Genomic DNA, 56,122 nt, shown 5'->3' on the forward strand with positions numbered 1-56,122 from the left:
GCGCGGTCGCGCGCGGGGGGCCCCCCCCCCCCCTCTTGCCGTCTTTCCCTCCGGCGCCCCCGGGGCCCCCCCACTACCGGTGTGATGCGCCGCACGGCCACCGGTGCCTTCGTCACGCACCCCGCAGCCACCCATGGGGTGGCTCTACCCTGAAGCGGATCAGCGCTTCGCCATTTCTTCTTCAATCTCATCGGCACTGCGTGCCAGTGCAGCGGTGAGCACCTGATGGCCGTCCTCGGTGATCAGCACGTCATCTTCGGTACGGATGCCGATACCGCGCCAGCGCGCTTCCACGCTGCGGTCGTCCGGTGAGACATACAGGCCCGGCTCGATCGTGAACACCATGCCCGGCTCCAGCATCCGCGAATCCCCGGCCAGCCGGTAATCGCCGACGTCGTGCACGTCCAGACCGAGCCAGTGCCCGGTCTTGTGCCGGTAGAACCGCTGGTAATGCGCTTCGGCGATGTTCTCTTCCAGCGTGCCCTTGAGCAGGCCCAGCCGCAGCAGGCCGTCGGTCAGGGTTTCCACGGCGGCCAGATGGCCGGCTTCGTACGCATTGCCCGGGCGGGCCTGGGCCAGCGCGGCCGCCTGCGCCGCACCGACCAGGTCATGCAGCGCGCGCTGCTCGGCACTGAAGCGGCCGTTGACCGGGAAGGTACGGGTGATGTCACTGGCGTAGCCGCGGTACTCGGCACCGGCATCGATCAGGACCAGATCGCCATCGTGCGCGCGCGCGTTGTTGTCGCGGTAATGCAGGATGCAGCCGTTGGCACCGGCGCCGACGATGCTGCTGTAGGCCGCACACGCATCATTGGCACGGAACACACGCTCCAGATCGGCCTGCAGTTCGTACTCGTGGATGCCCGGCCGCGCCACGTGCATCGCGGCACGGTGGGCCTGCACGCTGATGTCGGCGGCGCGCTGCATGACGGCGATTTCCGCGGTCGATTTGAACAGCCGCTGCTCGTGCAGCAGGTGGCCCAGCTCAAGGAATTCATGCGGCGGCTGCGCGCCATGCCGCACCTGCGAGCGTACCCGGTTGACCCAGCCGATCAGCTTGAGATCGAACTCGGCATCGCGACCGAAGTGGTAGTACACCCGCGAGCGCCCTTCCAGCAGGCCGGGCAGGATGTCGTCCAGATCGTCGATCGGGTAGGCGTCATCCATGCCGTACTGCGACACCGCACCTTCCTGGCCAGCGCGCGCGCCATCCCAGGCTTCGCGGTCCGCATCGCGCTCGCGGCAGAACAGGATCACCTCGCCATGGCGGCGGCCCGGGATCAGCACCAGCACGGCCTCCGGTTCCGGGAAGCCGCTCAGGTACCAGAAATCCGAGTCCTGGCGGAACGGATAATGCGTATCCAGGCTGCGCACGCGCTCGGATGCAGCCGGCAGCACCAGGATGGCGTCATCGCCGGCCATCTCCATCAACTGCTGGCGGCGGCGGGTGTATTCGGCGGAGGAGATGCCGGTCAGCTGCCGGATATCCATCTCAGTTCAGGCGCTGCCGGTGGCGCGCGGCCATGACACAGTCACCGTGCAGCAGCAGCACCGCCACGCGGATGAACTCCTCGATCTCGGCCAGCGCGTCTTCGTCATCGTCGTTGCCGCTTTCGAAGTCTTCGCTGGAGGCCTGGGCCAGCTTGGCCAGATCGGTCAGGGCTTCATCGCCCTCTTCGGACAACGCCGGCCGGTTCTGGCCCGAGCCCAGCCCGAAGCCGCCCAGGAACGCGCGCGCCCAGGTGAACAGGGCATCGGCCTGCGCGGCGGTATCGCTGGCATCGCTCAGCAGCAGTTCGAAAGCGAAATCGCGGTCCTCCATCTGCGCCACGCTGGCATCGAGCAGGCGCGCCAGGGCGTCACCTTCGGCCGGGGTCGGCAGGTTGTCATCGGCCAGGACGCGGGCCGGCCATTCACGCACCGGCGCACCACCGGCGGACAGCCAGCCGCACAGGCCGCCGTGCAGTTCAGCGGCGCTGGCGCCCAGGCCCAGGGCCTGGCTGGCCTGGTTTACGTCGTCGACACTCGGGAGTTCGGTCATCTTGGGGCTACGGTTTGTGAGCGCCACAGTGTAGCAATCCACCTGTGTCCACCGGGTTGCCATGGCCCGCCCGAGGCCCTGCCCCGGCACCGGTGGGCCGACGGCCGGCAGGCCCCGTCATTATTCGCTTGACCGCCCCGTCCGCCCTTGCCTATGGTGCCGGACATGGAACCCGCCGACGCCATCGCCCAATTGCAGGCCTTCGCCGCCCGCGTGGAGGCGTTGCTTGAGCGCAACCAGCGTCTGGCCGACGAGAACCGCAGCCTGCGCCATCAGCAGGAACAGCTGGTGGCCGAGCGCTCCCAGCTGCTGGCCAAGAACGAGCAGGCCCGCTCCCGGGTCGAAGCGATGATCACCCGCCTCAAGTCCCTGGAGCAGCACACATGAGCCAGACCGAACCGGTCAGTGTCCGCATCCTGGATCGTGAATACACGGTGGGGGTGGGGGCCGAGGAACGCGAGAGCCTGACCGCCGCCGCCCGGCTGCTGGATGCCAAGATGCGCGAGATCCGCGGCAGCAACCGGATGGCTGCGGTCGACCGGGTCGCAGTGCTGGCCGCCCTGAACCTGGCCCACGAGCTGCAGCAGCTGCGTGATGAGCACGCCCGGCAGGCCATTGCCCTGCAGCAGACGCTGAGCGATCTCAATCGCCGCCTGGATCGGGCGTTCGACAACGCGGGTTGATCCACGCGACCGGTTCCACGCGGTGGTCGATTGCACAAGTGCATCGCATGGTCTTCATCGATCTGAATTGAAGTGCAATTCGACCGACGAACGGACTGGCCGAATCGCACAAGAGGGCTATAATCCTCGTTGCGTTCTCTGCTGTGAACGACGGCGTGTGCAAACATTCGCCTTGTCCCTTAATTACGACCACGGGTGCGCGACGGCGCCGGGAGTGCAAGTCCGCCTTGTAGCGGGAAGCCCGATGGAACCCCAGCGTACCCACTTGAACCCCGGGTTCAAGGTCGTTTCGCATGCATCGTCACGGCGGAGAATGCAATATTCCAGCAAGAGCGGCGTTCCCTTGGGACGTCGCTCTTGTTTTATCCGCTTCCCCCGCACGCTCCGGACCCAGGCATGACCGACCCGCGCTCCGCACTGCGCCAGCAGCTGCGCCAACGCCGCCGTGATCTCCCCGCCGCCGTGCGCCTGGCCGCCGCCGAACACCTGGCCGATGGCCTGCTCGCCCTTCCTTTCGCGCCCACGCAGGGCCATGTCGCCGGCTACTGGGCGATGGATGGGGAAATCGCGCTGCACCGCTGGCAGATGCAGTTGCCCGCCGGCCTGACCTACTGCCTGCCGGTCCTGCACGAGAAGACGCTGCGCTTCGCGCCCTGGCGCCCGGGGCAGGCACTGACCACCAACCGCTTCGGCATCCCCGAACCCGATCTCGCGCTGGACGACACGCTCGCACCGGAGCAGATGGCGCTGGTCGTGGCGCCGCTGGTTGGTTTCGACGCACAGGGCCGGCGGCTGGGCATGGGAGGCGGCTGGTATGATCGCAGCTTCGCATTCCGCCACCAGCGCCCGGCGCCGCCGTGGCTGGTCGGGGTGGGCTTCTCGGTCCAGCAGGTCGATGACCTGCCGGTGCACCCCTGGGACGTCGCGGTGGATGCGATCTGCACCGACATCTCCACCCACGTCTGCGTACCGACCAACGGTCGGCACCTACCGTAATCAAAGACTCCGCATGACCGCACGCAAGCGCTACTGGCTGATGAAGTCCGAACCGGACGCTTTTTCCATCGATGATCTGCAGCGCGTGGGCCGGGAGCCCTGGAACGGCGTGCGCAACTACCAGGCGCGCAACTTCATGCGCGATGGCATGAAGGTCGGCGACGGGGTGATGTTCTACCACTCCAACACCAAGGTGCCGGGCATCGTCGGGCTGGCCACGGTGGCCAGCGAGGCCTATCCGGACGACACCCAGTTCGATCCCGGATCGGACTATTACGACGCCAAGGCGACCCGCGAAGAACCGCGCTGGATGCTGGTGGACGTGGCCTTCGAACGCAAACTGCGCGACACCATTTCGCTGGATGAGATCAAGCTGCACGCCGATGCGCTGGGCGAAGGATTCCCGCTGACCGCGCGCGGCAACCGTCTCTCGATCCTCCCGGTGACCGCTGCGCAGTGGAAGCTGCTGCTGTCGCTGGAAAAGCACTGACCCCTTTCCTCCAAGAGTTGCCCGCCATGTCCGAAGCCAAGCGCCTGGCCGCTGAAAAAGCCATTGAATACGTCGAAGACGGCATGATCGTGGGGGTCGGCACCGGTTCCACCGTGGCCTACTTCATCGATGCCCTGGCCAAGATCCAGCACCGCATCAAGGGCGCCGTGTCCAGCTCGGACCAGAGCACCGCGCGCCTGAAGCAGCACGGCATCGAGGTGCTCGAGCTCAACCACACCGGCAACCTGTCGCTGTATGTGGACGGGGCCGACGAGTGCGACGGCAACAAGAACCTGATCAAGGGCGGCGGCGCCGCGCTGACCCGCGAGAAGATCATCGCCGAGGCCAGCGAGCGCTTCGTGTGCATCATCGACCCGAGCAAGCAGGTCAAGGTGCTGGGCAGGTTCCCGCTGCCGGTGGAAGTGATCCCGATGGCCCGCAGCCTGGTCGCCCGCCGCATCATGGACATGACCGGCGGCCAGCCGGCCTGGCGCGAGGGCGTGGTCACCGACAACGGCAACGTGATCCTGGACATCCACCACCTGGAGATCACCGATCCGGTCAAGCTGGAGCGCGAGCTCAACCAGCTGCCGGGCGTGGTCAGCGTCGGCCTGTTCGCGCGCCGCCCGGCCGATGTGGTGATCATCGGCGGTGAGCCGCCGATCGTGATCTGACCCCGTGGCCGACCTGTGCGCCGGCCACCCCAACGAGGTACGCCCATGTCCCTGTTGCGCCTGCTGCCCCTGCTCCTGCTGTTCACCCTGACCGGCTGCGCCAGCACCAACGCCCGCCACTGGGTGGAGCTGGACGGCAACCGTTACCACGTTGAACTGGCCACCAATGACGACACCCGCGCCCGCGGGCTGATGTTCCGCGACCAGATGCCCGAGGACCACGGCATGCTGTTCATCCACGAACGCGAAGAACTGCAGGCGTACTGGATGAAGAACACCAAGATCGCGCTGGACATCCTGTACTTCGATGCGCAGCGCCGCCTGGTCAGCCAGCAGCGCGATGTGCCGCCGTGTTCGGCCGGCGATCGTTGCCCGCCCTACCCCAGCAGCGAACCGGCCCGCTACGTGCTGGAACTCAACGCCGGGCAGGCCGAAAAGATGGCGCTCAAGGACGGCACCGAACTCACGTTCGGCCCCGGCATCGCCGACGGCAAGTAAAAGGGCACCGATAAACGCGCCGCGCCCTTGAATCGCGGCGCGTTTGTCGCCAGTCTTGTCCCATGCAGGGGCAGATCACATTGCCGACGTGGGACTCACTGGCCGAGCTGGATGACGAGGCGCTGCCGCTGTTGCCGACGGCGTTGCTGATCGCCCGGGACGAATACCCGGATCTGGACCCCGCCGTCTACGACGCGGTCCTGCAGAGTCACGCCGACCACCTGCGCACCGAGATCGCCACGATCGACATGTGGCCGCTGAAGATCGCCGCGGTCAACCGCCACCTGTTCGACGAGCTGGGCTACAGCGGCGACCACGGCGAGTACTACGACCCACGCAACAGCTATCTGAACCAGGTCTTCGAACGCCGCCTGGGCAATCCGATTTCGCTGGCGCTGGTGCAGATGGAAGTCTCGCGCCGGCTCGGCATCCCGCTGGACGGGGTGTCCTTCCCGGGGCACTTCCTGGTGCGCCTGCCACTCAACGACGGCGTGCTGGTGATGGACCCGTTCAACGGCGGCCGACCACTGGGCGTGGAGGAACTGCGCGAACGCGCACGCTCACACCTGGGCGGTGAAGTGCCCGACGACGACGTGCTCGCGCAGATCCTGGACCCGGCCCCGGCACGCGCGATCCTGATGCGGATGCTGCGCAACCTGCACGGCGTGTACGTGGAACGCGGCGAATGGGACCGCGCCGCGCGCAGTGCCGACCGCCTGCTGAAGCTGGCGCCCGAGCAGGACGACGCCCTGCGTGACCGCGGCATGGCCTACCTGCAGCTGGATTACGAGGCCGGCGCGCGCAGCGACCTGGGGCTGTATCTCAAGCGCAATGCCAAGGCCAGCGATGCCCAGTTCGTGCGTGAGAAGCTGGTCGGCCTCGGTGGCGTGGTGCCGCGTCTGCACTGACGGCGCCGCGACACGGCGGCTGGCTGGTGTCTCAGTCGACTTCGACCATCTCGAAATCATCCTTGGTCACGCCGCAGTCCGGGCACGTCCAGGTATCGGGAATGTCGTCCCAGCGCGTGCCCGGGGCGATGCCCTCTTCCGGCAGCCCGTCCTCTTCCCGGTACAGGAAGCCGCAGACAACGCACATCCAGGTGCGGAAGGTGGTGGCGGTTGCGTCGGTCATCGGATAATCACGGCAGGACAAGAGCTGACAGCGTTCATTGTCCCACTCCCGTTGCGCTACCGGTAGCCATTGATGAATCACGCTTCAGCCCCCACGCCGCCCCGCGGCGTCTACCTCATCACCCCCGACGAGCCCGATACCGCACGACTGCTGGCGCGCACCGCGCCGCTGCTGGCGGCTGGGGCCACCTGGCTGCAGTACCGCAACAAGACCGCCGATGCCGCCCTGCGCCTGCGGCAGGCGACCGCGCTGCAGGCGCTGTGCGGGCAGCACGGCGTGCCATTGATCATCAATGACGACCCGGCGCTGGCCCATGCCGTGGGCGCCGCTGGCGTGCACCTGGGCGGCACCGACGGCGACATCGGCGCGGCGCGTGCCCTGTTGGGGCCCGACGCCATCATCGGCGCGTCCTGCTACGACCAGCTGGCCAATGCCGCGCGTGCCGTGGCCGAAGGCGCCAGCTATGTGGCCTTCGGCGCGTTCTTCCCCACCACCACCAAGGTCACCGCCAGCCGTGCCACGCCGGACCTGCTGCGGCAAAGCGCCGCACTGGGCGTGCCGCGGGTGGCGATCGGCGGGCTCAGCCCGGACAATGTGGGTCCCATCATCGCGGCCGGTGCCGACCTGGTGGCCGTGGTCAGCGGCATTTTCGCCGCCCCCGACCCGGTTGCCGCCCAGCGCGCCTTCCTCGCCCAGTTTCCGTAAGACCCAGGACACTCCATGAACCACGACCAGTCCCACGCCCTGTTCACCCGCGCCCAGAAGCTTCTGCCGGGTGGCGTCAACTCGCCGGTGCGCGCGTTCAAGTCGGTCGGCGGCGAGCCGTTCTTCGTCAAGCGCGCCGATGGCCCCTATCTGTATGACGTGGACGACAACCGCTACATCGATTACGTCGGCTCCTGGGGCCCGATGATCGTCGGCCACAACCACACCGCCGTGCGCCAGGCGGTCAAGCAGGCGATCGGCAACGGCCTGTCCTTCGGCGCGCCGTGCGAAGCCGAAGTGACCATGGCCGAAACACTGACCCGGCTGGTGCCGTCCTGCGAGATGGTGCGCATGGTGAACTCGGGCACCGAGGCCACCCTGTCGGCGATCCGGCTGGCACGCGGTGCCACCGGCCGCAGCCGCATCGTCAAGTTCGAAGGCTGCTACCACGGCCATGGCGACTCGTTCCTGGTCAAGGCCGGCAGCGGCATGCTGACCTTGGGCGTGCCGACCTCGCCAGGCGTCCCGGCCGGGCTGAGCGAACTCACCCTGACCCTACCCTACAATGACTTCGAGGCCGCCACGGCGCTGTTCGCCGAACAGGGCGAGCACATCGCCGGGCTGATCATCGAGCCGGTGGTCGGCAACGCCAACTGCATCCCGCCGCGCGAGGGCTACCTGCAGCACCTGCGCGCACTGTGCACGCAGTACGGCACGGTGCTGATCTTCGATGAAGTGATGACCGGCTTCCGCGTGGCCCTCGGTGGCGCGCAGGCGCATTACGGCGTCACCCCGGACCTGACCACCTTCGGCAAGATCATCGGCGGCGGCATGCCGGTGGGTGCGTACGGTGGCCGCCGCGAGCTGATGTCGCAGATTTCCCCGGCTGGCCCGATCTACCAGGCGGGCACGCTGAGCGGCAATCCGGTGGCCATGGCAGCCGGCCTGGCGATGCTGGAACTGGTGCAGGAACCGGGCTTCCATGATCGCCTGAGTGCTTCGGCCGCGCGCCTGTGCGCGGGGCTGGAAGCAGCGGCGGCCGATGCAGGCGTGGCAGTGACCACCACCCAGGTCGGCGCGATGTTCGGCCTGTTTTTCACTGACCAGAAGGTGGAGACCTACGCGCAGGCGACCGCGTGCGACATCACCGCGTTCAACACCTTCTTCCACGCGATGCTGGAGCGCGGCGTGTTCCTGGCCCCGTCCGCATACGAAGCCGGCTTCCTGTCCAGCGCCCATGACGACAGCATCATCGATGCGACGCTCGAAGCCGCGCGCGAAGCCTTCAAGGTCGTCAAGGGCTGATAGAACGCGGTAGGTGACGACCGTTGGTCGTCACGGTGTGCGTACCGATCATCCCGGGTAGGTGACGACCGTTGGTCGTCACGGTGTGCGTACCGATCATCCCGGGTAGGTGACGACCGTTGGTCGTCACGGCGTCTACCGACCAATGGTCGGTAGCTACCGGCCGTTTTCGGCGCTCAGCCGAACAGAAAACGGCCTTTCATCATCGCGAAATGGCCGGGGAACGAGCAGAAGAAGGTGTAGTCGCCGCCCTTGGTCAGCTTGGCGGTGGAGAAGGTGACGCTGGTACTTTGTCCCCCGCCGATCACCGGCGTGTGCGCCAGCACGCGTGCATCGCCCTTGGGCAGGTAGCTGTCGGCCAACGTGGTGCGCATGCCGGCCATCGCCACCGGCTGGTAATCCGCGGCGCGGGTCAGTACCCAGTTGTGGCCCATCGCGGTCGCGGCGAGCTTGCCGGTGTGGCGCAGGGTCAGCTTCACCTGGGTGCAGTCCGCGGCAACCTTGAGTTCCTTCTGGCTGAAGCTCATCTGGTCGGTACTGTCGATGGCGATCGCGCAGACACGCGCATGGGCGGCCGGGGCCAGCATCAGGCCGGCAAGCAACACGGGGGCAAGCAGTTTCAAGGCGATCTCCATCAGGCAGTCCCCGCGATTCTAGTGACCGCCCGTGCAGGCGACGTGCGACGCGATGTCGCAGCGCAGGCACTGGGTGGGTTACGGTCAGCACTGGATCTGGACGAGACGGCCCCATGCCGCATGTGATCGAGTGCCTGCTGCTGGATTTCGATGGCGTGCTGGTGCGCTATGCGCGGCACCTGCGTGTGCGCCATCTGGCCGCGAGCGTCGGCTGCAGTGCGGCGCAGGTGCAGGCGGCGCTGTTCGACACTGGGCTGGAGCGCGCCTACGACAGCGGCATGGCCACGGACGCCTACCTGCAGCGACTGGGTGATGCACTGCAGACCACGATCAGCATCGCGCAGTGGCAGGCCGCGCGCATCGCCGCGTGCGCACCGCAAACAGGGGTGATCGAACGCGTGGCGCGGATCGCGCAGGCACTGCCGATCGGCATCCTGACCAACAACGGCGCGCTGATGGCGCAGACGATTCCACAGCTTGTTCCCACCCTGGCCGATGCCCTGCACGGCCGCATCCTGTGCAGCGGTGCGCTGGGCGGGCGCAAGCCGGATCCGGCGATATTCGCCAAGGCGGTGACGCTGCTGGGGGCGCGCGCCGAGCGCACGCTGTTCATCGATGACCTGTTCGTCAACGTGCGCGGGGCTCGGCTGGCCGGTCTGCCGGCCGAGACCGCGACGGACAGCCGCGCGTTCGGCAAGGTCATCAAGCGGTACGCCCTGGGTTAGAGCCGACCAACGGTCGGCTCTACCGCGCCACAACAACAGCAGCCGACCAACGGTCGGCTCTACCGCGACGCGATGAACGACTGCACGGCCGCGCGCAGACGCTTCAGGCCTTCGGCGATTTCCTCATCGGTGATGTTCAGCGACGGCACGAAGCGCAGCACTTCCGGCCCGGCCTGCAGGGTCAGCAGGCCGTGTTCGGCGGCGTGGTCGAGGATGGGACCGGCCTGGCCGGCAAAATCCTTGTCCAGCACCGCGCCCAGCATCAGCCCGCGACCGCGGACCTGGCTGAACACCTTGAACTCGTCGTTGATCTTGCCCAGGCCATCGCGCAGCGCCTGCGACTGACGGCTCACGTTGTGCGCGATCTCCGGCGAGGACAGCTTGCGCAGCGCCACCCGGGCGACGGCGGCGGCCAGCGGATTGCCACCGAAGGTGGTGCCGTGCGCGCCAAACTGCATCACCTCGGCCACCTTCGGGCCGGCCAGCATCGCGCCGATCGGGAAGCCGCCGCCCAGCGCCTTGGCCAGGGTGACGATGTCCGGTTTGATGTTGTCCTGCCAATGCGCGAACAAGGTGCCGGTGCGGCCCATGCCGGCCTGGATCTCATCCAGCACCAGCAGCGCGTTGTGCTGGTCGCACAGCTCGCGCACGCGCTGCAGGAAGCCCGGCTTGGCCGGCATCACGCCGCCCTCGCCCTGGATCGGCTCCAGCATCACCGCCGCGACATCGCCGGCGGCCATCGCGGTTTCCAGCTGGACCTCGTCATTGAAGTCGACATAGCGGAAGCCACCGGGCAGCGGCTCGTAGCCTTCCTGGTACTTCGGCTGGGCAGTGGCGGTCACCGCGGCCAGGGTGCGGCCATGGAAGCTGCCGCGGAAGGTCACGATCACGCGCTGATGCGCCGGCCGGCCCAGCGAGGAGGCCCACTTGCGGACCAGCTTGATCGCCACTTCATTGGCTTCGGCGCCGGAGTTGCACAGGAACACGCGCTCGGCGAAGCGCGAGGCGGTGACCAGTTCTTCGGCCAGGCGCAGCGGCGGCTCGCTGTAGAACACGTTGCTGGTATGCCACAACTTGCTGGCCTGCTCGATCAGCGCGGCCTTCAGGTCCGGATCGTTGTGGCCCAGGCCACACACCGCGATGCCGGCGGCCAGATCGATGAATTCACGGCCCTGGTTGTCCCAGACGCGCGCGCCCTGGCCACGTTCGAGCACCACCTGGCGCGGTTTGTAGACCGGCAGGTAGTAATGCGACAGGGACAACAGCGGATCGGTGGCAGCGGCAGTCATGGCAGTCAACGGCTCAGGAAAGATCCCATTCTCGCGCTTTGGGCCGGTGGGGCACAATGCGCCCCATGCGACCGTTCACTGCCCCCCAGCTCAACCCCGCCACCGAATCCGGCTGGCGCCGCCAGTGGTTCGACATCATCTACCGCCACGACACCCGGCCCTCGCGCAATTTCGACCTGCTGCTGGTCTACGCGATCGTCGCCAGCGTGGTGGTGGTCATGTTCGACAGCGTGCAGCGCTTCCATGCGGCCTATGCCGACGGGCTCTACGTGCTCGAATGGGGCTTCACGATCCTGTTCACCGCCGAGTACCTGTTGCGGCTGGTGGTGGTCAAACGCCCGCTGCGCTACGCATTCAGCATCTGGGGCATCATCGATCTGGCCTCGATCCTGCCGACCTACCTGTCGCTGTTCATTCCCGGCGCGCAGAGCCTGCTGGTGGTGCGCGCGCTGCGCATCCTGCGGGTGTTCCGGATCCTCAAGCTGACCCGCTACATCGAAGAAAGCGGCGTGCTGATGGAGTCACTGTGGCGCAGCCGGCGCAAGGTGCTGCTGTTCCTGTTCACGGTCATCACCATCACCATCATCGCCGGCACCATGATGTACGTGATCGAAGGCCCCAACCACGGCTTCACCAGCATCCCCAGCAGCATGTACTGGGCGGTGGTGACCATGGCCACGGTGGGCTTCGGTGACATCGTGCCGCAGACCGTGCTGGGCCGCTTCGTCACCTCGGTGCTGATCCTGATCGGCTACAGCATCATCGCCGTACCCACCGGCATCTACACCGCCGAACTGGCCAATACCATGCGCGATGCCGAGCATGCCGCGCGCCGGGATGCGCGCGGCTGCCCGCACTGCGGGCTGGAAGGCCACGAACCGGATGCCGTGCATTGCCGACACTGCGGCGAGAAACTGCCCCCGGTCTTCAACGTCTGATCAACGCGGGGCGGGCCGCCTGGCAGCCGGCCCCGCGTTCGCTCAGCGTGCGCCGCTGGTCTGGGCCAGGCGGTTGCTCATGTCGACCAGGTCGTTGTAGCTGACCAGCAACGCTTCGGCCGAGCCCTGCGGGTTGTTGATCCGGCCGCCGCTCTCGATCAGCATCTGCTCGCTGCGGGTGTAGGGCGTCCTGGATTCCACGCGCTCGATGCGACGGCCGGCATCGCGGGCCAGCGCATCGGCCGCACGCTCCACGTGCCCCCACATCGCATCGCCCTTGCCGACCTTGTCCTCCTGCGCCTGCTGCAGCAGCGCCTGGAACGCGGTGAGCTGGGTGCGGGCCACGGCCAGATCGGGCGTCTCGCTGTTGAGCAGCTGGGTCAGCTGCTTGCCGTCGCCGAGGATCTTGATCTGGTAGTACGCCATCGAGCGGCCTTCGGAGGCTTCAATCTCCTTGAGCTGTTCGGCACGGCGTTCGTCTTCGCGCTTTTCCAGTGCGGCATCCAGTGCGGTACCTGCATCGAAGAACGCCATATAGGCCTTCATCAACGGCGCATGCTGGGCGCGCATGCCGGCATGGTCATCGCGCAGGTAGTCCTCGCGGCTGTAGTAACGGTCGGCCTGCTCGATCAGGGCGTACAGGTCGACGAACGTCTTCTGGTAAGCGCTTGCCGCCGGATCCAGCTCGGGCTCCGCCGGCGTCATCGCCAGCGCCGCCACCATCGGGGCATTGCATGCCTCCACGCGATGCGACAGCACCGTACCTGGCCCACGCACCTTTTTCTCGTTGCCGGTCGGGCCGGCCTCGGGGTCCTGCATCCAGCCGATGTACTGCTGGAAACCTTCGTGGATCGGCTGTTCAACGGCGTTGAAGCAGGCGATGTAGGCGTTCACCTTCTCCACGCCCTGGGTATCGGCGACGCTGCCCGGCCCCTTGCTGCAGGCGCCGAGCAGGCTGATCAATGCGATGGCGGCGGCGAGCGGCGCGGTCCGTGTGCGAGATGACATGCGAGTGTCCATACCAATTGGGGGGACGCACCATAGCAGCCCAGTGTGTGCAGCTGTTGTCATCGCGCGCAGCGAACGCGCGTCACTCCAGGAACAGGTCCGGCATCAACGGGCGCGATGGATCGACGGCGTAGCCGCTCAGATCGGTGATGCCCGCCTGCGCCAACACCTCGTCATCGAGCAGGAACTGTCCGCTGAAACCGGCCGCCTCACGGCACAGCACCGCGTGCGCGGCGTCGGCCAGAATCGCCGGCGTGCGGCAGCCACGGATGTCCACGCCGGGAATCATGTTGATCGCATCGGTAGCGATCACCGTGCGCGGCCACAACGCGTTGACGGCCACGCCCTGCGGGCCGAACTCGGCCGCCAGGCCGAGGGTGACGAAGCTCATCCCCATCTTGGCCAGCGTGTAACCGGTATGCGGGCCCCACCACTTCGGGTCCAGCGTCGGCGGCGGCGCCAGCGTGAGGATGTGCGGGTTGGGCGCCTGCAGCAGATGCGGCAGGCAGGCCTGCGCGCACAGGAAGCTGCCGCGCGAATTGACCTGCTGCATCAGGTCAAAGCGTTTCATCGGCGTGTCCAGCGTGCCGCGCAGCCAGATCGCGCTGGCGTTGTTGATCAGGATGTCGATGCCACCGAAGGTATCCACGGTGGCAGCGACGGCCGCGCGCACCTGGTCTTCTTCGCGGATGTCGCACTTCAGTGCCAGCCCCTGCCCGCCTGCGGCGGTCACCGCCTCGGCGGCACTGTGAATGGTGCCGGGCAGCTTCGGATTGGGCACCGAGGACTTGGCCGCGATCGCGATGTTGGCGCCGTCGCGTGCCGCACGCAGCGCAATGGCCAGGCCGATGCCGCGCGAGGCGCCGGTGATGAACAGGGTCTTGCCTTGCAGACTGGCCATGCGCGGAATTCCTTGGATGCGGGTGCAGTGAATCCGCATTATGCCGCCCCGGCACACGCCGGATTCATGCGCCGCGCCGATACTGGGCGTTCACGTTCTGCATGGAATGAGCGACATGACGGCGATCCGCCTTCCCCTGACCGCGTTGGCCCTGGTGCTGGCCCTTGGCGCCTGCCAACCCGCTGGCGATCCTGCCGCCTCCGCGACGCAGAACGCAGCTACCGTCCCGGGCACCGCCGGGGGCACCTCCCCGTTCGGCGAAGCGGCGATCTGGGACGGCGAGGTCGATGCCTGCCGTGGCCAGGCACCGGTCGCCGATGATTGCCTGTCCAAGGCGATGCAGGCCGCCAAGGCCAGCCCGCAGGCGATCGCCGCCGCCCATCAACTGGGGGCGCAGGGCAATCCCGGCTACGTGAGCGCATGGCGGGACCAGGACGGCGTGGGCATCGCCACCATCGAATACCCGTTCCGTGCCAACACCAATGAAGGCACGCTGCTGGTCGACAGCGCCGGGCACACGGTGGATGTGGATGCGGACGTGCTGCCGGAAATGTCGCGCGCCGATGCCACCGTCAAACCGTTCCTGGATGCACACCCGGATGCCTCACCGTTTGCCCCGGCCGAAGCCAGCGGCAGCGAAGCACTGCCCAACGGCGGCGTGCGCCTGATCTACAGCACGCCGCTGCGCACCTGCCATGCGTGTGCAGAGGATGGGGTGCTGCGGGTCGCCTACGATTTCGATGCGCAACGCCGCTTCGCCGGCAAGCAGATCCTCGATCTGCGCTGATCAGCTGCGCGTGGTCAGCGTCTGCCGGGCGCTCGCCCGGTCATTGCGGCGCGTGCGCGCTGCCTGCGCTCACGGCTTGGGACCCTGCCCTTCGTTGTCTTCCCAGTGCAGGATCTTTCGCGTGACAAAGCGATAGACCGGCTTGCCGGTGCGGAACCAGAGATCACGCACCCACGAGGTGCGCTTGAGCAGCCGCTTTTCCACCGGGGTCAGCGACTGCCGGCAGTACATGCGCTTGTGCTTGAGCAGATGGCGCAGGTCCTCGCGGGCCAGCAGGCGCATCCAGCGTGAGCGCGGGTTGCCGATCACCGCCAGCTGGAAATCGATCAGGGCCGGCGAGCCGTCTTCGCGCACCAGCCAGTTGGCCTCCTTGGCCAGGTCGTTGTGTGCGATGCCGTGGCGATGCACCTGCTGCAGCAGACGTCGGGCCGCGCGGAAGTAGGCCAGGTCGCCACGCGGCGGACGCTGGTACATGGCATCTCCGTCCATGAAGCTGCGGTCCAGCCAGCGCCCGTTCCAGCGCAGCAGCCGCGGCGTGGCCGGCATGCCATCCAGATGCGCCAGCGCGCGTGCCTCGCGCCGGGCCAGCCACCACGCCGGTACCCGCAACCACCACGGCGTTGCCTCCAGGTCACGGCGCACGAAGCGCTGGCCATCCTCTTCCATCAGCAGGATGCGGCCAAAGCTGTCGGCTTTGAGGGCGGTCGGGGCGGGATCGGCAGGGCGTGTCATGCCGCCATTCTAGGCGGGTGATCGCGTTCATTCACTGCAGATGCCGCACATTCCCGGCGTCTGGCGGGCAGTCAGTCACTTTGCCCCCCCTATAATCCCCCGATGGACTCGTCATGGATCGATGCCACGCTTGCGTGGATCTCAGCTCACCCCGTGCTTGCCGGCGCGGTCATTTTCCTCATTGCCTTCTGCGATGCGGTCATCGTGCTGGGCGCGATCGTGCCCGCGTTGCCGCTGTTGTTCGCGGTCGGGGTGTTCATCGGCCTGGGCCAGATCTCCGGGCCGTATGCCGTGGCCTGCGCGGCGTTGGGCGCATTCGCCGGTGACGGCATCAGCTACTGGGTAGGCCGGCGCTGGGGCGATCGGCTGCGGGGCTTCTGGCCCTTCAGCAAATACCCGCAGCTGCTCGATCGCGGCGAGACGATGTTCCGCCGCAATGCCTTCAAGAGCATCCTGGTGGCGCGTTATGTCGGCGCGATCCGCCCGTTCGTGCCGGCCATCGCCGGCATGATGAAGATGCCGTTGTCGCGCTATATCCAGGCCAGCGGCATCGCCAGCCTGTCCTGGGCCGTCCTGTTCCTGGCGCCCGGCTGGGTGCTGGGCGAGGCCTACGACGCGGTCGCCGCGGTCGCCGGCCGGTTGGTGATGGTGCTGGCCCTGCTCGGCGTGATCATGGGCCTGGTGTGGGCGATCGTGCTGTATGGCTACCGCTGGTCGGCCTCGCGCATGGACAGCTGGCTGGCCAGTCTGCTGGCCTGGTCGCAGCGTCACCCGACGCTGGGCCGTTACTCGGTCGCCGTGTTCGACCCGCAGCGCCGCGAGTCGGTGCCGCTGGCGATGCTGGCGGTGATGTTGCTGCTGCTCGGCTGGGGCTGGTTCGTGCTGTTGATGGCGGTGGTCGCCCACGGCGAGCCGTTGATGGTCGATCTGGCCGTGCACCACGCGATGCTGGCATTGCGCAATCCGCTGGCCGATTACCCGATGGCCGCGCTGGCCTCGCTGGGCGCCTGGCAGGTCCTGCTGCCGGCCACCGCGGCAGGCATGGGCTACCTGGTCTGGCGCCGGCGCTGGATGGCGGCCGCGCACTGGCTGGCCGCGCTCGCCTTCGGGCTGGCGCTGTGCAAGCTGCTCGGTGCGACGGTGGACGTGGTCCGCCCGCCGGATGCGAGCAGCGGCTTCGGCTTCCCGTCCGTGTCGGTGACGATGGCCACGATCACCTTCGGCTTCTTCGCCGTGCTGATCGCCCGTGAACTGCCGGGGCGCACCCGCGTATGGCCCTACCTGCTGTCGGGCATCATCGTCAGCCTGATCGGCTTCGCCCGCATCTACCTCGGCGCGCATTGGCTGAGCGATGTGATCGGCGGCATGCTGTTCGGCCTGTTCTGGCTGCTGGTGCTGGGCATCGCCTACCGCCGCCGGTTCAACCGCTCGTTCTGGGTCAAGCCGGTGGCATGGCTGTTCTACGGCACCTTCGCCATCGCCGCGCTCTGGTATGCCCCACGCAACATCCCGGTGAAACTGGCGCGCTTCGAGCCTGCCCAGCCGACCCCGGCGCCGCTGGATGCCCAGGCCTGGTGGACGACCGAATGGCAGCACCTGCCCTCGCGTCGCAATGAGTTCGACGACGATCAGCGCTGGCCGCTGGATGTGCAGGTGGCCGGTCCGTTGGCGCCGCTGCAGCGCCGGCTGGAAAGCCAGGGCTGGCGCGTGCAGCCCCAGGCGGGCTGGGAGCAGGCGTTGTTGATGCTCGACAAGTCCTCCGACAAGGACAAGGTGCCGGTACTGCCGGCCACGCTGGATACCCAGGTCGAATCGCTGCTGATGCTGCGGGCTGGCAATGCGCCCAATGAGATCTTCGCGCTGCGCCTGTGGCCGGCACCGGCACGCCTGGCGGCGCCGGACAATGAACCGCTGTGGCTGGGCAGTGCGCAGACGCTGCATTACCAGCAGCACTTCAAGCTGATCGGGATGTGGCGGCCGATGCGTGGCATCGACCCGTCGCTCAATGCGGTCCGCCAGGCACTGGACGGGCTGCCGCTGCAGGTCGATACCCATCCAGACACCGAGATGCCGGTGCTGCGCGTGCGCATGCCACCGGCCGAGTGATGCAGCGCCGGAGCTACCCGGCCGAGGGGGCGTAACGCGGGGGGAACCGCGCGTTACGGCATCCAGTCCAGCAGCGCCTGCAGGCGCTGGTGCGGGTCATCGTGTTGCAGCAGTTGCAGGCGTTGCGCATCCTGCAGCGGCAGCAGTTCGGCCAGGCGCCAGCCAACCCAGCTGGCCTGCTCCATCTGCGCCGGGCTGACCGGTGCGAAGGCCGCGCCGGCCTGCTCGATGATGTGCTCCAGCACGGTGGCCATCAGCGCGTGTTCGGGCTGCAGTTCATCGTCACTGTCGGCGGCGCACCAGGTCACTTCGGCAATGATCAGCCCGTTGTCGCGCACGCGGGTGTGATCCCCATGGAAGCGGCGCTGGCCGCGCAGGCGCAGCACCAGAACACCATCGGCGCCCACGTCGAAATCCTCGATCCGCGCCTCAACCCCGTAGGCGGCCGGCAATGCCGGCGCACCGACCTCCTCACCGTCCAGGATCAGGCACACCCCGAAGGCAGTCCCCGCACGACTGCATTCGCGCAGCATGTCCAGGTAGCGGCGTTCGAACACCCGCAGGCCGAGCGCCGCGCCGGGCAGCAGCACGGTGTGCAGCGGGAACAGGGGCAGTGAAGCGGTGTCGGTCATGGCCCGCGTCCCTCAGGGGTGCTGCAGCTGCGCCAGGAAGCGGCGCGGGGCCCCGTCGAAACCGCCGTTGGACATGAACACCACATGGTCACCCGGCGCTGCGATCGCGCCCAGCTGAGCCAGCAGCGCATCCGTATCGGGCACGGCATGGGCCTCACCCCGGACGGCGGCGATCACGCTCGCCGCATCCCAGGCCAGTTCCGGGCGATGCAGGAACACCACCGCGTCGGCACCGTCCAGCGAGGGCGCCAGCGCCTGTGCGTGTGCCCCCAGCCGCATCGAATTGCTGCGCGGCTCCATGGCCACCACGATGCGGGCATCGCCCACCTTGGCGCGCAGGCCTTCGAGGGTGGTACGGATCGCGGTGGGGTGATGCGCGAAATCGTCGTAGAGGGTGATGTCGCGTGCCTGGCCGATCACTTCCATCCGGCGCTTGACGCTGCGGAACGCGGCCAGCGCCGGGATCACGGTGGCCAGCTCGACGCCGACCGCATGCGCGGCAGCCAGGGCGGCCAGCCCGTTGAGGACATTGTGGCGGCCGAGCAGCGACCAGCGCACCTCACCGACCCGCTCGCCGCGATGGTGCACGACGAACACACTGCCGTCGGCCTCCACCAGCTCGGCATGCCATTCCAGCGAAGGATCGAAACCGAAGCGCTCCACCGGGGTCCAGCAGCCCATCGCCAGCACGTCGGCGAGATAGGCATCTTCGCCGTTGACGATCAGGCGCCCACGCGCGGGCACGGTGCGGATCAGGTGGTGGAACTGGCGCTGGATCGCGGCCACGTCCGGGAAGATATCGGCGTGGTCGTATTCGAGGTTGTTGAGGATCGCCACCAGCGGCCGGTAGTGCACGAACTTGCTGCGCTTGTCGAAGAACGCGGTGTCGTACTCATCGGCCTCGACCACGAACTCACGGCCGCTGCCCACACGCGCGGAGACGCCGAAATCCTCGGCCACGCCACCGATCAGGAAGCCGGGTTCACGCCCGGCGCTGTGCAGCAGCCAGGTGAGGATGGTGGTGGTGGTGGTCTTGCCGTGGGTGCCGGCGACCGCCAGGGTATCGCGGCCCGGCAGCACCTGCTCGGACAGCCACTGGGCGCCGGAGATGTAGCGTTGGCCTGCATCCAGCACCGCTTCCACGGCGGGGTTGCCACGCGACAGCGCATTGCCGATCACCACCTCGTCGCAGTCCGGCGCCACGCTGTCGGCGCGGTAGCCCGGATCCAGGGCGATGCCCAGCCGTTCGAGCTGGGTGGACATCGGGGGGTAGATCGCCTGATCGCTGCCGCGGACCGTATGGCCCTTCTCGCGCGCCAGTGCGGCCACGCCGCCCATGAAAGTGCCTGCAATGCCAAGAATGTGGATCGTGCTCATGCGTACGATTGTCGCCGATCGCCACCGTCGATGGAGATCGCCGTCAGACAACTCCTAGTCGACTATCAGAAAAATCCAGCGCGGTGTCGGGGAATTCCCGATAGCGCCATACTGTGAAGACGGACACAATTCTATTGGCCAGCCGCAGTACCCCATTGGTCCTACTCCCCAAGAGGCCATCCCCAGGGGGGCTCATGCTGCGGGGCTCTGAGCAAGCCCGCTCGCTGGCACCTTCAAACCACACGCCTGGTCCCTTCGGGGGCCGGGCGTGTGTGTTTGCGGCGCCGGCAAACGTACAGCCGGCGCGGTGCCGCCGTAGCGGCACCGACCCGCATCAGGCCTGGATCGCGGCGCGGATGCGCGCTTCCACGTCGTTCAGTTCGCCCACGCCATCAACGCGCGCGAGGGTGCCGCGGCCAGCGTAGAAATCCACCACCGGCGCGGTCTGGTCGTTGTAGACCTGCAGGCGCTGGCGCACCGATTCGGGATTGTCATCGGCGCGGCCCTGTTCGGCGGCGCGGCCGGCGATGCGCTCGACCAGCAGTTCGGTCGGCACGTCCAGCTGCACCACGGCATCCAGCGGCTGGCCGATCTTGGCCAGCAGGCTGTCCAGCGCGTTGGCCTGGGCCACGTTGCGCGGGTAACCGTCGAGGATGAAGCCCTTGGCCACATCGTCCTGGCCCAGGCGCGACTCGAGCATGCCCAGCAGGATGTCATCGGACACCAGGTTGCCGGCATCCATCACAGCCTTGGCCTGCTTGCCCAGCTCGGTGCCGGCGGCGACTTCAGCGCGCAGCAGATCACCGGTGGAAATGTGCGCAATCGAGAGATGTTCCTTCAGGCGCGTCGCCTGCGTCCCCTTGCCCGAACCGGGCGGTCCCAACAGAACCAATCGCATCAACCTGACTCCAACTTGGTAAGAAAATGGAAGGGCGCGCGCCCCGGGATTGCCCACAATCACGCTGCACCGCAATACGCGCACTTTACCCCATACCGGTAATGTCTCTGCAATGTCCTTCCCCCAGACCAAGGTCGCATCATGTCCAACGGTACCCTGCTCTACGCCCAGTCAGGCGGCGTCACCGCCGTCATCAATGCCACCGCCTCGGCGGTCATCAGCACCGCAAGGGCCAAAGGAATCAAGGTCTTGGCCGCGCGCAACGGCATTCTCGGCGCGCTCCGCGAGGACCTGATCGATACCTCGAAGGAGACCGCCGCCGCCATCGCCGCCCTCGCCCATACCCCCGGCGGCGCGTTTGGCTCGTGCCGCTACAAGCTCAAATCGCTGGAGGCCGACCGCGATAAGTACGCGCGCCTGCTCGAGGTGCTGCGCGCCCATGACGTGCGCTGGTTCCTCTACAACGGCGGCAACGATTCGGCCGATACCGCCTGGAAGGTCTCCCAGCTGGCCAAGGCCTTCGACTACGACCTGACCTGCATCGGCGTGCCCAAGACCATCGACAACGATCTGGCCGTGACCGATACCTGCCCGGGCTTCGGCTCGGCCGCCAAGTACACCGCCGTCTCCGTACGCGAAGCAGCACTGGATGTGGCCGCGATGGCCGAGACCTCGACCAAGGTATTCGTCTACGAGGCGATGGGCCGCCACGCCGGCTGGCTCGCGGCGGCTGCGGGCCTGGCCGGCCAGGGCGCCGATGACGCCCCACACATCATCCTGCTGCCCGAGCGCGCGTATGACGAAGCGGCGTTCCTGGCCAAAGTGAAACAGGTGGTCGAGCGCGTGGGCTACTGCGTAGTGGTCGCCTCCGAAGGCATCCAGACCGCCGACGGTCGCTTCGTCGCCGATGCGGGCGGCGGCACCGATTCGTTCGGGCACACCCAGCTCGGTGGCGTGGCTTCGCAGCTGGCCGCGCGGGTCAAGGATGGGCTGGGCTACAAGGTCCACTGGACCCTGCCCGACTACCTGCAGCGCTCGGCACGCCATCTGGCCTCCAAGACCGACTGGGAGCAGGCACAGGCGGTGGGCAAGGCGGCGGTGCAGTTCGCGCTGAAGGGCCAGAACGCGGTGATGCCGGTGATCGTGCGCACCAGCGACACGCCTTACCGCTGGAAGATTGAAGCGGCCCCGCTGCACAAGGTGGCCAACCACGAGAAGAAGATGCCGGCCGGCTTCATCCGCCGCGATGGCTTCGGCATCACCGACAAGGCCCGCGCCTATCTCGCCCCGCTGATCAAGGGGGAAGCCCCGTTGCCGTACGGGTCCGATGGGCTGCCGAAGTACGTGACGCTGAAGAACGTGGCGGTGAAGAGAAAGCTGCCTGCCTTCGAGGCGTAATCGACCCGGTAGTGCCGGCCGCTGGCCGGCATCGTCGGGCTGTCCGGCGCTCGGGTAGTGCCGGCCGCTGGCCGGCATCGTCGCGCTGTCCGGCGCTCGGGTAGTGCCGGCCGCTGGCCGGCATCGTCGGGCTGTCCGGCGCTCAGGTAGTGCCGGCCGCTGGCCGGCATCGCGGCGTCCGGGAGCGTCCTGGGCGCCGGCCAGCGGCCGGTTTCATCGCGCATCTGACGGTCCGCGTGGAGCCGGCCAGCGGCCGGCACTACCCGCCGTTACGGGGCGTCAGTTGCAGGCCTTGCCCTCGACCTTCATCTGCGCGGCGAACATCGGCACCTGGGCGATCTTGCCGGCAGCCGCCTGCTTCTTGGCGTCTTCCAGGTAGATGCGCGACTGGCCCTGCCCATCGAGTTCCGGCTTGGTGGTAACCGGCATCCGCCACACGCGCACCACCGCCTGCTGCGCCGGGCAGGAGGCATTCGGCACGCGGATCACATCATTGAGCTTCCAGCCCTTGGCTTCGCTGGGCTGCGCCTTCTCGTAATCGACGAAGCGGGCACGCGGCTGGCACTGCTCGCTGGTGCGGACCACGGCGAATTTGTACGGCTGTGCCGCCTCGCCGGTGAACACGCCTTCCAGCCGTGCGCAGGCTTCGGGAATCTGGCGCAGCGTGTGGGCCGCGAGTACCGCCTGCGGTGTGCCGGCGGCGCGCTGCAGCTCGGGGGTTTCGGCGGCGAAGGCGGACACGGCGGGCAACAGGGCCAGCCACAACAGATGACGGGGGGACATGGCAGGACTCCAACGGCGGGGGATGGGCCGAGGCTGCCAGTGGATGGCTGAACGGCGTGGCAAAGGCGGCCCTTCGTCCGGATCTGCGCGGTTGCCGGCCAGCGGCCGGCACTACCTCCATCGTTGGCGATCCGGGCACGCACGCGCAGTTTGAAATCCTTGCTGGCATGCATCGAGGATTTACCCGCATACTCCGGCCACCAGGGATTGCTGAACACCGCCACACGCTTGAAGACCGGCACGGTCTGAACGGGTTGGTTCATGGTTGCAGCCTGTTGTGCCCCCGCGTGGAGACGTTCATCCGTTCACTGGATGTCATTCCATCACCCGGGAGGGGACATGCTGGAACGTTACGGGCTTTCTCTGGCGCTGTTCTGCGCCATCCTCGCGATTCTCTACGGCATCGTGTCGGCACGCTGGATCCTCCGGCAACCGGCTGGCAATGCCCGCATGCAGGAAATCGCCGCCGCCATCCAGGAAGGCGCGCGCGCCTATCTCAACCGTCAATACCTGACCATCGCCATCGCCGGTGCCGTGCTGTTCGTGCTGGTTGGCCTCTTCCTCAGCTGGTACACCGCGATCGGCTTCGCGATCGGTGCCGTGCTGTCCGGCGCGGCCGGCTACATCGGCATGAACGTTTCGGTGCGTGCCAACGTGCGCACGGCCGAGGCTGCCCGCAACGGCCTGAGTGCGGCCATGGATGTGGCCTTCCGCGGCGGTGCGATCACCGGCATGCTGGTGGTCGGGCTGGGCCTGCTGGGCGTGGCTGGCTACTACGCGCTGCTGCTGCGACTCGGGCTGGATGTGGCGCAGACGCTGCACGCCCTGGTCGGGCTGGCGTTCGGCTCGTCGCTGATCTCGATCTTCGCGCGGCTGGGCGGTGGCATCTTCACAAAGGGCGCCGATGTCGGCGCGGACCTGGTCGGCAAGGTCGAAGCCGGCATCCCCGAGGATGACCCGCGCAACCCGGCGGTGATCGCCGACAACGTGGGCGACAACGTCGGCGACTGTGCCGGCATGGCCGCCGACCTGTTTGAAACCTACGCCGTCACCGTGATCGCCACGATGCTGCTCGGCAACCTGATGATCGCCGAGGCCGGTGCGAATGCGGTGCTGTATCCGCTGGTGCTGGGCGGCGTATCGATCATTGCCTCCATCGTCGGCGCGCTGTTCGTCAAGGTGAAGCCCGGTGGCTCGATCATGGGCGCGCTGTACAAGGGCGTGATCGTGTCCGGTGTCCTGGCCGCCATCGCGTTCTATCCGATCACCACCCAGCTGATGCCCGACAACGCGCACGGTGCGCTGAACCTGTATTTCTGCGCCTTGATCGGGCTGGTGCTGACCGGGCTGATCGTGTGGATCACCGAGTACTACACCGGCACCCAGTACAAACCGGTGCAGCACGTGGCGCAGGCCTCCACCACCGGGCACGGCACCAACATCATCGCCGGCCTTGGTGTCTCGATGAAGTCCACCGCCCTGCCGGTGATCGCGGTGTGCGTGGCAATCTGGCTGGCGCACTACTTTGGTGGCCTGTACGGCATCGCCATCGCCGCGACCGCGATGCTCTCGATGGCCGGCATGATCGTGGCGCTGGACGCTTACGGTCCGATCACCGACAACGCCGGCGGCATCGCCGAGATGGCCGAACTGCCGCCGGAAATCCGCGACATCACCGATCCCCTCGATGCCGTCGGCAACACCACCAAGGCGGTGACCAAGGGCTACGCGATCGGCTCGGCCGCGCTGGCCGCGCTGGTGCTGTTCGCCGACTACACGCACAACCTGCAGGCCGCCAATCCCGGCGAGGTCTTCGCCTTCGACCTGTCCAACCATGAGGTGATCATCGGCCTGCTGATCGGCGGCCTGATTCCCTATCTGTTCGGCGCGATGGCGATGGAAGCGGTGGGTCGTGCGGCGGGCGCGGTGGTGGAGGAAGTACGCCGCCAGTTCCGCGAGATTCCCGGGATCATGGACGGCACCGGCAAACCGCAGTACGACCGCGCGGTGGACCTGCTGACCCGCTCGGCGATCCGCGAAATGATCATCCCGTCATTGCTGCCGGTCGCGGTGCCGGTGGTGGTCGGCCTGCTGCTCGGGCCGCGCGCACTCGGCGGCCTGCTGATCGGTACCATCGTCACCGGCCTGTTCGTGGCGATCTCGATGACCACCGGCGGCGGTGCGTGGGACAACGCCAAGAAGTACATCGAGGATGGCCACTTCGGCGGCAAGGGCAGCGAGGCACACAAGGCCGCGGTCACCGGCGATACCGTCGGTGATCCCTACAAGGACACCGCCGGCCCGGCGATCAACCCGCTGATCAAGATCATCAACATCGTGGCATTGCTGCTGGTGCCACTGCTCTGAGGCAGGACGGACGCGCTGGCCTCATGCCAGCGCGTCCGTGCCGCGCGTGTGACACCCGCTTCAGCGCCGCCGGAGAAAGAACGTCACCGGCACCATCACCTCCACCGGGTCGCCGGTGATCTCCGCTGGCGGTGGCGGCAACGGGCTGCCGCGCCGCACCGTGGCCAACGTTTCCTCGTCCAGCAGCGGATGGCCGCTGCTCTGGCCCAGCCGGATGTTGGAGGCGTTGCCCTGCCGGTCCACCGAGAAGCGCACATGGGCCACACCCTGCTGGCGCAGACGCTCGGCCTGGCGCGGGTAGCGGCGGTACTGTTCCAGATGGCCCAGCAGCAGGCCCTGCCAGGTCACGGCCGCGCTGCCCTGGCGGCCGGCGACCGTCTGCGTGGCGGCATAGCGCTCGGATGGCCGTGCGGACACCGCCGGCGGCGCCAGCGTCTGGTCCACGTTGTGCTGGTCCGTCGGCGCTGCTTCGCGCGGTGTCTGGCGACGCAGGACGTCCTGCGCGTCCGGGGTGTCGTCCGGCGGCAGATCCACCTTCGGCACCGGCGTCGGCTCGGGCCGATGCTGTTCCTGCTGCAACGGCCCGGGTGGGATTTCTTTCGGCGGTACGGACGGCGCCTCGGGTACCGGCGCCAACTCCATCATCACCGCTTCCACCGGCGTATCGTTGACCCGCACCGGCGCTCGCTGCTGCCACCACAGCGCGCCGCCGATCAGCACGGCATGCGCGGCAAGGACCAGCGCCAGACTGCCTACCCAGCGCAGCATTGCGGCGGTGTCGCGGCTCATTCGCTGCGCTGCTCCACGCCCACCAGCGCGATCCTGCGATACCCGGCCGCGCGCAGCGCGTTCATGGTCTGCATCAGCTCGCCATAGGGCACGCTCTGATCGGCACGCAGGTAGATGCGCTGTTCGTGGTCGCCAGCGGTCAGCCGCTCCAGCGTGGCATCCAGCCCGTCAGTGCCGACCGGCACATCGTTGACGCTCAGCGACAGATCGGCCTGCACCGAGAGGAACACCGGTTCGGCATCGCGTGGCTGCGGCTGCGCGGTGCTGGCCGGCAGATCCACCGGCGTATCCACCGTGGCCAGCGGCGCGGCGACCATGAAGATGATCAGCAGCACCAGCATCACGTCGATAAAGGGGGTGACGTTGATGTCGTGGCTTTCTTCCAGTGCGTCGTCGTCGTGGCGGGCGGTCTTGATGGCCATGGCCGGTCCTCAGCGCGCGTCGCGCACGGCCGGCGCATTGCCGAGGCGGTCCAGATCGCGCGAGACCAGTTGCTGCACGCCGGCCGAGAGGTCACCGAGCAGCCCGCGGATACCGGCCAGCACACGGGTGAAGTGGTTGTAGATCACGACGGCGGGAATCGCCGCGACCAGGCCGAGCGCGGTGGCCAGCAACGCCTCTGCGATACCCGGCGCGACCACGGCCAGATTGGTGGTGTTGGCGTGGGCGATGCCGATGAAACTGTTCATGATCCCCCACACCGTGCCGAACAGGCCGACGAACGGGGCGATCGCGCCGATGCTGGCGAGCAGGCCGACCCCGGTGCGCAGCTGGCGTGCATGCGCCAGTTCGATGCGTTCCAGGCGAGAGGCGACCCGCTCCTTGATCCCGACCGGATCCTGCGCGTCCTGCGAGAGGCGCAGCTCGGTGCGGGCCGCGTCGATCAGGTCATGCGCTGCGCCGTCGTCCAGCAACGGATGCGTCTGCGGCACCGGCAGCTGTGCGGCCTGCAACAGCAGCGCGCGTGCCTGGCGCAGCCGCGTGCGTTGCCGGCCCAGTTCCCAGGTCTTGGCCACCAGCACCGTCCAGGTGGCGATCGAGGCGAGCGCCAGCCCGATCATCACGGTCTGCACGACGCCATCGGCGGCCTGGTACATGCCCCAGGGGGTCAGGTCAAGCGGCAGTGCCGCCACGGCGGCAGGAAGAGCGATGGGCAAGGTCATGGGGACGTCATCAGTCAGAGGCATCGCGGCACCGTGCAGCGCCGGAGGCAGGAAAGGGGCGAAGAGTATCGGGGCTAGGCGGTGGGAATCAGTACCGGGCAGACAGCACGTTCAGCGCTCCGGCGGACGGTCGGCCGTGGCCGACGGCCGCGGCGCAGGCCGTGACAGCACATAGGCCGCACTGGCCGCAAAGAACAGGCCGACGCCCACCAGCAGCGGCCAGGACGGATGCGCGCCCCAGCAGAACATGACGAAGCCGAACGCCATGCCGGCGCCGGCGAAGGCCTTGCCCTTGCGGCTGATCGCGCCCTGCTCGCGCCACAGGCGCAGCGGTGGACCATAACGAGGATGCTCGAGCAGCCGACGTTCGAACGTCGGCGAGCTGCGCGCGAAGCAGCCGACGGCCAGGATCAGGAAGATCGTGGTCGGCATCACCGGCAGCAGTGCGCCGATGACGCCCAGCGCCACCATGATCCAGCCCAGGCCGAACCAGAGCCAGCGCATCATTGGCGGCGGTTGCGGCCCGGCGCGACGCGCCTGGAAGGCGCAGCGGTCATGCGAATTCTTCCTCGACATGCCCGTGCACGCTGCGGAACGCCGCATCGGCCGCATCGATCACCTGCTGCTCCTGCACCTCGGTCAGCGCGACACCATCCAGCGCGGCGGTGAACTCGCGCCAGTGGCGGGCAGCACCATCGGGATGGGCGGCCAGATGGCGCGCGCCAAAACCACTGTCCAGACCCAGCCTGGCAGCCATCTTGTAGAGCACGGTGCCACCGAGGTTGGAGCCTTCGGCGACGTACAGCCAGCCCAGGGCGACCGGCAGCGGCAGGTCGCCATCCAGGTACGTGGATGCCGGGAGCGGCAGGGTCTGTTCCAGGTCGGACAGGTCGCGGGCGATCAGCGGCAGCCGGCGGCGCTCGTCCAGATCGGGCAGCAGTGCATCCAGCGCGGGGTTGCCGTACAGCGCGTCGATATCGCGGTGGAAGCGGTACTGCACGCGCAGGAACTTTGCGAACAGGTCGCGGCTGGCGAAGATGTCGCCGGCCATGATGCGCTTGTCCAGCGCGCCGTGGCTGTCACGGGTGGCCGCCTTGAGACGTTGGCTGCGGGTGGCTTCGGGAGTATCGATGACGATCATGGCACTGCTTGGGTGGGGAAGTGGGGCACGGTTCTCTGTTGAAGACGTCTGGCACGGGGGCAACCCCAAGCCCATTGTCGCGTGATCAGCGGTGCGACCGTCACATGCCACCGTCACGGCCTTGCCCCGATAATACGGACCACGCCCTGCCACTGGAATGACACGATGATCACCACCGAACCGCGCATGACCAATCTGTTCCTGCAGCTCGGCCTGGACGCCAGCGAGGAAGCGATTGCCGCCTTCATCCGCGATCACCAGCTGTCCAACGAGATCCGCCTGATCGAAGCGCCCTACTGGAACGACGGGCAGCGCCAGTTCCTGACCGAGCAGCTGCGCTCGGATGCGGAGTGGGCGATCGTGGTCGATGAGCTCAGTGAAGCGCTGCACGCCGATGCGACCGTACAGGCCAACGCCGGCTGAGCGATCGCCGGATGCCGATACCGGCCGCGCACCCTGTGTGCAGGCCGGAGGCACGCAGGGGCCGGCAATGCCGGCCCCTGTCGTGTCCGGACATCAGTAGCGGTAGGTCAGCGCCAGCCGCACGGTCCGGCCCGGTGCGGGCATCACGCCCAGCGCCAGCGGATCGAGGTAGTAGCGGTCGGTCAGATTGTCCACGTTGAGGTCCACCGCGAACTGCTCGCTGGCCTGCCAGCTGGCGAACAGATCCACGATGGTCGCCGCGCGGTACAGCTGCTGGATCGCCGACAGGCCGACGTTCCATTCCTTGTCCAGCGCGCTGATCGGGCCGGCGTTGTGGATCACCCGGGTACCAAAACTCAGGCGCTGGTCGAACAGCCGCGAACCCAGGGTCAGGTTGACGTTGTAGCGCGGCGGGTTCTGGGTGTTGCTGTAGGACCCTTCAAAGCCACCATCCACGCAGTCCGGGGTGTTCTTCAGTTCCTCGATCCTGCGCTGGATACCGTAGGCGCGGCGCTCGGCGGCAATGTCCGGCGCACAGGTCTTGGCCTGGAGGTAGTAATGCGCGGACAGATCGGCGAACACCGAGCCGCTGTCATAACTGGACTGGAACTCCACGCCGGCGACCTTGAAGCGGTCCACGTTGCGGATCAGGCCGGCCGACAGGGTGCGGTAATCGCGGGTGATCAGATCATCGATGCGCGTGTTGAAGTAGGCCAGCTTGAACCCGGCCTGGTCGCCCTCGGTGAACAGGCCGTGGCGCACCGTGCTCGCGCCGATTTCCCAGGTCCCTGCCCGCTCCGGTTTGAGCTCACCGGTGGGCTTGGCCGCGGTGAACAGGCCCAGCGTGGTTTCGAACAGGCTCGGCAGCTTCACGCCTTCGGCGTACTTCACGTACACCATCGTGTCTTCGTCAAAGCGGTAGGCGACGCTGGCGCTGGGCATGAAGGCACTGTCGCGGCGACGGATCGGCTGCGACCAGGTCCAGCTGACCGGTACGCGCAGGTCTTCGGCGTCATCGGCGTCGTAGAAGTTCCAACCGGTGATGTCACCGACCGTCCCCTTCTCGTACGGGGAGGCCAGCAACGAGGCCTCGGTGAACTGGCCGTTGGCATCGGGATACCAGTTCAACATGGCGATGCGCTTGGCGCGCCATGCCGGCAGGTTCGGGTTGCCGTCCAGCAGCTGGGTGTAGCGATACTGACCGATCACGCCGTAGCTGTCCGGCGTGGCCAGGCGGTTGCGGTCGTGCACATTGACGCGGTTGTAGCGGCCACCGACCACCACTTCCCAATGCTCGTCCGGCTGCCATTTGACCGAGGCCACCGCGCTGTACTCCTTGCGCTCGGCGTTGCGCAGGAAGCGGTTGTTGACCAGGTCGTCGTGCATGACCGGTGAATGCGGGCCGGGGCCGACGTCCTCATCGCTGAAGGACAGGCCGTAGTCCAGCGTGAACAGCCCGGCGCCGGAATCCAGGTGCGTGGTGTTGCCCACATCGAAGCCGAGCCGGGTCTGGGTCAGCTCATTGCGGTAGGCGTCCTTGTAGCCCGGATCGGTATTGAACGACGGGCCGTCGTACCACTCGGTGCGGCGATCGAAGTACCACGGAGTGATGCCGGTCAGGCCGTTGTACATCAGGCTGTCGGCGTCGGTGTACCAGAGGTTGGCCTTCAGATCGATCAGCTCATTGTCCGGGTTGAAGCGGTAGCGCAGGTTGTAGGCATCCATGTCCACATGGCCCGGATCCCACTGCGGCACGCGGTCGCGGTCCACGCGGATGATCTGCGAGGCCATGATTTCGCCGGCGGTGCCTTCATAGCGGCGGTAGCCGGCTTCCAGCGTCTGGTTGTCGTCGATGCGCCAGGTGCCCTTGAGCAGGAACGACGCCGAGCGCGAGGAGGTGTTGAACACCTCGGTATCCGGCGGATTCAACGGCGCCAGGGTGCGCCGCGTCTGCGGGAAATCGTCGTAGCCGTGCTTGCCCGAGAAGTAGTTGCCGTTCTCGCGCCATGCGTACGCCGCGACCAGGTCGACGCGATCCCACTGCTTGGCCGTGGCGATGTTGAAGAACTGGCTGCCCAGCGCGCTGCGGTCGGTACGCGGTGCGGCGTCATAGGCGGGTACGTTGTTGGCGCTGGCATTGGCCATGCCGGTGCGCACGCGCAGCCCGGCATCGCGACCATCACGCAGTACGTCGTCGATCTTCAGCGTTTCCATCTCGACCACGCCACCGATGCCACCGGACGCATTGACGCCCAGACTCGGCCCCTTGGTGATGGTGATGTTGGAGATCAGGTCCGGATCGAGATAGGTGCGCTGCGACTGGCCCGCGTAGCCACGGTAGGTATCCATGGTGGACTGCCCACCGTCGATGATCACCGGGATGCGGCTCTGGCCCTGGATGCCGCGGATGTTCACGTCCAGCGCGTTGGCGGTACGCGGATCGCCCGCGGTGACGCCGGCCACGCCCTTGACGATGTCCGAGGTGGAGGTGCCGCGGAAGCGCTCGATGGTGGCGCGCGCGATGTAGGCACTGGAACCCGCCGTGCGGTACACCTCCAGCGCACGCTCGGCATCGCCGCCGCCCTCGATGCGGTTACCGGCCACGCTCAGCGCATCGGTGACGATCAGGCCATCGTCGTTGGCTGCCGCCACGGCACGCTCCAGCGTGACCGCTTCCGGCCCGACCTGGCGCAGGCTCAGCCCGCTGCCCTGCAGCAGGCGCAGCAAGGCAGACTGCACATCCATCTGCCCGGCCACCGCCGTGGAGGTCACGCCTTCGGCCAGCGCGGCCGGATAGGCGACCTGCACACCGGACTGGCGCATGTAGGTGCGCAGCGCATCGGACAGCGGCTGGGCGGGAATGTCGAACCGCAGCGTTGCCGCAGCGGGTGCCGCGCTGGATTGGGCGAATGCCGGCAGGCCGGGCGCAGCCGCCAGGCCAGCCGTGAGCAGAGCGATGCAGAGACGTGACGGGCGCGGACGATGGCCCGCGCGGGTGGAGATGCGCATGGAAAAACCTGTCAGAAGATCAGTGCCGCAGAGGCGGGTCACCCGCACACGGGTGCGGATGCAGCGGACGTACGTGGCGGCGGCGGGTACGTTGTGCCGAGTAAGACGAACGAACCGGGCACAGCCCCAAGACCGGTGCGTGTGCGTGATGCCACGACGGCGGATTCGCGGCGCTACTCCGCCGTGATGCTGGCCGGTGCCACGATCGCCACCCCCATCGGCAGCCGGGTGACGCTCAAGCCAGCGCTGACCGCCAGCGCGTCCAGTGCCTGTTCGGGCCGGTCGATGCGGAAGGCGGCGTTGACGGCGGGCAGAGCCGACAGATCGCCACGCACGAAGGTGGCGCCAGCGCGATAGCGCGCGATGCGCCGCACCGCATCCTCGACCCCGGTCGCCTCGAGCAGCAGTTCGCCCTCGCGCCATGCGGCGATGCGGTCAAGGGCGACGTCCTGCTCCCGCGTGACCCGCCCGCCCGGTGCAAAGCGCGCGCGCTGCCCCGCGTCGAGATACGTCCAGCCCGCCCGATCGGCCGCTGCGACCCGGACCCGGCCCTGTTCGACCCTCGTTTCCACGTGATCGTCTTCTCTGGCGACCGCGAACGCCGTGGAGATGTCTTCGATCACACCGCCCTGCGCCTCCACCTGGAACGGACGCGCCGGATCGGGCGTCACCTGGAACCAGGCGTGCCCGCGCAACAGCGCGATGCGGCGCACCTGCCCGTCGTACCGGACCGCGATGGCACTGTCGGCATCGAGCACGGCGCGGCTGCCATCGGGCAGCGCCACGGCCTGGATGCCCGTCCCGCTGCGGTGATCGGCCTGCAGCCGCAGCCACGCCTCCGGTGCCATCCACGCCAGCGCGAGCGCCGCCGCGGTTGCCGCCCCGACCAGCGGCCACCGCGGCCGACGCCGTGACCGTGTTGCCGCCGCCGCGGGTACCGGTCGCGGCCCGAGGCTGCGCCACAGCTGGCGCTCGTATTCGAAGGTGCGGCGATTGTCCGGCTCGGCCAGCCACTGCTCGAAGGCCTGCATCTGCACCGGCTCGACCGCGCCGGACGCCAGCCAGGCAATCCAGGCACGGGCCTGGACGGCAGCAGGGTCGGATGGCGGCAAAGGTCGGGACATCGGAGGCTGTTGGGGCGGGCTCATGGCTGGCGGTGGATCGCGCGATCACGCGCGGACGAAGAAGAGGCCGGAAGGGACGGCATTATGATCAAGACGGATGGGAAACGGGCTTCCCCAAGCCCAGCGGGTGCCGCTCAGCGCCCGGTGCGCGCCCAGGCCAATCGCTGCAGTGCAGTGCGCACGTGGTTTTCCACGGTCGTCACGGACACGCCCTGGCGTTTGGCGACGTCCACCTGGGTCATGCGCTGCAGGCGGTTGAGGCGGAAGATGGTGCGGGTCGGCTCGGGCAGGTGCTCGGCCGCGTCCAGCACGCGCTGCAGTTCGTCCTGCGCCATCGCCTGCTCTTCGGTCGAGAGCGCCTCCTCCGGGCCCCACAGGTAGTGCTCGGCCAACAGGCGCGTGCGGCGCGTGCGCTCACGGCCATGATCGGTCGCCAGGTTGGCGGCCAGCCGGTACAGATAGGCACGCGGGTTGCTGATCGGTTGCCCGCTGTCCACGCCCCGGGCCTTGAACCAGATGGACTGGATCACATCCTCTGCGCCGCTGTCGCTGCCCAGAATGCGCTGCACCAGACGCAGCAGCGCCGGGCGTTCGCGGATCAACAGCTCGGTCAGGGTAGTGGCGTTGGTGGACATGGGCCGATGCACGAAGCGGGACCGCAGGGACACGGCAACCCGTAAGGCGCGGCATGTTACTCCGCAAATGAGAATCAGTCACGTTTGGCGCAGCCGTCATGGCGACAGCCCCTGGCTCACAGACAGACGGTCAGACCCTCATAAATGCTGTCGCGGGTACCAGGCAACGGCGCATGGAGTGGATCCTCGCCTTCCAGCGTACCCAGCAGATCGGACAACGGCGTGTTGCCAGCCAACGGCAACCGGCACGCCCAGGTCTGCGCATCCACCTGTATCCGGCCGCTCCTCATGTCTACACGGGCCGTACTGCCCGTAAACGTCCACAGACACTCGCCGACGTGGCCGGTAGCCGCGTCCACCGAGCAGCGGAAACGAAGCGCCTGCAGGTTGTGGTATTCCCCCTCGCAGAAGGTATCGCCACAGACCTGATCGAAGCCGCGCACCAGGCGTGCCTCCGCCGCCCGGAAGCGCTCCCAGCCCGCCGTCTGGTTCGGATACAGCCGCGCATCGACATACGCGCGTCCGCCGTTGGCCTCCACGGCAGCAGCGCCCCAGGCAGTAACCAACAGCACTACACCGGCGATAGCCGTACGCATGAGTGTTCTCCTGTAGATGGCATCCAATGCCGGGCGATCAGTTCAGGCAATCAGACAAGGCGTCATGCAGCGAGAAGAACGAGCCTGGCAAGGGCCGGAGCAAGGCCCCCCGGCGCTCAAGCGCTGCCTGCAGCATCTCCACCGGCGTATCGGCGCCCAATGGGGCGGCGCAGACCCAGGCACGGCTGTCAGGCAGAACCCGGCCCGTCGGGGTGTCCACATCGAGGTTGCCGGCGCCGACGACCAGCGCGCACGCGTGTACCGTCCCCGTCGCCCGCCACACCGAGCATCGGAACTGCAGCAGCACGTGGTTGCTGTACGCCCCTTCGCAGTAGGTATCCCCGCACAGGTCATGGAACTCGGCGCCCAGGTGGTCCTGCAGCGCGTAGAAACGGTCCCAGTTGGCCTCTTTGTCCGGGTAGTCGACCAGGTCGACATACCTTCCCGGGTGGGCATCGGCGGGCTGGACACCCGCGCTGGCCACCAGCGAGAAGGGGAGCAGCGTGCGGGCCATCAGGCGGGTCAGTGTCATCGGCATGCTCCTGGCGGGTAGAGCTGCATGATCCTCATGCGCTCTGGTTCCCGACATCAGGCGCCATCCCGATGAACGGTCGGGGTTCCCGGCAGGCCGATGTGGCCAAGCCCCCACCCAGCGGACGCCCCCTTTCGGGTGCAGCGCCCCATCCGCGCCGCCGTCGCGCTGCACGCTGGCCGCCAATGGGCCTAAAATGGCGGACTTTGCGCCGTACCCCCTCTCAGCTGGAGCACACCCATGGGTCTGGAACTCGTTTCGCCGGGCAAGAACCCGCCGGAAGAAATCAACGTCATCATCGAAATCCCGAAGGATTCCGAGCCGGTGAAGTACGAAGTGGACAAGGAAACCGGCGCGATCTTCGTCGACCGCATCCTCTCCACCCCGATGCGCTACCCGTGCAACTACGGCTACGTGCCGAGCACCCTGTGCGGTGATGGCGATCCGGCCGACGTGCTGGTGGTGCTGCCGCTGCCGCTGGTCCCGGGCTCGGTGGTGCGTTGCCGTCCGGTCGGCGTGCTCAAGATGAGCGATGAAGCCGGCAGCGACGAGAAGATCCTGGCCGTGCCGATCTCCAAGGTGTTCAGTGGCTATGCCCACGTCGAGGACATCGAGCAGGTGTCCAGCCACTGGCTGGAGCGCATCGGCCACTTCTTCGAGCACTACAAGGACCTGGAAAAGGGCAAGTGGGTCAAGCTCGATGGCTGGGGCGGCGCCGCCGAAGCCAAGAAGATCCTGGTCGAAGCGCACCAGCGCTACCTCGGCAACATCGCCTGAGACTGACCGGCGTCGCTCCGGCACACCGTTGCCGGAGCGATGCGCATCACGTTTTTTCAATGCGGCACATCACTATTCGTGCCGGATTGGGTACATTGCGTCTCTTCACACCGTCCACGGTGCGTTTCACCGTGGTCAGCCAGGGGACCGTGTCGTGCGCATTCTGCTTGTTGGGGACGAAGCCAGCCTGTCGGCTGAGCTGTTGGAATTCATTGCCGATCTTGGGGAAGAGTGGCAACCGCTGACCGCGACCGATGGCCAGAGCGCCATGGGCATCGTTGCCGGCTCGCCGGTGGATGCGGTGATCGTGTGCCCGCAGTTGCCCGATCTCAACGCTACGACACTGCTCGGCCAGATCCGCACGCTGCGCCCTGAAACCATCCGGATCGCGCTGGTGGATGCCGAGCATGGCAACCGCCCGCCGCCGGCGCGCCTGATCGGCGTGGCCCATCGCTTCCTGCCGATGCCGCTGGCCCCGGAGGTCCTGCTCGAAGCCCTGACCAGCCTGGAAGAGCTGCGCGAACTGCTGGACAGCGCGCGCCTGCGCAGCGCCATCGGCCGGATCGAGAAGCTGCCCTCCCCGCCGCATCTGTACCTGACCCTGACCCAGGCGCTTGAGCACGACGACGATACCAACACCGCCGACGTGGCCAAGCTGGTCGCGGCCGACCCGGCCATCGCAGCCAAGGTGCTGCAGCTGTCCAACTCGGCATTCTTCAACAATGGCCGGATCATTTCCGACCTGCGCACCGCCGTGACCCGCCTGGGGCTGTCGACCCTGCGTGATCTGGTCCTGGCCAGCGAAGTGTTTTCCGCGCAGCCGCTGTCCGGTGCCGAGCGCAACTCGCTGCAACAGCGTGCGCTGCTGGCCTCCCGCCTGGCCGCCAAGCTGCTGCCGGAGTCCAGCGCCGAACTGGGCGCCACCGCGGCCCTGCTGGCCGACATCGGCCTGCTGCTGCCGGGCGTACGCAACGAACGCACCGCCGAAGACCCGGCAGAGAATCGCCCGGGTCACGCCGAGGCAGGCGCCTACCTGCTGGGGCTGTGGGGCCTGCCGATGCCGATCATCGAGGCGGTGGCCTTCCACCTGCAGCCGCAGCGCTCGAACACCCGCAGTTTCTGGGTGACCGGTGCGGTGCATGTAGCACTGGCGCTGATCAATGGCGATCCGGTGGACGAGGAGTATCTGCAGCGGGCCGGCGTGCTCAACAAGCTCCCGCAGTGGCGCGATCACGCCAACGCACTGATGGGGCTGGTCGCCAGCGACGCCTGAGTGCGGGGTAAAGCGTTCTCAAAGGATGGCGCGCCCTGTGGCGCGCCATCGTCGTTTCAGCGCTGCGGACAGGCGTCCAGCACGCACAAGCGCCACAGGCGCTCGCACATGGCGGCGGAGCCACCGTCGGCGAGGCATTCGATGCGGACCTCTTGGCAGTAACGCCCTCCTGCGCAGACGATCAAGCCGGGCGATGCACTGGCCGCGGTCGCCAGGGAGGCAAGCAGTACAGCGGAAATCTTCTGAGCGAGCGTCATTTTCATATCGATCTCTCAATCGTCCACGATTGGACCGATTGACGGTATCAACTGAATTTACGCCCGAAACGTGAGGCGGATCACCTTTCGCTGAAACTCAGACTTTCCTTACCCCACAACGCAAGGAGGGCGGACCTTGCGGCCCGCCCTCCTTTCTTTTTACGCCATTGCTTCGATGGATCAGAAGCGCTGGGTGTACTTCAGGTAGTAGAACCGACCGATGTCGAAGCCGCCGTAGTAGGAGAAGCTCGAGTTCGGCTGGCTGTACATCACCGGGCCTTCGTGGTTGAACACGTTGTTCGCGCCCGCCGAGATGGTGGCATCCCACGGGGTGGTGTAACGCACCTGCAGGTCATGGAACGTGTTCGAACCGGTGTTGCGCACCGGGATCGCCAGCGTATAGGCCGACGAGTAGCTCGGGTTGTTGCACTCCGGGCCGCCTTCGCGATCGTAGGCGCACTCTTCCTTCAGGCCGGAGTAGTAACGCATGCCCCAGTTGACGCCGAAGTTGCCCAGGCTCCAATCGATGTTCAGGTTGGAACGCACGCGGAAGTTGCCGCCCCAATCGCCGGTGCCCCAGCCAGTGTGCTGCTCGACAGCGGTTTCAGCTTCGTTGTCGCGCTTGTACTCGAGGTAGTCCACATAGGTGGTCTTCCAGTCGATGACGACATTGCCGAAGGACAGTTCCGGCAGACGGTAACGGATACCCAGGTCGTAACCTGCGGTTTCCTGGTAGCCGCCGTTGATCAGCGTACGGGTCACGTCGACGACCTGACCGGAGTCGGTGTCACGGGTGACACGGTCACAGGCGTTGGCGTTGTTCAGCACGTAGCACTGGTTGAGGATCGAGGTGACCGACTCCGCCGCGATGACGTTGTCGATGCGGATCTTCCACCAGTCCAGGCTGACATCCAGGCCCTGCACGAAGTTCGGGCTGTAGACCAGGCCGACGGTCCAGGTCTTGGAGGTTTCCGGCAGCAGGCCATCATTGGAACCGGACAGGTACGGGTAGTTCGACTGTGCACCCGGGCCGGTGGCATCAATGCCACCCGACGCTTCCTGACGGAAGTTGGCCGGCACCGCGCCGCCGCAACGGGCAGCGACGTCGGGGTTGCGCACGGCTGCACCGAAGGCGGTGTCGCACGGGTCGGTGTACTTGTCGAAGCTCTGCGAAGTGCCACCGTACAGGTTGGCGACGGTCGGCGCACGGAAGCCGGTGGCATAGGTGCCACGGACCAGCAGGTCGTCGATCGGCTTCCACTTCAGGCCGAACTTGGAGTTGAACGTGTCACCGAAGGTGTTGTAGTCCGAGTAACGGCCGGCCATATCGACCGACAGTTCCTTGGCGAACGGCAGATCGGCGAGGATCGGCACGTTCAGTTCCAGGTAGAACTCGTCCAGCTTGTAGCCACCGGCGGTCGGCGCACCGGCCAGGTCGGTGCTCAGGCCCGACTGCAGCAGCGCATCCGGGTTGTACTCGGCTTCTTCTTCGCGGTGCTCGTAGCCGGTCGCGAAGGACAGGTCGCCGGCCGGCAGGGTCACGATGGCGCCGCTCAGGTTGGCGCTGTAGACCTTGCTGGTGGTCAGCGAGGTGTCGTGGGTCGGCAGGAACAGGTACTTCTGCAGATCCGGGTTGGACAGCGAACCGTCGGCGGTGGAGCCGTACGGCAGCAGCGGGTTCCACGGGGTGCAGCCGGCGATCGGAGCCGCGGCAGTACCGCACTGGGCAATACCGTTGGCATCCAGGTACGACGGGCCCACGGCATTCTTCACGTTCGGAATGAACAGATTGCCGGTGCCGGTCTTGACGCCCTTGTTCCGGTTGTAGACGTAGCCCACATCCCAGTCGAAGTACTTGTCGGCAAACTCGAACGAGCCTTCCAGACCGCCGCTGAAGCGGAAGGTGTTGAGCTCGGACTTGGTCTGACGCGGCACTTCCCACGTACGACGCATGAAATCAACGTCGGTATCGAGCGGGTTGAAGACGCTGTTGGCGTCCATCTGGGTGTCGTAGGCAGCCGAACGGTACGGGTAGCCGGCGATCTGCTGGAGCGCTTCGCGTTCGGTGTACAGAACGCTGGCGGTACCGCGGATGTTGTCGGTGAAATCGAACTGGCCGTTGGAGAAGACCGAACGACGCTTGATGCCGGTCGACAGGAACATCTGCTGCGACGGGTTGGACAGATCGGCGTTGCCCAGATCGTGGTAATCGCCGAAGTTGTTCGAGGCGCCGCCCGGGTTCAGGACGTAGTTGCCATCATCGGTAACCAGCACGCCCTTCTCGGTGATCGCGCTCCAGCCGTTGGTGTCCTCATCGGTCGGGACCGGATGGCGGTAACCGTTGGCCGAGGCGCTGTAGCGACGGTTCTTGGCCAGAACCGGCTTTTCCTCGCTGTACTCGGCGCCAAGGGTGATCGAACCGCGATCGCCGGTCTGGCCGTACACGAAGTTGTAGGTGGTCTTGTCGCCGTCGCCCTGGCCGTACTGGCCCTTGTAGACGCTGGCTTCCAGACCGTCGAAGTTCTTGCGGGTGATGATGTTCACCACGCCGGCGATCGCGTCGGAACCGTAGATCGCCGAAGCGCCATCGGTCAGGACTTCGATGCGCTCCACGACCGAGGTCGGGATCGAGGCGAGGTCGGTGTAACCGCCGGAGCTGACGCCCATGCGCTTGCCGTCGAGCAGCACCAGCGTGCGCTCCGGGCCGAGGTTGCGCAGGTCGACGTACTGGCCGCCAACTTCTTCACCCGAGGACAGCGCATCGGCGCGGCTGATGGCCGGCGAGCCGGTGGCCGACAGGTTCTGGACGATGTCGGCGACGCTGGTGAAGCCCTGCTTCTCGATGTCGGCGCGCTGCAGCGCGATCACCGGCTGGGCGGTCTCGGTGCTGGCCTGACGGATACGTGAGCCGGTGACCTGGATGCGGTCCAGGTCGGTCGTGCCGCTTGCTTCCTGCGCCGAAGCAAAGGCCGGCGTCAGGGCAAGCGCAATGCCGGCGGGCAGAAGGCCCAGCCGCACTGCGGGAGTACGAAAATTCATTTATCTCTCCGAGGTACGTTAGTAGCGTGTTAAAAACGCCTCGGAAAGTTACGATTGCGTTGCAGTGAATTATTTGCGTGAGACAACCGAAGACTTTGCCGAATCTGGCGAGAGATTCGCACCGGCCTCACGATAGCGTGACGCGGACAGTCCGAAGCGGGCTCGAAACGCCCGTGCGAAGCTGCAGCAGTTGTCAAATCCACTCGCTGCCGCCACCTCGCCCACCATCATGTCCGTGTCGCGCAGCAGATCGGCGGCGCGCTCCAGGCGCAGGCGCGCGGAAAGCGATTGCGGGCTTTCCGCGTACAGGCTCTGGAACGTCTTTGACAGGTACCAGCTGGAGAAATTGGTCAGTTCGGCCAGCTCACCAATGCGCACGACGCGGTGGCTGTTGCCCTCAAGGTACAGACGGGCGCGCTGCATGCGTCCGAAGACCTGGCGCTTGCGGCTGCGCGAACGCCCCGGGCAGCGCTGTACGCCCGTCGCCATGCCCTGCTGCAGGGCGGCCAGATGCAGCAGCACCGGGCGCAGGGCCTGGGTAGGATGGCCAGTGGCCAGGACGTCACGCCACAGCCGCAGGGCGACGCGGGCGTCGCTGCGGCTCATGCTGCCGCGGCCCGCGTAGAGACTGCAGTCGGTGAGCTCACCCAGCGCGCGCAGCGCGTCCGGCGCCAGGCTCAGCCCGATGCACAGGCCGTCGCGGCCGGCCTGGACCATGGGGCGGGATTCCTTCTCGAAGGCGATCCACTCACGCTGGCGCAAGCGGAACCGCCCTTCCTTGGACTCGACCCACGCACTGCCCCGCAACTGGATCCACACGGTGAAGGTCGTCCCGGGACTCTGCAGACTGCCCAACCGGGCCACACCCAGACAGGTGGGCAACGGACCGTCGTCAACGACCTTGTCCAGGGAGAGCGATTGACCGCGATCGGCCAGGGAGAGCTGACGCATGACTTCACCAAGAGTTTGCCTTTGCTGGCCTGCAGTCTTGCCAAATCAGGCCGCTGCCTCAGGAAGTCCTGGCGAGATTGATACGAATTCGAGACGAGGACGCCACGAAGAAGTTACGAAGGGTTTTTTGTTTTTAAAATCATAGACTTGACGAACCCCGGAAAGAGCGACGGTACGCGCTCGGGGAGCGACATCACGCCGATGTCAGTGCCATCGGCCACCGCCAGCGCGACATACAGCGCCTCCCCGCCGGGCCCTGCGCTGAATCCATTGCTGGCGCTGAGGCGGTCTGCATCCAGGCAATGCTCCTGATCGGCGATCGGCTGTGCGATCCGGGTGAACACCGTGGCGCAATCAGAGCGATTGGAAAGATAGTCGATCCCCCCCTGCGCGGACACGGTCCAGGTGCGATACCGCCAGCGCGTGGGGCGGTCTTCGCTGATCTGGCGGATGCTCTGTGAACTCAGCGCAGCGTCGGCCTGCCAAAGCCCCCCTGCCGAGAGCCGGGTGAACAATACGCGCTCGCCGGCGACGTCATAACGCGCCTGGGAAACGCCCTCGATGCTGCTGATCAGTCGCCACGGGGTCAGGCTGCGATCGAACAGCGACAGACGCATCCGCTCATCACGGTCGCGTTCCACCACCAGCACCTGCAGCGGATCCTTGCCGTACAGCGCCTGCAATGGCTGGCGCACCGGAACCGGCAGACGCAACGTCTGCTCATCGCGCGGGGAGACCTCATAGATCCCGGGGTTGGCATGCTCATCGCGCCCCAACACCAGCACCCGCTTGCCGTCATGCGACCAGTCCGAGGCCTGGCGCGCTTCGGGCCTGAGGCCCTCGATCGGACGCAACGACTCAGGTCGCTGCAGATCCGCCCACCACAGCGCATAGCTGCCCGAACGGTCCGAAGAAAACACGATCTGCTGACCGTCCGGAGAGACCATGGGCTGCGAGTCACGGCCTCCCGAGGGGAACAGTCGCTGCGGCACACCCAGCCCGCCTGCCTCCACCGGCACACGGAACAAGCCGAACTGGGGGCGCCGATGTACGAAGGCGAGCATGTCGTTCGCCCGGGAAACGGTGGGCGACTGCGCATCGTCAAGACCAACGTCGCGCAGAACGCGCGTATCGGTATCGAGCTCATACAGACGCGATTCGCTGTCGACCCGGCGGCCGAACACGATGTGGCGACTGTCGCCGCGCCAGGCCCAGCCACGGATCTCCGCCGAATCATCGGTCAGCTGCTCCGGACTGCCCCCCTCGGCCGGCATGCGCCACAGATCGCCGATCTGCGGATTGCGCACGAACACGATCCAGCGCCCATCCGGTGAGTACCGCGGTGCATATTCGAAGTTGTCGCTGCCAATGTCGTAGTCGAGCGGCTGCCAGCGGCCGCTGGCGATATCCAGGGTGCGGATGCCGCGCTGCGCATACCGTCCGGACAGCGAGCCGAAGACCAGGCCGCGACCGTCCGGGGTCCAGTCGAAACTGAGCAGCTCAGTGCCGTCGCAACGGGTCACATGGCGCACCGCCCCACCCGTCGCACTGGCGATCAACACCTCGCAGCTTTCGGCCGGGCCGAACCGGGCGAACGCGATCTCACGGCCATTGGGCGACCAGCTCGGGAAGCGGTCGGACATGCCCGTGGGCGGCTCGACCAGCACGCGTGCCGGTGCATTACCGGAGGTCTGCACCTTGATGACACTGCCCGGTCGGCTGGGCACATCGGCTTCATAGGCGATCTGCGATCCATCCGGGGACAGCGTGGGATACGTTTCAAATCCTGCCGTGGCGGTAATCAGGCGATACGGGCGTTGAGGACTACCGATCACCCGCGTGCCGTCCTCCACCGCGGCCTCGACCGCTGAGGCCGGCGGATCGCGTTGCATCAGCATGGCGGCCATCACCAGCAGCGCCACCACCATCACCAGCCCGACGACCATGACCGCGTAGCGGCGGATGCGCCGCCGACGACGTTTGATCGGGTCCTGCGGGGGCGGTGCATGCGGCAGTGCCGCCGGTACGTGCGCGGCGGCGAGCACAGGCGTGGAGGCCGACGGCAGCGCGGGCTCGAGCAGCAGCACAGGTGCGGCATCGTCGACCACGCTGACCGGCATCAGCAGGCGGTAACCGGTCTTGGCAATGGTTTCGATATAGGGTTCGGCCGCATCGTCATCAGTGGCGAAGGCCTTGCGCAGCTGGGTGACCGCCTGGGTCAGCACGTCGTTGGTCGGCAGCGTATCCGGCCAGACCTCCGCAAACAGTTCATCACGGGTAACCACCGCCCCTGGAGAACGCAGCAGCGCCTTGAGAACACCCAATGCTTTGGGTGTCAGTCGACGTGGGCGACGCAGGCCTTCGCTCATCACTTCCCGCGAGGAGAGAGTAACGAGGAAGTCGCCGATTCGAATCACATCGGCGGAGGGGCGCTCACTGTCGTTGCTGATCATCCAGGACACGAGGAAAATGCAAAAAACCACTGGAATTCACGCGAACGTCACAATCGATACACGAGGACGAACCGCCAGATTCCGCACACGCCATCGGCGCAAACCGCAAAAACACCGAGGCGCGCGAATACTAGCCTATGCCGGTTAACCGCGCCTGTGCGTGCGGCCGACAACAGGCTCTCTCTCGCCGATGAATTCACATAAAACGCGTCAACATTCGCGCCTTCTGGCGCGAATTTTTTATGTTGGATTCAGTTTCGTGCACGGGTCAGCATGGTGAGTCCCACCAGCCGCGAGACCACCAACGCCACGTACATCACGCCTGCGAACTGCTCCAGCATCACCAGCGCGCGCGCCTGGGAATGGATGGGCACCACATCGCTCAAACCGACCCCGGACAGCAAGCTGAAGCTCAGATAAAGCAGCTCCATCCAGGTGCGCAGTTCGCTCTCGCTGGCCGCCACGAAACTGCCCGGGTACCACTGCTGGCATACCGCGAAAGCGAAGGCGAAGGCCCACGCCAACAGCGTGAAGGTGGCTCCCGCCGCGAACAGCTCATCGCGGGTCACCTTGTGGTCCTGGAGCATGTAGGCGATCAGGCTGCCCGCCGTATAGAAATACAGCAGGCATTCCAGCAGCTGCGCGGTGGTGACCAGCGCCGGGCGCTCCAACAGAGCGCCTGAGATGGAAAACACCACCGAAGGAATGGCCAGCACCAGCGCCACCCACATGCCGAGCGGGCTGCGTCGTACCACCCACAACGCCAGGCCAAGCACGGCGATGCCGAACGCCCCGAACAGGGCGCGGCTGGCGCCAGCCTCGTCCATTGCCGGATACAGCAGCACCCCGAGCAGCTGCACGGCCAACAACCAGGCCGAGGGATGCCGGCGCGCGATGGCCAGCCATTTGGTGCTGCGTGCTATCGCCATCGTCGTCCCCATCCCTGCCTGGTCGCGCCGAGCTTAGCGGGAATCACGCAGGCGGCGGATGATGGCCGTGGCGTTGTGCGCCGCCACGGCCGCTGCCTCACTCCTGGCGATACACCTGCGCCCCGAGCTCGCGGAACTGGGCGGACTTCTCGGCCATGCCGGCCTCCAGCGCCGTGTGCGCCTCCAGCCCCTGCCCGGCGGCGTAATCGCGCACATCCTGGGTGATCTTCATCGAACAGAAGTGCGGGCCGCACATCGAGCAGAAGTGGGCGAGCTTGTGCGCGTCCTTGGGCAGCGTCTCGTCATGGAATTCCTTGGCCTTTTCCGGATCCAGCCCGAGATGGAACTGGTCTTCCCAGCGGAATTCGAAACGCGCCTTGCTCAGCGCGTTATCGCGGACCTGCGCGCCGGGGTGGCCCTTGGCCAGGTCCGAGGCGTGCGCGGCAATGCGGTAGGCCATGATGCCGTCGCGTACGTCCTGGCGGTTGGGCAGGCCCAGGTGTTCCTTCGGGGTGACATAGCAGAGCATCGCGGTGCCGTACCAGCCGATCATGGCCGCACCGATCGCACTGGTGATGTGGTCGTAGCCCGGCGCGATATCGGTGGTCAGTGGGCCGAGCGTATAGAACGGGGCTTCACCGCACTCGCGCAGCTGTTTGTCCATGTTCTCCTTGATCAGCTGCATCGGTACGTGGCCGGGGCCTTCGATCATGGTCTGCACGTCATGCTTCCACGCGATCTTCGTCAGCTCGCCCAGCGTCTCCAGCTCGCCGAACTGCGCGGCATCGTTGGCATCGGCGATACAGCCCGGGCGCAGGCCGTCACCCAGCGAGAAGGTCACGTCGTAGGCCTTCATGATCTCGCAGATGTCCTCGAAGTGCGTGTAGAGGAAGTTCTCCTTGTGATGCGCCAGGCACCACTTGGCCATGATCGAGCCACCGCGCGAGACGATGCCGGTCACGCGCTTGGCGGTCAGCGGCACGTAGCGCAGTAGCACGCCGGCGTGGATGGTGAAGTAGTCCACGCCCTGCTCGGCCTGCTCGATCAGCGTGTCGCGGAAGATCGCCCAGTTCAGTTCTTCGGCGCGGCCATCGACCTTCTCCAGGGCCTGGTAGATCGGCACGGTGCCGATCGCCACCGGCGAGTTGCGCAGGATCCACTCGCGGGTTTCATGGATGTGCTTGCCGGTGGACAGGTCCATCACGGTATCGCCGCCCCAGCGGATCGCCCAGACCAGCTTTTCCACCTCCTCGGCAATGCCCGAGGACACGGCGCTGTTGCCGATGTTGGCGTTGATCTTGGTCAGGAAGTTGCGGCCGATGATCATCGGCTCGCTTTCCGGGTGGTTGATGTTGTTGGGTAGCACGGCACGGCCACGCGCAATCTCATCGCGGACGAACTCGGGGGTGATGATCCTGGGGATCGAGGCACCGAAGGACTCGCCGGGATGCTGCTGCAGCAGTGCGGCGTCGCGGATCGCATCGAGTCGCTGGTTCTCGCGGATCGCCACGAACTCCATCTCCGGCGTGATGATGCCGCGGCGTGCGTAGTGCATCTGGGTGACATTGGCGCCGGCCCGCGCACGGCGTGGCTGCAACCGCGCGGGGAAGCGCACCGCGTCCAGACGTGCATCGGTTTCGCGCGAGCGGCCGAATGCCGAGCTCAGGCCGTCCAGCACCTCGGTATCGCCGCGCTCGGCCACCCAGGCCGCGCGCAGCGCAGGCAGGCCGACGGAAAGGTCGATGGCGACAGCCGGATCGGTGTAGGGGCCGGAGGTGTCGTACACCGTGACCGGCGCGTTCTCTTCGCCACCGAACAAGGTGGGCGTGCGGGTCAGCGTGATCTCGCGCATCGGCACCTGGAGGTCGCTGCGCGAGCCCTGCACGTGGATCTTGTGCGAGCCGGGAATCGGCCGCGTGACCGATTCGGAGAGTTGCTGGGCCTGTTGCTGCAGGGCGGAGAGCTGTGCGTTCATCGAGGCATCGTCCTAGGTTCAATCCCCGCACAGGGACTGTGCGGTTCTATGCGAGGGATTCGCATGGGAGGGACGAAACGGCGGCGCTCGACGGACGGATTGCGGGCGGTCTCCGGGCGCGGTGGCCCTACGGCGCAATGCATCTGCAGATGCGAAGCTTCCCTACGCCGGTATCAACCGGATCAGGTTCGAAGGGACTGTCTCAACCTTGGCCACTGGGCCGCGGTACCCCCGCTTCGGGGCGAATTAGAGCACAAAGCGGCGCCCACGGGCGCACGACCGAGCCGCACACTGACGTGATGGGCCTTTGCATGTGAACAGAGCGCCGACACCCCATGCACTACCATGCTGCAGCGCGGTATGCGGTGCGGTCAGGGGGTAGCCTCCCGATCGTGCGCACACCGCGCTCTGCTCGACGCCATTGACGTCCGTACTGACCGGCCTCGACCGGCTTGATCCGCCCCAGTTGTTGCCGTTGTGCCGCTGGAGATTGCAAGCCTCGGCTCGCCCCTACTGATCGGAGACACGCCTGCATGGTGTTCCGCATTTCCATCGCACTGGTCGCACTGCTGGTGCTGATCGCCGGCCTCGCGCCGGGCCCCTTCAACGAGGTCGTCCAGAGCGGCCTGTCCACCATCATCCGCAGTACTGGCTGGCTGTATCTGCTGGTGGTGTTCATCACGCTGTCGTTCCTGATGTACCTGGCCTTCGGCCGCTTCGGTTCGCTGCGCATCGGCGGCGAGGATGCCGAGCCTGATTTTTCCAATGCGAGCTGGATGTCGATGTTGTTCGCCGCCGGCATGGGCATCGGCCTGGTCTTCTGGGGCGCGGCCGAACCGATCTCGCACTTCGTGAAGCCGCCCGAGGGACTGGCCCCGCAAAGCATGGAAGCGGCGCGCGCATCGATGCGCTATGCGTTCTTCCATTGGGGCCTGCATCCCTGGGCGATCTACGCGCTGATCGGCCTGGCGATGGCCTGGTTCCAGTTCAACCGCAACGGCCGCGGGCTGATCAGCGATCTGCTGCAGCCGATCATCGGCGCGCATCACCGCGGCTGGATGGGTACCGTGGTCAACGTCGCCGCCGTGGTCGCCACGGCGATCGGTGTGGCCACGACGCTGGGCTTCGGCACGATCCAGATCGCGGCCGGCCTTGAGCGCGTGTTCGGTATCCAGGCCTCGGTACCCGTGCAGTTGACCATCATCGCGGTGGCGTTCGTGCTGTACATGGCCTCCACCACCAGTGGCGTGCACCGCGGCATCAAATGGCTCTCGAACTTCAACCTCGGCCTGGCGGCATTGCTGCTGGCGCTGATCCTGGTGCTGGGGCCGACCGGCTTCATCTTCGATACGTTCACCACCACGATCGGCTCCTACCTCAATTCGCTGGTGACGATGAGCCTGCGGATGTCCCCGTTCTCGGGCAGCACGTGGGTGGCGGACTGGACGATCTTCTACTGGGCGTGGTGGATCGCGTGGGCGCCGTTCGTGGGTTCGTTCATCGCGCGCGTCTCGCGTGGGCGCAGCATCCGCGAGTTCGTGCTGGGCGTGGTGATCGCACCGAGCGTGCTGGGCTTCCTGTGGTTCTCGGTATTCGGTGGCACGGCGCTGTGGTCGCAGATCTTCGGCCACGTGGATCTGGCCCAGGCGCTGGGCAATGGCTACGAGACGGTGCTGTTCACGATGTTCGACAGCCTGCCGATGCCGACGGTGCTGTCGGTGATCGCGCTGGTGCTGTTGATGATCTTCTTCGTGACCTCGGCCGATTCGGCGGTGCTGGTGCTGGCGACGATGTCGACGGAGGAGGCCGGCGATCCGCCGCTGGCGCGCCGGATGGTGTGGGGCGTGGCGATTGCGTTGATCGCGGGCGTGCTGCTGTTGGCCGGCGGCCTCAATGCGCTGCAGGGTATGATCACGATCGCGGCACTGCCGTTTGCGTTGTTGATGCTGGCGGTGATGTGGTCGTTGTACCGGGTACTGGATATGGAGCATGCGCTGCAGCGGCGCCGTGCGCAGCGCGCGCGGCGGTTGATGGACGAGTGGATCGAGCGGGAGATCGCGGCGCAGGAAGAGACACGCGATGAGGCGGCTCGGGCGCCTTAGGGTGGCTGGGTTGGTCGCTTAGAGCGGCACGCTCCCGGGCTATCGGTGGGCGGGCCGGGGCGGGTGGGTTAGCGGGACACGCCGTGAATCCGTCCTTGGAGGCTCATGTCGCGCCATCCATGGCGCTCATGGTGCCGACAACCCACCCGCCCCGTCCCGCTCACAGTTTCAAGGTGGTTCTGGGGAGAGCCGCCGGGCCAAGCTCGGCGCAGCAGCGTGCACCTGACGCCTTGGCTCCTGGTTGAGGCAAAGCAGCCACGCATGGCGTGGCTCTACCGCTTCGGCCGTGTTCGCTTTTGCCATGCGCACCGACCCACTGTGGGTGGGTCGGCGTGGGGGGGTTGGCGGGACCATGAGCCGCATGGATGCGGCGACATGAGCCTCCATGGATGGATTCACGGCGGGTCCCGCCAACCCACCCAGGGCGGCCCACTACCCGCAGCCCCAAAGCGCCCTGCTTTACGCCCTGCTTGACGCTCTGCCCTGCGACTCTGCCGACCAACGGTCGGCGCTACGAAGCACGAGGGAATCAGTACCCCGCCGCCTGCCCATCCTTGCGGCTTTCCGACGCGCCGTAGTACACCCCGGTCTCCGGATCACGCAGGATCGCCTGGTACCCACCGTAGGGACCATCCGCGAACACCACCCGGTGGCCCTTGCGCATCAACGCGCGCACTGTTTCGTACGGGAAGCCGGTTTCCAGGTTGACTTCGCCACCGTCGCTCATCGCGGTGGCCTGCCCGGTCGGCTCGGTCGAGCCCTCGTGCTGGATGCGCGGCGCATCCCCGGCTTCCTGCAGATTCATTCCGAAATCGACCATGTTCATCACGATCTGGGCATGGCCCTGCGGCTGCATCGCGCCCCCCATCACGCCGAAGCTCATCCACGGCTTGCCGTCCTTGGTGACGAAGCCCGGGATGATGGTCTGGAACGGACGCTTGCCCGGCGCATAGCCGTTCGGGTGATCCTTCTGCAGCACGAACATCTCGCCACGGTCCTGCAGGATGAATCCCAGGCCCGGAGGCGCCATGCCGCTGCCCATGCCGCGGTAGTTGGACTGGATCAGCGAGACCATCATGCCGTCGGCATCAGCGACGGTCATGTAGATCGTGTCACCTTCCTGCAGCTGCTTCGGCGTACCCGGCTGCACTTCACTCAGCGCCTTGTCCATCGAGATCAGCTTGCGGCGCTCAGCGGCGTAGCCTTTGGAAATCAACCGGTCGACCGGGGCCGGGTGGAACGCCGGATCGGTGTAGAAGCGCGCGCGGTCGGCGAAGGCCAGCTTCTTGGCTTCCACGAACAGGTGCACGTGTTCGGGCGAGCCGAAGGGGATGTTGGAGAAATCGTAGCCTTCCAGCACGTTGAGGATCTGCAGCGCGGCGATGCCCTGGCTGTTCGGCGGCAGCTCCCACACGTCATAGCCGCGGTAGTTGCTGCTGACCGGCTCCACCCACTCGCCGTGATGGCTGGCCATGTCCTCATAGCTCAGGTAGCCGCCATTGGCCTTGAAGTAGGTGCCGATGGTGCGGGCGATCTCGCCTTTGTAGAAGGCATCGCGGCCGCCCTGGGCGATCTGCTCCAGCGTGTGGGCCAGGTTCGGGTTCTTCCACATCTCGCCCTTGCGCGGGGCATGGCCGTTGATCGTGAACTGCTCGGTGAAGCCAGGGTACTTGGACAGTCGCGGCACCGAGCGGTCCCAGTAGTAGGCGATCACCTCGGCGACCGGGTGGCCTTCGCGGGCGTAGCGGATGGCGGGCGCGAGGTTGTCGGCCATCGGCTTGCGGCCGAAACGGTCATGCAGGGCGAACCAGCCATCCACCGCGCCGGGTACCGAGACCGGCAGCGGACCGGTGGCCGGAATCTCCTTCAGGCCCCGGCGCTGGAACTCGGCCAGGGTCAGCGACTTCGGCGAGCGACCCGAGCCGTTGTACCCATACAGCTTCCCGCTTTTGGGGTCCCATACGATCGCGAACAGATCACCGCCGACGCCGTTGCCGGTGGGTTCCATCAAACCGAGAGCGGCATTGGCCGCGATCGCGGCATCCACCGCCGAACCACCGGACTTCATCACGTCCAGGGCGATCTGGGTGGCCAGGGGCTGGGAGGTGGCGGCCATCGCGTGCGGGGCGATCACCTCCGAGCGGGTGGCGAAGGTGTGGCCGGTGATCCGGTCGGCGGCGATGGCGGCCGCAGGCAGGGCACACAGGACGGCGGCGGCGAGCAGGCCGCGGGCAAGGCGTGAGGACACGGGGTGGTTCCTGAGGGTGGTAGCGAGCTGATGGTGGCGGCAGATGCCGCCGGAGCACATCCCACTATGGTCATGCACCTCCCACAAATCCGCCGCGAATCCGCGCAATCAGGCCCTGCAAAATGCTGAATTCCAGTTCATCGGAACGCTTTCAGCCGCAACCATCCTTGTACGGCGGGGCCTTGCGGTGGATGCAGGCGAAACCGATGGAAATTGTGTTTCCAGGGTTGACACCGCCAAAAGCCGTGTGGTTTTCTCGATCTCATGTTGCAGCGCACAGCCACCCGCGAATCCATCGAGCACGCCGACCACGGCGCGGCCTCCATCCATTCGCTTCTCGTCCTCGTACTTATTACCCAACCAACAGGTGCGGGACGGACCGGCGTGTAAGCAAGACTGCCAGGTATCCATCAAAACCCGCACCCGACCAGGTGCGGGTTTTTTCGTTTCAGAACCCTTTGATTTCCCACCTCCCTCCGAGTTGCCTTCCACCATGACCCGCCAGCCCACCTCGAGCCAGCCGACGCCTACCGCCCCCACGGCGGGTGCGTTCGCGTGTGGTCGCGGCCAGGCCGGTGCCACCCCTTCCCCTGATGGGCCGACGCGTCGCTGACCGTCGGCCCTCTTTTTTCTTGCCTCCAAAGGACCTCCCCCATGAGCACCAACGACCTGCCCCAGATCAAGATCGCTGTTGTCGGCTACGGCAGCCAGGGCCGCGCGCACGCGCTGAATCTGCGTGAATCCGGTTTCGATGTCGTCGTCGGGCTGCGCCCGGGCGGTCCGACCGAGGTCAAGGCACAGGCCGACGGCTTCACCGTCAAAGCCCCCGCCGAGGCGGTGAAGGATGCCGATCTGGTCGCCGTGCTGACCCCGGACATGGTGCAGAAGAAGCTCTACGAAGACGTGCTCGCGCCGAACATGAAACAGGGCGCGGTGCTGCTGTTCGCGCACGGCCTGAACGTGCATTTCGACATGATCAAACCGCGCGAGGATCTGGACGTGGTACTGGTCGCGCCGAAGGGCCCGGGTGCACTGGTCCGTCGCGAGTATGAGATCGGCCGCGGTGTGCCGTGCATCTGGGCGGTCTACCAGGACAAGAGCGGCAAGGCCGCCGAGTACGCCCTGGCCTACGCCGGTGGCCTGGGCGGCGCGCGCGCCAACCTGATCCAGACCACCTTCAAGGAAGAGACCGAAACCGATCTGTTCGGCGAGCAGGCCGTGCTGTGCGGTGGCGCCTCGGCCCTGGTGCAGGCCGGTTTCGAAACCCTGGTCGAAGCCGGCTACCAGCCGGAAATCGCCTACTACGAAGTCCTGCACGAACTGAAGCTGATCGTGGACCTGTTCTACGAAGGCGGCATCACCCGCATGCTGGAATTCATCTCCGAAACCGCGCAGTACGGCGACTACGTCAGCGGCCCGCGCGTGATCGACGCCGGCACCAAGGCGCGCATGAAGGACGTGCTGACCGATATCCAGAACGGCACCTTCACCAAGAACTGGGTGGCCGAGTACGAAGCGGGCCTGCCGAACTACAACAAGTTCAAGCAGGCCGACCTGGAGCACCCGATCGAGAAGGTAGGCAAGGAACTGCGCGCCAAGATGGTCTGGTTGCAAAGTCAAGCCGCGTAACCGCGCGGCTCCCCCACCCGCTTTCGTAAAGGTCACCGCATGAATACCTCCGCACACAGCACCGCGCCCCGCAACGGCGCACGCTGGTTGACGCAGGCCCTGGAAGCCGAGGGCGTGCATACGCTGTTCGGCTATCCGGGCGGCACCATCATGCCGTTCTATGACGCCCTGGTGGATTCCGGGCTGAAGCACATCCTGGTCCGCCATGAGCAGGGCGCGGCCCTGGCCGCCAACGGTTTCGCCCGTGCCAGCGGCCGGGTCGGCGTCTGCGTCGCCACCTCCGGCCCGGGCGCCTCCAACCTGGTCACCGGCATCGCCGATGCGATGCTGGATTCGGTGCCGATGGTCTGCATCACCGGCCAGGTCGCCACCCCGCTGCTGGGCACCGACGCGTTCCAGGAACTGGACGTGTTCGGGCTGACCCTGCCGATCGTCAAGCACAGCTGGCTGGTGCGCTCGGTCGATGACCTGCCGCAGGTGGTCGCCGATGCGTTCCGGATCGCCCGCGAGGGTCGTCCTGGTCCGGTGCTGATCGATCTGCCCAAAGACGTGCAGGTGGCCGATGCGTCGCACCTGCCCGACCACGTGCCGTCCACGGTGGTGGCACCGCCTGCGCCGCAGGACGAGGCCATCGCGCAGACCATCGCCGCCATCGCCGCGGCCGAAAAGCCGGTGATCTATGCCGGGGGTGGCGTGGCGCTGGGCGATGCGGTGGAGGACTTCCGTGCCTTCGTCGAGGCAACCCGTATTCCGACCGTGCTGACCCTGCGCGGCCTGGGGGCGCTGCCGCCGCAGCACCCTCACTACCTGGGCATGCTGGGCATGCACGGCACCCGCGCGGCCAACATGGCCGTGCAGGAAAGCGATCTGCTGGTCGTGGTCGGGGCGCGTTTCGATGACCGCGCGACCGGCAAGTTGAACGAGTTCGCCCCGTTTGCCCGCGTCGTGCATATCGATGCCGATGCGTACGAGATCTCCAAGCTGCGCACCGCCGACATCGCGGTGCCGGGCAATGTCGGTACGGCGCTGCGCGCACTGACCGCCGCGGCCACCGCACCGGCCACGCAGGAGGCCTGGGCCAAGCGCTGCCAGGGCCATCGTGAACGCTTCGCCCCGCGCTACGACGCACCGGGCAAGCACATCTACGCACCGGCGCTGCTGAAGCGGCTGAGCGAGCTGGCGCCGAGCGACGCGATCATCGCCTGCGATGTCGGCCAGCATCAGATGTGGGTCGCCCAGCATTGCCGTTTCACCCACCCGCGCAACCACCTGACCAGCGGTGCGCTGGGCACCATGGGCTTCGGCCTGCCCGCGGCGATGGGTGCGCAGTTCGCCTGCCCGGATCGCACCGTGGTGCTGGTCTCCGGCGATGGCAGTTTCATGATGAACGTGCAGGAGCTGGTCACCATTGCCCGCTGCCGCCTGCCGGTGAAGATCGTGCTGCTGGACAACAGCTCGCTGGGCATGGTCCGCCAGTGGCAGGAACTGTTCTTCGCCGAGCGCTACAGCGAGATCGATCTGTCCGACAACCCCGACTTCGCCGCACTGGCCCAGGTGTTTGGCATTCCGGCCACGCGCATCGAGGCGCGTGACGATGTCGAAGGTGGCCTGGCCGCGATGCTGGCCCAGCCCGGCCCGGCGCTGCTGCATGTGGCCATCGATGCGCGTGCCAACGTGTGGCCGCTGGTGCCGCCCAACAACGCCAACAGCACCATGCTGGAAAGCAACCCCGCTCATCAGTCCCAGGAGTTCCCCAATGCAATACCGGCTTGACCTGGTGCTGACCCCGGCCGAAGGCGCGCTGCTGCGCGTGATCGGCATGGCCGAACGCCGCGGCTTCGCGCCGCGCGCGATCGCCGGTGCGCCCAATGCCGCCGACGACGGCCGCTGGCACCTGCAGCTGGTGGTCGATTCCACCCGCCCGCCGGAAACCCTGCGTCGCCAGATCGAGAAGATCTACGACTGTGTTTCGGTGCGCATCAGCGCGCTGGAACCCGGAGTATCCGCATGAACGCCCGCACCGTTGCATCGGTGCCGGTACGGAGGTGTCTTCTTGCAGCACATGGATGTGCAAATGGTGCGCGTGCAGGATGCACAACGTCGCACCGCGCTGCAGGAGGCACGACGTCGCACCGTGCGCCGTCGCAGCGCGTACCGCGCCGCGACGATCACCATGGCCGGGTGCGTGATGCCGGCTAGCCGTACCCCGCAGGAACCGGAGGTAGGCGACGTAAGCGTCGCCGATGTGTTGGCCGCGCAGGCGCGGCTGCGCCGCTTCCTGCCGCCCACGCCGCTGCACTACGCCGAGCGTTTCGGCGTCTGGCTGAAGCTGGAAAACCTGCAGCGCACCGGGTCCTACAAGGTGCGCGGTGCATTGAACGCCCTGCTGGCCGGGCGTGAGCGCGGCGATGACCGCCCGGTCATCTGCGCCTCGGCCGGCAACCACGCCCAGGGCGTGGCGTGGGCCGCCTACCGCTTGAACATTCCGGCGATCACGGTGATGCCGCACGGTGCACCGGCCACCAAGATCGCCGGGGTCGCCCACTGGGGCGCCACCGTGCGCCAGCACGGTGAGAGCTACGACGAGGCCTACGCCTTCGCCCGTGCCCTGGCCGACCAGCACGGCTATCGCTTCCTGTCCGCCTTCGACGACCCGGACGTGATCGCCGGCCAGGGCACCTTGGGCATTGAACTGGCCCCGCATGCGCCGGACGTGGTGATCGTGCCGATCGGCGGCGGTGGCCTGGCCTCCGGCGTCGCGCTGGCGCTGAAATCGCAGGGCGTGCGCATCGTCGGTGCGCAGGTGGAGGGCGTCGATTCGATGGCCCGCGCCATCCGCGGCGACGTGCGTGAAATCGCCCCCGTCGCCACACTGGCCGACGGCGTCAAGGTGAAGATTCCCGGTTTCCTGACCCGCAAGCTGTGCAGTGCGCTGCTGGACGATGTGGTGATCGTGCGTGAAGCCGAGCTGCGCGAGACCCTGGTGCGGCTGGCGCTGGAAGAGCACGTCATCGCCGAAGGTGCCGGCGCGCTGGCACTGGCCGCCGGCCGCCGGGTCGCCGGCAAGCGCAAGTGCGCGGTGGTCTCCGGCGGCAACATCGATGCGCTGGTATTGGCCCAGCTGCTGGCCGACATCCGTCCCCGCCCCCCGCGCAAACCGCGCCGCCGCGCCAGCGAGCGAACACGCCCGCCCCTACCAACCGTGCTCGCGACATCCCCGATTTCCGCTTCGATTCCTACCTCTGCCATCCCATCCGACCTTGCCGTCGAGGAGACCTCCTGGTGACCATGCCCAACTCCCCCCGAATCAGAATTTTCGACACCACCCTGCGCGACGGCGAGCAATCGCCCGGCTGCAGCATGAGCCCGCAGCAGAAGCTGGTGATGGCCCGCGCACTGGACGAGCTGGGCGTGGATGTCATGGAAACCGGCTTCCCGGCCAGCTCCCAGTCCGACCGCGAAGCGATGGCCATGATCGCCCGCGAAGTCCGCCGCCCGACCCTGGCCGTGCTGTCGCGCTGCCTGGCCGCCGATATCGAAACCTCGGCCAAGGCGCTGGAGGCAGCGGCGAACCCGCGCCTGCATGTATTCCTGTCGACCAGCCCGCTGCACCGCGAGCACAAGCTGCGCATGAGCCGCGAGCAGGTGCTGGAGTCGGTGCACAAGCACGTCAGCCTGGCCCGAAGCTATGTGGGTGATGTGGAGTTCTCCGCTGAAGACGCCACGCGGACCGAGGAAGACTTCCTGATCGAGGTCGCCCGCGTGGCGGTAGCCGCCGGCGCCACCACCATCAACCTGCCCGACACCGTGGGCTTCACCACGCCGGAAGAGATCCGCGGGATGTTCCAGCGCGTGATCGCCGGCGTCCCGGACAGCGACCGCATCATCTTCAGTGCGCACTGCCATAACGATCTGGGCCTGGCCGTGGCCAACTCGCTGGCCGCCATCGAAGGCGGCGCGCGTCAGGTCGAGTGCACC

Annotated in this window: 53 protein-coding genes, 1 other RNA gene and 1 riboswitch (1 of these 55 cut by a window edge); of the genes, 25 read left to right on the forward strand and 29 right to left on the reverse strand. The window is 66.9% G+C overall.

Translation table 11 applies throughout. The features are described 5' to 3' along the window. Positions 1–159: 159 nt before the first annotated feature. A complete protein-coding gene (locus ABE422_RS13410) occupies positions 160–1,485 on the reverse strand; it encodes an aminopeptidase P N-terminal domain-containing protein (protein ID WP_346483180.1) in 1,326 nt (441 codons plus the stop codon). Positions 1,486–1,492: 7 nt separating this feature from the next. Then, entirely contained in the window at positions 1,493–2,041 is a 549-nt protein-coding gene (locus tag ABE422_RS13415) for a UPF0149 family protein (RefSeq protein WP_121039475.1), read from the reverse strand. Positions 2,042–2,206: 165 nt separating this feature from the next. Between ABE422_RS13415 and ABE422_RS13420 the strand changes: the two genes are divergently transcribed. The 8 genes from ABE422_RS13420 (at position 2,207) to ABE422_RS13455 (ending at position 6,290) form a co-directional block, all read left to right on the forward strand. Then, entirely contained in the window at positions 2,207–2,428 is a 222-nt protein-coding gene (locus ABE422_RS13420) for a TIGR02449 family protein (protein WP_019183857.1), read from the forward strand. After that, positions 2,425–2,724, forward strand: coding sequence for a cell division protein ZapA (locus ABE422_RS13425; RefSeq protein WP_313213077.1), 300 nt, complete (start codon positions 2,425–2,427; stop codon positions 2,722–2,724). The genes ABE422_RS13420 and ABE422_RS13425 overlap by 4 nt, the downstream gene beginning before the upstream one ends. Positions 2,725–2,856: 132 nt before the next feature. Then, a non-coding RNA gene (ssrS, locus tag ABE422_RS13430) (6S RNA) lies at positions 2,857–3,041 on the forward strand. Between the two features lie 79 nt (positions 3,042–3,120). Further along, positions 3,121–3,720: a 5-formyltetrahydrofolate cyclo-ligase gene (locus ABE422_RS13435; protein WP_313213075.1), complete on the forward strand. Its 600-nt coding sequence runs from the start codon at positions 3,121–3,123 to the stop codon at positions 3,718–3,720. 13 nt (positions 3,721–3,733) lie between these two features. Continuing rightward, positions 3,734–4,210: an EVE domain-containing protein gene (locus tag ABE422_RS13440; protein WP_313213073.1), complete on the forward strand. Its 477-nt coding sequence runs from the start codon at positions 3,734–3,736 to the stop codon at positions 4,208–4,210. Positions 4,211–4,236: 26 nt separating this feature from the next. Then, a complete protein-coding gene (rpiA, locus tag ABE422_RS13445) occupies positions 4,237–4,884 on the forward strand; it encodes a ribose-5-phosphate isomerase RpiA (protein ID WP_346464634.1) in 648 nt (215 codons plus the stop codon). 45 nt (positions 4,885–4,929) lie between these two features. After that, complete coding sequence (locus tag ABE422_RS13450; protein WP_123730294.1) at positions 4,930–5,382, forward strand: DUF192 domain-containing protein; 453 nt, start codon at positions 4,930–4,932, stop codon at positions 5,380–5,382. 62 nt (positions 5,383–5,444) lie between these two features. Then, entirely contained in the window at positions 5,445–6,290 is an 846-nt protein-coding gene (locus ABE422_RS13455; RefSeq protein WP_123730293.1) for a tetratricopeptide repeat protein, read from the forward strand. Positions 6,291–6,321: 31 nt separating this feature from the next. On the opposite strand, the gene ABE422_RS13460 is transcribed toward ABE422_RS13455, so the two are convergent. Continuing rightward, a complete protein-coding gene (locus ABE422_RS13460; RefSeq protein WP_313209192.1) occupies positions 6,322–6,513 on the reverse strand; it encodes a rubredoxin in 192 nt (63 codons plus the stop codon). Between the two features lie 72 nt (positions 6,514–6,585). Between ABE422_RS13460 and thiE the strand changes: the two genes are divergently transcribed. Further along, positions 6,586–7,218, forward strand: a complete 633-nt coding sequence (thiE, locus tag ABE422_RS13465; RefSeq protein WP_346483140.1) for a thiamine phosphate synthase — start codon at positions 6,586–6,588, stop codon at positions 7,216–7,218. A 15-nt stretch (positions 7,219–7,233) separates the two neighbouring features. Next, positions 7,234–8,523 (forward strand): glutamate-1-semialdehyde 2,1-aminomutase, encoded by a 1,290-nt coding sequence (gene hemL, locus ABE422_RS13470; protein ID WP_313209190.1) that lies wholly within the window; start codon positions 7,234–7,236, stop codon positions 8,521–8,523. Positions 8,524–8,699: 176 nt separating this feature from the next. On the opposite strand, the gene azu is transcribed toward hemL, so the two are convergent. Beyond that, a complete protein-coding gene (gene azu, locus ABE422_RS13475; RefSeq protein ID WP_346483141.1) occupies positions 8,700–9,158 on the reverse strand; it encodes an azurin in 459 nt (152 codons plus the stop codon). A gap of 113 nt (positions 9,159–9,271) precedes the next feature. Here azu and ABE422_RS13480 point away from each other — a divergent pair, with 113 nt between their 5' ends. After that, entirely contained in the window at positions 9,272–9,883 is a 612-nt protein-coding gene (locus ABE422_RS13480) for an HAD-IA family hydrolase (protein ID WP_346464632.1), read from the forward strand. A gap of 59 nt (positions 9,884–9,942) precedes the next feature. Here ABE422_RS13480 and ABE422_RS13485 read toward each other — a convergent pair whose 3' ends face one another. After that, positions 9,943–11,172: an acetylornithine transaminase gene (locus ABE422_RS13485; RefSeq protein WP_346483142.1), complete on the reverse strand. Its 1,230-nt coding sequence runs from the start codon at positions 11,170–11,172 to the stop codon at positions 9,943–9,945. Between the two features lie 65 nt (positions 11,173–11,237). Between ABE422_RS13485 and ABE422_RS13490 the strand changes: the two genes are divergently transcribed. After that, positions 11,238–12,110, forward strand: coding sequence for an ion transporter (locus ABE422_RS13490; RefSeq protein WP_313209186.1), 873 nt, complete (start codon positions 11,238–11,240; stop codon positions 12,108–12,110). A 42-nt stretch (positions 12,111–12,152) separates the two neighbouring features. Here ABE422_RS13490 and ABE422_RS13495 read toward each other — a convergent pair whose 3' ends face one another. Next, positions 12,153–13,118: a YiiG family protein gene (locus ABE422_RS13495; RefSeq protein ID WP_313209185.1), complete on the reverse strand. Its 966-nt coding sequence runs from the start codon at positions 13,116–13,118 to the stop codon at positions 12,153–12,155. 82 nt (positions 13,119–13,200) lie between these two features. Beyond that, positions 13,201–14,019, reverse strand: coding sequence for an NAD(P)-dependent oxidoreductase (locus ABE422_RS13500; RefSeq protein WP_313209184.1), 819 nt, complete (start codon positions 14,017–14,019; stop codon positions 13,201–13,203). Between the two features lie 115 nt (positions 14,020–14,134). Between ABE422_RS13500 and ABE422_RS13505 the strand changes: the two genes are divergently transcribed. Then, on the forward strand, positions 14,135–14,806 hold the full coding sequence (locus ABE422_RS13505; protein WP_313209183.1) for a hypothetical protein: 672 nt from the start codon (positions 14,135–14,137) through the stop codon (positions 14,804–14,806). A 69-nt stretch (positions 14,807–14,875) separates the two neighbouring features. Here ABE422_RS13505 and ABE422_RS13510 read toward each other — a convergent pair whose 3' ends face one another. Next, positions 14,876–15,538: a serine/threonine protein kinase gene (locus ABE422_RS13510; protein WP_346483143.1), complete on the reverse strand. Its 663-nt coding sequence runs from the start codon at positions 15,536–15,538 to the stop codon at positions 14,876–14,878. 102 nt (positions 15,539–15,640) lie between these two features. On the opposite strand from ABE422_RS13510, the gene ABE422_RS13515 reads away from it, so the two are divergent. Continuing rightward, positions 15,641–17,644 (forward strand): VTT domain-containing protein, encoded by a 2,004-nt coding sequence (locus ABE422_RS13515; RefSeq protein ID WP_346483144.1) that lies wholly within the window; start codon positions 15,641–15,643, stop codon positions 17,642–17,644. Between the two features lie 53 nt (positions 17,645–17,697). Here ABE422_RS13515 and ABE422_RS13520 read toward each other — a convergent pair whose 3' ends face one another. The 3 genes from ABE422_RS13520 to ABE422_RS13530 all read right to left on the reverse strand — a co-directional run bounded on the left by ABE422_RS13520 (position 17,698) and on the right by ABE422_RS13530 (position 20,551). After that, a complete protein-coding gene (locus ABE422_RS13520; protein ID WP_346483145.1) occupies positions 17,698–18,276 on the reverse strand; it encodes an LON peptidase substrate-binding domain-containing protein in 579 nt (192 codons plus the stop codon). Between the two features lie 12 nt (positions 18,277–18,288). Then, a complete protein-coding gene (mpl, locus tag ABE422_RS13525) occupies positions 18,289–19,653 on the reverse strand; it encodes a UDP-N-acetylmuramate:L-alanyl-gamma-D-glutamyl-meso-diaminopimelate ligase (protein WP_313209179.1) in 1,365 nt (454 codons plus the stop codon). Between the two features lie 334 nt (positions 19,654–19,987). Further along, positions 19,988–20,551: an adenylate kinase gene (locus ABE422_RS13530; RefSeq protein ID WP_019183836.1), complete on the reverse strand. Its 564-nt coding sequence runs from the start codon at positions 20,549–20,551 to the stop codon at positions 19,988–19,990. 141 nt (positions 20,552–20,692) lie between these two features. On the opposite strand from ABE422_RS13530, the gene ABE422_RS13535 reads away from it, so the two are divergent. Beyond that, entirely contained in the window at positions 20,693–21,949 is a 1,257-nt protein-coding gene (locus tag ABE422_RS13535) for a 6-phosphofructokinase (protein WP_346483146.1), read from the forward strand. A 279-nt stretch (positions 21,950–22,228) separates the two neighbouring features. Here ABE422_RS13535 and ABE422_RS13540 read toward each other — a convergent pair whose 3' ends face one another. Further along, on the reverse strand, positions 22,229–22,732 hold the full coding sequence (locus ABE422_RS13540) for a hypothetical protein (RefSeq protein ID WP_346483147.1): 504 nt from the start codon (positions 22,730–22,732) through the stop codon (positions 22,229–22,231). Between the two features lie 339 nt (positions 22,733–23,071). On the opposite strand from ABE422_RS13540, the gene ABE422_RS13545 reads away from it, so the two are divergent. Continuing rightward, the gene (locus ABE422_RS13545; protein ID WP_313209176.1) at positions 23,072–25,099 is read left to right on the forward strand and encodes a sodium-translocating pyrophosphatase; all 2,028 of its coding nucleotides are present in this window, start codon (positions 23,072–23,074) and stop codon (positions 25,097–25,099) included. A 60-nt stretch (positions 25,100–25,159) separates the two neighbouring features. Here the strand turns inward: ABE422_RS13545 and ABE422_RS13550 are convergent, their stop codons facing one another. The 5 genes from ABE422_RS13550 to ABE422_RS13570 all read right to left on the reverse strand — a co-directional run bounded on the left by ABE422_RS13550 (position 25,160) and on the right by ABE422_RS13570 (position 28,192). After that, a complete protein-coding gene (locus ABE422_RS13550; protein WP_346483148.1) occupies positions 25,160–25,888 on the reverse strand; it encodes an energy transducer TonB in 729 nt (242 codons plus the stop codon). Continuing rightward, entirely contained in the window at positions 25,885–26,310 is a 426-nt protein-coding gene (gene exbD, locus ABE422_RS13555; RefSeq protein WP_313209174.1) for a TonB system transport protein ExbD, read from the reverse strand. The genes ABE422_RS13550 and exbD overlap by 4 nt, the downstream gene beginning before the upstream one ends. Positions 26,311–26,319: 9 nt before the next feature. Beyond that, positions 26,320–27,051 (reverse strand): tonB-system energizer ExbB, encoded by a 732-nt coding sequence (gene exbB, locus ABE422_RS13560; protein WP_346483149.1) that lies wholly within the window; start codon positions 27,049–27,051, stop codon positions 26,320–26,322. Positions 27,052–27,162: 111 nt separating this feature from the next. Next, positions 27,163–27,555 carry a YbaN family protein gene (locus ABE422_RS13565; RefSeq protein ID WP_346482129.1) on the reverse strand — a complete coding sequence of 131 codons (393 nt, stop codon included), beginning with the start codon at positions 27,553–27,555 and terminating at the stop codon, positions 27,163–27,165. Between the two features lie 49 nt (positions 27,556–27,604). Further along, positions 27,605–28,192, reverse strand: coding sequence for a biliverdin-producing heme oxygenase (locus ABE422_RS13570; RefSeq protein WP_313209172.1), 588 nt, complete (start codon positions 28,190–28,192; stop codon positions 27,605–27,607). Positions 28,193–28,357: 165 nt separating this feature from the next. On the opposite strand from ABE422_RS13570, the gene ABE422_RS13575 reads away from it, so the two are divergent. Beyond that, complete coding sequence (locus tag ABE422_RS13575) at positions 28,358–28,615, forward strand: DUF2789 domain-containing protein (protein ID WP_259259230.1); 258 nt, start codon at positions 28,358–28,360, stop codon at positions 28,613–28,615. 93 nt (positions 28,616–28,708) lie between these two features. On the opposite strand, the gene ABE422_RS13580 is transcribed toward ABE422_RS13575, so the two are convergent. The 5 genes from ABE422_RS13580 to ABE422_RS13600 all read right to left on the reverse strand — a co-directional run bounded on the left by ABE422_RS13580 (position 28,709) and on the right by ABE422_RS13600 (position 34,511). Continuing rightward, positions 28,709–31,624 (reverse strand): TonB-dependent receptor, encoded by a 2,916-nt coding sequence (locus ABE422_RS13580; RefSeq protein WP_346483150.1) that lies wholly within the window; start codon positions 31,622–31,624, stop codon positions 28,709–28,711. A gap of 173 nt (positions 31,625–31,797) precedes the next feature. Next, a complete protein-coding gene (locus ABE422_RS13585; RefSeq protein WP_313209170.1) occupies positions 31,798–32,748 on the reverse strand; it encodes a FecR domain-containing protein in 951 nt (316 codons plus the stop codon). Positions 32,749–32,882: 134 nt separating this feature from the next. Next, the gene (locus ABE422_RS13590) at positions 32,883–33,383 is read right to left on the reverse strand and encodes a sigma-70 family RNA polymerase sigma factor (protein ID WP_346483151.1); all 501 of its coding nucleotides are present in this window, start codon (positions 33,381–33,383) and stop codon (positions 32,883–32,885) included. Between the two features lie 116 nt (positions 33,384–33,499). Continuing rightward, a complete protein-coding gene (locus ABE422_RS13595) occupies positions 33,500–33,979 on the reverse strand; it encodes a hypothetical protein (RefSeq protein WP_346483152.1) in 480 nt (159 codons plus the stop codon). Between the two features lie 37 nt (positions 33,980–34,016). After that, positions 34,017–34,511, reverse strand: a complete 495-nt coding sequence (locus tag ABE422_RS13600; RefSeq protein ID WP_313219650.1) for a hypothetical protein — start codon at positions 34,509–34,511, stop codon at positions 34,017–34,019. A 240-nt stretch (positions 34,512–34,751) separates the two neighbouring features. Between ABE422_RS13600 and ppa the strand changes: the two genes are divergently transcribed. Further along, a complete protein-coding gene (gene ppa / locus ABE422_RS13605; protein ID WP_019183821.1) occupies positions 34,752–35,288 on the forward strand; it encodes an inorganic diphosphatase in 537 nt (178 codons plus the stop codon). Between the two features lie 154 nt (positions 35,289–35,442). Beyond that, the gene (locus tag ABE422_RS13610) at positions 35,443–36,561 is read left to right on the forward strand and encodes an HDOD domain-containing protein (protein WP_313209166.1); all 1,119 of its coding nucleotides are present in this window, start codon (positions 35,443–35,445) and stop codon (positions 36,559–36,561) included. A gap of 56 nt (positions 36,562–36,617) precedes the next feature. Here ABE422_RS13610 and ABE422_RS13615 read toward each other — a convergent pair whose 3' ends face one another. From ABE422_RS13615 to thiC, 6 genes are all read right to left on the reverse strand, one after another. Beyond that, positions 36,618–36,824: a hypothetical protein gene (locus ABE422_RS13615; RefSeq protein ID WP_313209165.1), complete on the reverse strand. Its 207-nt coding sequence runs from the start codon at positions 36,822–36,824 to the stop codon at positions 36,618–36,620. Positions 36,825–36,998: 174 nt separating this feature from the next. Continuing rightward, positions 36,999–39,857 carry a TonB-dependent receptor gene (locus ABE422_RS13620; RefSeq protein WP_313219649.1) on the reverse strand — a complete coding sequence of 953 codons (2,859 nt, stop codon included), beginning with the start codon at positions 39,855–39,857 and terminating at the stop codon, positions 36,999–37,001. Between the two features lie 69 nt (positions 39,858–39,926). Next, positions 39,927–40,808: a helix-turn-helix transcriptional regulator gene (locus ABE422_RS13625; RefSeq protein WP_313209163.1), complete on the reverse strand. Its 882-nt coding sequence runs from the start codon at positions 40,806–40,808 to the stop codon at positions 39,927–39,929. A gap of 113 nt (positions 40,809–40,921) precedes the next feature. Further along, positions 40,922–43,261: a winged helix-turn-helix domain-containing protein gene (locus ABE422_RS13630; protein ID WP_313209199.1), complete on the reverse strand. Its 2,340-nt coding sequence runs from the start codon at positions 43,259–43,261 to the stop codon at positions 40,922–40,924. Positions 43,262–43,512: 251 nt separating this feature from the next. Continuing rightward, positions 43,513–44,190 carry an ion channel gene (locus ABE422_RS13635; RefSeq protein ID WP_313209162.1) on the reverse strand — a complete coding sequence of 226 codons (678 nt, stop codon included), beginning with the start codon at positions 44,188–44,190 and terminating at the stop codon, positions 43,513–43,515. Between the two features lie 97 nt (positions 44,191–44,287). Next, positions 44,288–46,165, reverse strand: coding sequence for a phosphomethylpyrimidine synthase ThiC (thiC, locus tag ABE422_RS13640; protein WP_313209161.1), 1,878 nt, complete (start codon positions 46,163–46,165; stop codon positions 44,288–44,290). A gap of 141 nt (positions 46,166–46,306) precedes the next feature. Next, a riboswitch (TPP riboswitch) is annotated at positions 46,307–46,408 on the reverse strand. A 290-nt stretch (positions 46,409–46,698) separates the two neighbouring features. Here thiC and ABE422_RS13645 point away from each other — a divergent pair. Next, positions 46,699–48,267, forward strand: coding sequence for a BCCT family transporter (locus tag ABE422_RS13645; RefSeq protein WP_102788207.1), 1,569 nt, complete (start codon positions 46,699–46,701; stop codon positions 48,265–48,267). 529 nt (positions 48,268–48,796) lie between these two features. On the opposite strand, the gene ggt is transcribed toward ABE422_RS13645, so the two are convergent. Beyond that, positions 48,797–50,515, reverse strand: coding sequence for a gamma-glutamyltransferase (gene ggt / locus ABE422_RS13650; protein ID WP_313209160.1), 1,719 nt, complete (start codon positions 50,513–50,515; stop codon positions 48,797–48,799). A gap of 654 nt (positions 50,516–51,169) precedes the next feature. Here ggt and ilvC point away from each other — a divergent pair. From ilvC to ABE422_RS13675, 5 genes are all read left to right on the forward strand, one after another. Continuing rightward, a complete protein-coding gene (ilvC, locus tag ABE422_RS13655; protein ID WP_313219646.1) occupies positions 51,170–52,144 on the forward strand; it encodes a ketol-acid reductoisomerase in 975 nt (324 codons plus the stop codon). Positions 52,145–52,183: 39 nt separating this feature from the next. Then, positions 52,184–53,917 carry an acetolactate synthase 2 catalytic subunit gene (gene ilvG, locus ABE422_RS13660; RefSeq protein WP_313219645.1) on the forward strand — a complete coding sequence of 578 codons (1,734 nt, stop codon included), beginning with the start codon at positions 52,184–52,186 and terminating at the stop codon, positions 53,915–53,917. Beyond that, on the forward strand, positions 53,901–54,155 hold the full coding sequence (locus ABE422_RS13665) for an ACT domain-containing protein (protein ID WP_019183810.1): 255 nt from the start codon (positions 53,901–53,903) through the stop codon (positions 54,153–54,155). The genes ilvG and ABE422_RS13665 overlap by 17 nt, the downstream gene beginning before the upstream one ends. Before the next feature lie 177 nt (positions 54,156–54,332). Beyond that, the gene (locus ABE422_RS13670) at positions 54,333–55,430 is read left to right on the forward strand and encodes a threonine dehydratase (RefSeq protein ID WP_265309319.1); all 1,098 of its coding nucleotides are present in this window, start codon (positions 54,333–54,335) and stop codon (positions 55,428–55,430) included. 2 nt (positions 55,431–55,432) lie between these two features. Beyond that, positions 55,433–56,122, forward strand: the start of a protein-coding gene (locus ABE422_RS13675; RefSeq protein ID WP_313219644.1) for a 2-isopropylmalate synthase. 858 nt of this gene lie beyond the right edge of the window; the window shows 690 of its 1,548 coding nt (coding positions 1–690); the start codon lies at positions 55,433–55,435; the stop codon falls past the right edge of the window.

Source organism: Stenotrophomonas sp. TWI1151, from assembly GCF_039673135.1.
Taxonomy (GTDB): domain Bacteria; phylum Pseudomonadota; class Gammaproteobacteria; order Xanthomonadales; family Xanthomonadaceae; genus Stenotrophomonas.

Coding starts and splice junctions, on each gene's coding strand:
- ABE422_RS13415 (WP_121039475.1), bottom strand. CDS start 2,041: ATGACCGAACTCCCGAGTGTCGACGACGTAAACCAGGCCAGCCAGGCC.
- ABE422_RS13420 (WP_019183857.1), top strand. CDS start 2,207: ATGGAACCCGCCGACGCCATCGCCCAATTGCAGGCCTTCGCCGCCCGC.
- ABE422_RS13425 (WP_313213077.1), top strand. CDS start 2,425: ATGAGCCAGACCGAACCGGTCAGTGTCCGCATCCTGGATCGTGAATAC.
- ABE422_RS13435 (WP_313213075.1), top strand. CDS start 3,121: ATGACCGACCCGCGCTCCGCACTGCGCCAGCAGCTGCGCCAACGCCGC.
- ABE422_RS13440 (WP_313213073.1), top strand. CDS start 3,734: ATGACCGCACGCAAGCGCTACTGGCTGATGAAGTCCGAACCGGACGCT.
- rpiA (WP_346464634.1), top strand. CDS start 4,237: ATGTCCGAAGCCAAGCGCCTGGCCGCTGAAAAAGCCATTGAATACGTC.
- ABE422_RS13450 (WP_123730294.1), top strand. CDS start 4,930: ATGTCCCTGTTGCGCCTGCTGCCCCTGCTCCTGCTGTTCACCCTGACC.
- ABE422_RS13455 (WP_123730293.1), top strand. CDS start 5,445: ATGCAGGGGCAGATCACATTGCCGACGTGGGACTCACTGGCCGAGCTG.
- ABE422_RS13460 (WP_313209192.1), bottom strand. CDS start 6,513: ATGACCGACGCAACCGCCACCACCTTCCGCACCTGGATGTGCGTTGTC.
- thiE (WP_346483140.1), top strand. CDS start 6,586: ATGAATCACGCTTCAGCCCCCACGCCGCCCCGCGGCGTCTACCTCATC.
- hemL (WP_313209190.1), top strand. CDS start 7,234: ATGAACCACGACCAGTCCCACGCCCTGTTCACCCGCGCCCAGAAGCTT.
- azu (WP_346483141.1), bottom strand. CDS start 9,158: ATGGAGATCGCCTTGAAACTGCTTGCCCCCGTGTTGCTTGCCGGCCTG.
- ABE422_RS13480 (WP_346464632.1), top strand. CDS start 9,272: ATGCCGCATGTGATCGAGTGCCTGCTGCTGGATTTCGATGGCGTGCTG.
- ABE422_RS13485 (WP_346483142.1), bottom strand. CDS start 11,172: ATGACTGCCGCTGCCACCGATCCGCTGTTGTCCCTGTCGCATTACTAC.
- ABE422_RS13490 (WP_313209186.1), top strand. CDS start 11,238: ATGCGACCGTTCACTGCCCCCCAGCTCAACCCCGCCACCGAATCCGGC.
- ABE422_RS13495 (WP_313209185.1), bottom strand. CDS start 13,118: ATGTCATCTCGCACACGGACCGCGCCGCTCGCCGCCGCCATCGCATTG.
- ABE422_RS13500 (WP_313209184.1), bottom strand. CDS start 14,019: ATGGCCAGTCTGCAAGGCAAGACCCTGTTCATCACCGGCGCCTCGCGC.
- ABE422_RS13505 (WP_313209183.1), top strand. CDS start 14,135: ATGACGGCGATCCGCCTTCCCCTGACCGCGTTGGCCCTGGTGCTGGCC.
- ABE422_RS13510 (WP_346483143.1), bottom strand. CDS start 15,538: ATGACACGCCCTGCCGATCCCGCCCCGACCGCCCTCAAAGCCGACAGC.
- ABE422_RS13515 (WP_346483144.1), top strand. CDS start 15,641: ATGGACTCGTCATGGATCGATGCCACGCTTGCGTGGATCTCAGCTCAC.
- ABE422_RS13520 (WP_346483145.1), bottom strand. CDS start 18,276: ATGACCGACACCGCTTCACTGCCCCTGTTCCCGCTGCACACCGTGCTG.
- mpl (WP_313209179.1), bottom strand. CDS start 19,653: ATGAGCACGATCCACATTCTTGGCATTGCAGGCACTTTCATGGGCGGC.
- ABE422_RS13530 (WP_019183836.1), bottom strand. CDS start 20,551: ATGCGATTGGTTCTGTTGGGACCGCCCGGTTCGGGCAAGGGGACGCAG.
- ABE422_RS13535 (WP_346483146.1), top strand. CDS start 20,693: ATGTCCAACGGTACCCTGCTCTACGCCCAGTCAGGCGGCGTCACCGCC.
- ABE422_RS13540 (WP_346483147.1), bottom strand. CDS start 22,732: ATGTCCCCCCGTCATCTGTTGTGGCTGGCCCTGTTGCCCGCCGTGTCC.
- ABE422_RS13545 (WP_313209176.1), top strand. CDS start 23,072: ATGCTGGAACGTTACGGGCTTTCTCTGGCGCTGTTCTGCGCCATCCTC.
- ABE422_RS13550 (WP_346483148.1), bottom strand. CDS start 25,888: ATGAGCCGCGACACCGCCGCAATGCTGCGCTGGGTAGGCAGTCTGGCG.
- exbD (WP_313209174.1), bottom strand. CDS start 26,310: ATGGCCATCAAGACCGCCCGCCACGACGACGACGCACTGGAAGAAAGC.
- exbB (WP_346483149.1), bottom strand. CDS start 27,051: ATGACCTTGCCCATCGCTCTTCCTGCCGCCGTGGCGGCACTGCCGCTT.
- ABE422_RS13565 (WP_346482129.1), bottom strand. CDS start 27,555: ATGCGCTGGCTCTGGTTCGGCCTGGGCTGGATCATGGTGGCGCTGGGC.
- ABE422_RS13570 (WP_313209172.1), bottom strand. CDS start 28,192: ATGATCGTCATCGATACTCCCGAAGCCACCCGCAGCCAACGTCTCAAG.
- ABE422_RS13575 (WP_259259230.1), top strand. CDS start 28,358: ATGATCACCACCGAACCGCGCATGACCAATCTGTTCCTGCAGCTCGGC.
- ABE422_RS13580 (WP_346483150.1), bottom strand. CDS start 31,624: ATGCGCATCTCCACCCGCGCGGGCCATCGTCCGCGCCCGTCACGTCTC.
- ABE422_RS13585 (WP_313209170.1), bottom strand. CDS start 32,748: ATGTCCCGACCTTTGCCGCCATCCGACCCTGCTGCCGTCCAGGCCCGT.
- ABE422_RS13590 (WP_346483151.1), bottom strand. CDS start 33,383: ATGTCCACCAACGCCACTACCCTGACCGAGCTGTTGATCCGCGAACGC.
- ABE422_RS13595 (WP_346483152.1), bottom strand. CDS start 33,979: ATGCGTACGGCTATCGCCGGTGTAGTGCTGTTGGTTACTGCCTGGGGC.
- ABE422_RS13600 (WP_313219650.1), bottom strand. CDS start 34,511: ATGACACTGACCCGCCTGATGGCCCGCACGCTGCTCCCCTTCTCGCTG.
- ppa (WP_019183821.1), top strand. CDS start 34,752: ATGGGTCTGGAACTCGTTTCGCCGGGCAAGAACCCGCCGGAAGAAATC.
- ABE422_RS13615 (WP_313209165.1), bottom strand. CDS start 36,824: ATGAAAATGACGCTCGCTCAGAAGATTTCCGCTGTACTGCTTGCCTCC.
- ABE422_RS13620 (WP_313219649.1), bottom strand. CDS start 39,857: ATGAATTTTCGTACTCCCGCAGTGCGGCTGGGCCTTCTGCCCGCCGGC.
- ABE422_RS13625 (WP_313209163.1), bottom strand. CDS start 40,808: ATGCGTCAGCTCTCCCTGGCCGATCGCGGTCAATCGCTCTCCCTGGAC.
- ABE422_RS13630 (WP_313209199.1), bottom strand. CDS start 43,261: ATGATCAGCAACGACAGTGAGCGCCCCTCCGCCGATGTGATTCGAATC.
- ABE422_RS13635 (WP_313209162.1), bottom strand. CDS start 44,190: ATGGCGATAGCACGCAGCACCAAATGGCTGGCCATCGCGCGCCGGCAT.
- thiC (WP_313209161.1), bottom strand. CDS start 46,165: ATGAACGCACAGCTCTCCGCCCTGCAGCAACAGGCCCAGCAACTCTCC.
- ABE422_RS13645 (WP_102788207.1), top strand. CDS start 46,699: ATGGTGTTCCGCATTTCCATCGCACTGGTCGCACTGCTGGTGCTGATC.
- ilvC (WP_313219646.1), top strand. CDS start 51,170: ATGAGCACCAACGACCTGCCCCAGATCAAGATCGCTGTTGTCGGCTAC.
- ilvG (WP_313219645.1), top strand. CDS start 52,184: ATGAATACCTCCGCACACAGCACCGCGCCCCGCAACGGCGCACGCTGG.
- ABE422_RS13665 (WP_019183810.1), top strand. CDS start 53,901: ATGCAATACCGGCTTGACCTGGTGCTGACCCCGGCCGAAGGCGCGCTG.
- ABE422_RS13670 (WP_265309319.1), top strand. CDS start 54,333: ATGCCGGCTAGCCGTACCCCGCAGGAACCGGAGGTAGGCGACGTAAGC.